This is a genomic window from Planctomycetia bacterium, from assembly GCA_016795155.1.
Classification (GTDB): Bacteria; Planctomycetota; Planctomycetia; order Gemmatales; family HRBIN36; genus JAEUIE01.
In genome coordinates, this window is sequence record JAEUIE010000050.1 from 57,672 (window position 1) to 115,342 (window position 57,671).

Here is a 57,671-nt window from a genome sequence, read left to right on the forward strand (position 1 = left end):
CAACTGGATGTAACGGGCTTTGACCTGATCATCAGTTCCAGTCATTGCGTTGCCAAGGGGGTGATGGTTCCCTCTGGTGCGAAACATTTGTGCTACTGTCATTCGCCTATGCGCTATGCCTGGAACCTGCAGGAACTCTATATCAGTAAAGTGCCAGCACCTCTGAGGCCAATTGTCCGAAAACAACTCGAAAAACTGCGAGAATGGGACAGGAAATCATCGGATCGGGTACATCAATTCATCGCCAATGGCAAAACAGTACAGGAACGGATTCGATCTGCATACAGCAGAGATAGCCTCATCATTCATCCGCCGGTGGATACCGATTTTTACCATCCAGACACAGAACGAAAGCGGGAAGATTACTATCTGGCTGTTTCAGCCCTGGCTCCCAACAAACGGATTGATCTCGCTGTTTTGGCATGCATGAGACAGAAAAAGAAACTGGTGATCATTGGCTCAGGCCAGGAATCGAAACGACTGCAACAGATGGCCGATCCGAATCTCATTCAGTTCCTCGGCTGGCAGTCTGATGAAGTCATCAGGGAACATTATCAGCGCTGCAAAGCATTGTTATTCCCCGGCGAAGAAGACTTCGGAATAGTGCCTTTGGAAGCCAATGCCTGTGGAACCGCTGTAATTGCCTACGGCCACGGTGGCGCAACTGAAACCATTCAGCCTTTAGGTGAAATCGAGCGTCCAACTGGCATCTGGTTTAATGAAGCAACTGTTGATTCTCTCTGTGCAGCCATCGAACAGTTTGAGCAATCGGGTGATGCCATAGAGCCGAAAGCCTGCAGACAAAATGCACTGCATTACAGATCCGAACGCTTCACTGATACCATGCAGCAGGCAGTCAAGACATTCATGTCATGAGTAGGCCAGTCACCGACACGTTCTGCTGGTCAGGCATAGAATAATGAGCATCAACTTTCACTGGACTGGGGTATGGAAACAAATACGCACGTGACCAGTTGGCAGGATCGACTGCAGCATATTGTCGATACCATGCGGGAAATGAGTCTGCATGGCGATCCGCAGGAGATGGTGCGATCGTATGGCGCCCGCATGCGGAAGCTCAGGCCAGATAATACGATTCTTGCTATCAGCCGACGTGGTCTGGAATCTCCCTGGTATCGCATCACCCGATCCAACAAGCTCGATCCCACGATCAATCCCTGGAAGCAGCCTGAGAAACTGCCGCTGTTGCAGGGTGGAATCCTCGGCGATCTGATTTATGCTGCTCAGCCAAAGATCATACAGAACTTTCATCTCAACCAGGACGATCCTGCTTATGAGTTCCTGAGCAATCACCGGTCACTCATCGCCATCCCCCATTATGATCTGGGCGAAGCCGTGAACATGGTGATCGTTCTGCGGCAAACGGCGGATGCGTTTGACCCGGATGAATTCCCTGATCAGGTTTTGATCAGCAATCTCTTTGGCCGGGCCACGCACAACCTGGTATTGCGGGAGCAGGTACAGCATTCCTTTGATGCCATTGATCGTGAATTGAAAGCCGTAGCTGCCATCCAGAGATCGCTACTGCCTAAAGAACTGCCTCAAGTTCCAGGCCTGGATCTGGCTGCGTACTATGAGACTTCTGCGCGAGCCGGTGGAGATTATTACGATTTCTTTCACTTGCCCGGCGACTTGCGAGGCATTCTGATAGCTGATGTCAGCGGACACGGTACACCGGCTGCCGTGCTGATGGCGGTGACACACAGCATTGCCCACAGTTACCCGGGCCCAGCCAAGCCCCCTGCACAGTTGCTCGAATATCTCAATCAACGACTGGTGGAAGCGTACACCAGTCAGGTGGATGCATTCGTCACCGCCTTCTATGGTGTGTATGATCCAGCTAACCGTCGCATTCAATATGCCAGTGCGGGGCATCCGGCGCCGCGGCTGAAGAGATGTTCCGATAACACCCTCATGACGCTCGATGGCGAACGGGCTCTGCCATTGGGTATCTTTCCCGATACCACTTACCAGAATCATGAAGTGCAATTGATCCCGGGCGATCAAATAGTCTTTTACACCGATGGCATTACCGAAGCCCACAACCACGCCGGACAGATGTTCGGCACAGAAAGGCTCGATGCTGTGCTCAGCAACTGTGGAATCAGCGCACAGGGGCTACTGGATGATGTTATTTCCAGCGTCAATCAGTTCACCCAGGGCCAGCAGGTTGAGGATGATCGAACCGTAGTTGTCATGAAAGTCCACTGATTCGGCTTGACCAAGTGGTATAGTCCGGTTAAACGGCATATTCCACAAGTGCTTCTTGAAGCTACTTGCACCGGCTTAACTTGCTGAGAAGTCATTCAGGCTGAATACTTTATGACGTACCCGCTGGCGACTGCTCATCGTGTCTGTGCCCGCACTGGAAAAGTGCTGCAGCCCGGTGAGAAGCACATGGTAGTTCTTCGCAACAAAGACGAAAGTCTGGCCAGGGAAGAAATCTCCATGGAAGCCTGGGCGGAACCAGGCCAGGATGCGTTTGCATGGTGGCAAACCAGCGTCCCGGATCGTCAAGCGTCATCGCGATTGATTATTGATGATGGTCTGGTGTATGATTGTTTCACCAGGCTCGAATCCGAAGGGGATGCTGTCAAAGTCAATTTCCGCTATGTGCTTGCCTTGTGGCTGCTCAGAAAACGGAAACTGAAATTTGAAGATGTCCGCAAGGATCAGGGGCAAGAATGGCTTATGCTGCGGGAAGCAAGGAATAAGAAACTCCACCGCGTTCTCGACCCGCATCTGAATGAAGAAGCCATCGGGCAGGTGCAGCAGGAAGTGGAAGCCATGTTGCAGGCTGCATGAGAATTCGGGAAAGGAAGCTATGAAGAGAGTGACATACTATTCCTGGTTTCTTCTCCTCGCCACATTGATCGTCACGAGTGCAGGTTGCAAAAGCCTCATCGGTGTGAATGAACCATCGCGTGGCAATGCTTCCTTTACCACCCCAGCCAATGCTGCTGAACTTGTCACCCATCTGAACAGAAACGCACAACCTATTCAATCGGTGGAGAGCGACGCTCTCGATATTACAGTAACCCAGAATGGTCAGCCCTTTGGTTTGAATGGCAAACTGGCATATCAGAAAGAACGTAATTTCCGCATGATCGCCAGTGCTATTGCCAGTACCGAGGCAGACCTCGGCTCCAACGATCAGGAATTCTGGTTCTACATGAAGCGGAATGATCCGCCTGATTTGTTTTTCTGTTCTTACAACGAACTTTCGCAGGCTCAAATCAAACTGCCAATTCAACCTGACTGGATTGCTGAGGCGCTCTGCGTGCAGAGCCTGAACCCGCAGGAATACGAAATGCGGGAACTTCGCAACGGCGCCTATTTTGAACTAATCAAGCGGGTCAATCATCAGGGTGAACAACTCTACAAAGGCGTGCTGATTGCAACGAGTGGCCCGAATGCCGGCCGCGTGGTGATGCATCGCCTGTTCCGTGCCAAAGGCCCCGAAGTATGGCGTGCCGAAATGCTGGAATACCAGTTGGAAAAAGATGTAGGTACCTACGCCATACCCTACCATGTCAAAATCACCTGCCCGGAGCAGAATGTCACCATCGAAATGAAACTGAAAGACTGCAAAGTGAATCAGCTTGCCGCCGGTGCTCAATTGTTCCAGCGCCCGCAAGGTTATCGTAGCCGCGACATCGCCCGCCTCCAGCCATCAGGTGTTCCTAACACTATTACCCGAGTCCGTGGCGGCGAGTGATTCTTATCCTCGCCCCTCACCCCTGAATCCTCACCCCTCTCAATAGGTTATCAATGCTTCCAGCCGTTTAATGCGATCTTCAATCGGCGGATGACTGGAAAACATCGAAGAAGATAGTGCCGAAAATTGCCTGATGGGATTCACAATATACATATGTGCCGTGCCACGGTTGGCCGTTTCCAGTACCTCGGTATCTCGTGATAACTTTCGCAGTGCACCAATCAATCCACTCGGGTTGCGTGTAAATTCAACCGCAGATGCATCTGCCAGGTATTCACGTTTTCGGCTGACTGCCAGTTGAATGATCTGAGCCAGAATGGGAGCAAGAATACTCAATATGAACGCCAGCACCACCATGATGGCGATGAAGATGGCAGCACCATCTTTTTTACTGCTGCCATCACTGGAGGTGCGATGGCGCGAAGTGCCGCCCCAGTGTGCCCCGGTACGCAACGCTCGCCAGAAGAAATCTGACAGCATGACAATGACGCCGATCAGTACTGCCAGGAGCAGCATTAGCCGAATGTCGTAATTGCGTATGTGGCCCATCTCGTGTGCAATGACGCCCTGCAACTCATCTCGATTCAGGCGATAGCGAAGTCCAGTGGTAATGGCAACAATGCCATGTGCGGGATCGCGACCAGTAGCGAATGCATTCATCGCAGTATCATCAATCAGATAAACCTGCGGCATCGGTACATTGGCCGCAATCGCCATTTCTTCCACGACATGATACAGTTCAGGGTCTTCGCCGGGCTGTAATGGCCTGGCGCCACTGACACCCAGAACAAGCGAACTGCCGTTAAAGTACGCCAATGAACAAATGAAAAAGGCGATCACAGCAGCCACCAGCCCTGCAATAACTCCGGACTGTACCTCAGCCCAGGTAGCGTTCTGTGTGGACATCGAGATGAAAGCGATTGCCAGTATGACGGCAATCGCAGCTACAAACAGAACAAAGCAGACAACAAGCACAACGCTCGCTCTCTTATTGGCTGCAATATCATCTCGGAAAGTGTGCATAGGATTTGCGCGAGAGAAAACCCGGCATGGCGAATCTATGCCGGAACTTTGCCTTCCTTAGAACTGTACTTTCGGTGCCTGATTGACAGCGGCCGCCTCTTCCGGGGCGACTTCATAAAAGCCAACCGGGCCAAAGCCGGTGAAGCCAGCTACAAGATTGTTGGGGAAACGCATCAGGGATGCGTTGTATTTTCCCACGGAGTCGTTGTAATGCTGGCGGGCAAAGCCGATTCGGTTTTCCGTGCTCTTCAGTTCTTCCTGCAACGCGAGGAAGTTCGTGTTGGCTTTCAGATCGGGATAGGCTTCTGACAAGGCAAAAAGCTGTCGCAATGCTCCGCTCAACTGGTTTTCCGCAGCAATCTGGTTGTTGATGCCCTGTGCGCCTACTGCAGCGTTTCTCGCCTGGATAACTTTCTCCAGCGTGCCTGATTCGTGCTTGGCATAGCCTTTGACAGTTTCCACCAGGTTGGGAATCAGATCGTGACGGCGTTTGAGTTGTACATCAATCTGAGCCCAGGCATTCTGGGTTTCCACGCGACCGTTCACGAGACCATTATATATCGAGATGGCGATCAGCAGCAGGACGACACCGATTCCCACGAGAATCCAGGTCCAAGGCAATTCCTGAGCCTTAGCAGCATCAGCCTGCGCCAGTAGCCATTGAGAAGTTGACAATAATGCATACATCTTGCATCTCCATGTTAATCCAGTTGATTCTTGGCATTATGCATGCCACGTAAGGTGCTGTCTAGCAGTGAAATTCCTATTACTGAAAGAATAATACTTCCGAACATGTTATTCGCAGCCACCGTTTGGGGATTTCAGTTTGAGCGTTCATTCACCCACAACGATCCATGAGACACAGGAAATCATCGCCCAATCCTTTCGGGACAAAAGCCCTGTTTATCCTCAGGGCGGAATGACGCAGCAGCACTGGCTCGCACCAGCTACTGAACCAGGCGTGCTACTGGATATGAGATCCATTAACCAGGTTGTTGATTATCCGTTTCGAGACATGACCATCACCGTGCAGGCAGGCATGACAGTTCATCAGATGAAACAACTTCTGAAAGAACAGAAGCAATGTCTGCCTATCGACGTGCCTGATGAAGCTACTGCAACAGTCGGAGGCAGCATTGCCGCTAACTTAGCAGGGCCACGTGCCGCAGGCTGGGGTTCCTGGCGCGATTACCTTATCGGCTTAAGCTGGCTCAATGACCAGGGCAAAGCAATTAAGGCGGGTGGGCGCGTCGTCAAAAATGTAGCAGGGTATGATTTCTGCAAACTGTTTGTCGGCTCGCTGGGAACGCTGGGTGTCATCACTGAAGTAACCCTGAAAGTAAAGCCTCAGCCTGAAAAGTTGTCACTATTGCTGATAGAAACAAATAGCTCCGGCTGTCATGTGTTAATGCAGGCACTGAAATTGCGGCAGGTCTACCCGGTTCTGGCAGTCTGGAATTCCACTAGCAAACAACTAACACTTGGTTTTGAAGACAATCAGAGCGCTGTCAACTGGCAGGTGCAACAGACTTTACAGGCTGCCGAAACGGCCAGGTTATCCGTGCAGATTGTGGAACAGGAAAAAGCTGAGCAGCATATATCTCAGATCATCAACAGGAACAAACCTCGCGATGCAGTACATTTTGCAGCGAAGGTGCCTCGCGGTCAGGCCTTACCGCTCGCTGAGCAACTGGTAAGCTGCGATTCAGCATGTTCTGTACAACCGCTGACTGGATTGATTAATGGAGAATTGCCTGCAGAAGCTACAGAAGAACAAGCGGTGGAACGTATCAATGCATTACGTCAGCAGCTTCACAAGTTGGGAGGCATACTTTTCATGTCAAGCTGCCCAGCTCAATGGCGTGTTCGTTTGTTGCCCTTTGGTACACCACGACCTGAATGGAAACTAATGCGGAAAATCAAGCAGACACTCGATCCTCACGATCTGTTTCAGCGAAACCGTCACGAAATATTTCTGGGTGAATAAGGAATCAAGCTTTGTCATCAGCATCAACCCAGAATCAATCGACACCACCAACGGGAATCGGGCAGGGTATCAATTACGAACTATTCCTCGATTGCGTTCATTGTGGTTTGTGCACTGCCTCCTGTCCTACCTATGTGGAACTCGGCACCGAGATGGATTCGCCTCGAGGCCGTATTTATCTGATGCGAGGCGTGGTCGATGGCCGGATTCCACTCGATCAGGATGTCAAGGATCATCTTGATCTCTGCCTCAATTGTAGAGCCTGTGAAACAGCATGTCCGAGTGGTGTGCAGTATGGCAAATTGATCGAGCCCTTCCGCAACGATCTGGTGGACCGCAAACAAAATGTTGAGCGGCTGCCTTGGTGGCAGCGATGGGTGTTGTTCCACATCTTCCCTTACGCGTCGCGAGTCCGCTGGGCCATAGCCCCGGCCCGCTGGCTGCAGTGGTTGAAGCTCGACCGAGCCATCATCAAGATTTTGCCAACACGACTAAGGCAGATGCAGGAGATGTTGCCTAGGTTGCGCTCACTCCCAGCCTTGCCAGAGTTTTTGCCTGCGCAAGGTAAAAAACGGGCCAGTGTGGCACTACTCACAGGATGTGTCAATGATGCCATGTTTCGACAGGTGAACTGGGCCACCGCCAAGGTGCTTCAGTTCAACGGCTGCGATGTCTGGATTCCACGTGCCCAAAGCTGTTGCGGAGCGCTGCATCTGCATGCTGGGCATGAGAAGCCGGCCCAGCAACTCGCCACATCTTTGGTTCATCAGATGCTCGCAAGAAGTGATGTTGATTATCTCATCACCAATGTCGCCGGTTGTGGTTCAACGATGAAGGAATATGCTCATCTTCTGGAACATACCGATTCGGCAACACAGGGAGTACTGTTTCAGAAGAAGGTACGCGACATCCATGAATTCCTGATGGAACTCGGGCCGGTCAAGCCTGAACATCCGCTCAACCTGCGGGCAACCTATCACGATGCCTGTCATTTGTGCCACGCACAGAAAATCAGGCAGGCGCCCCGCGACTTGCTCGCCTTGATTCCTGGTTTGAAGGTTCAACCTTTAGCTGAGTCCGAAATCTGCTGCGGGGCAGCTGGCAGCTACAACATGACACAGCCAGAGATGGCTGAAAGGCTTGGCAAACGCAAAGTCAGTCACATCATCGAAACCAACCCTCAAATGGTTTTCACTGCCAACGCTGGGTGTATTCTGCAGATCGCCAGATATTTGAAACAAACACTTCCCAATGTCCCCGTGCTTCACCCAATCGAAGCACTCTGGGCCAGTTATTCTGGCGAGCCGCTACTTCGCTAACCCTTCCACGGGGCATACCACGCATACGCAATCCAGACAGTAAGCGAAACCAGAGCAGCGACCAGGCCTGTTTTCAGCCACAACATATGTCGTGAGAAATTGGCTTGTTCCACGGGCGATTCAATCATCAGCTTCATGTTCTCGGTACGCTCGGTGACGCTACCATGCAGCCAGCCAACATGGTCGGGCGATTCGCCATTAAGCAACGCCACCCTGTGCAGAGCATTTGCATATACCGATAAGCCAAAATCATGAGACTGATCATGCCAGGCCAGGCAAGCCATCAGGTCGGCTTCCCGTTCGAGTTTGCGCGATAGATCACACAGAGTGAACCGAACATAGAGTAGGACTACGCCAAGCAATGCTGATTGAAACAGTACCTGATCCCAGATCGAAGATGTGGTGATCTGCGTGGAGACCAACCAACTGGCCAGCGTCCAGATCAACAGGCTTAACAGGAGATAAACCAGCAGTATCCAAAGATGCCGATAGCGGATGTGCGCTAACTCATGGGTAAACACAGCACATAGTTCATCATCGCTGAGTTGATCCAGCAGCAAATCACTGAATATGACAAACCGTGGTCGTGGCAAATAACCAGCCAGAAGAGCCATAGCTTGTTGCCCTTGCGTGTTCCAGACGAGGATGTTGGTCAATCGAATGTTGAGTTTTGAGCAGATTTTCTCCAACATGTCTCGCCGAGGCCCTGCACACATCGGCTCCGTATCCCAGGCCTTCGTCCAGATCCAGGGCAGGAACCATGCGATCGCAATCAGACTGAGCAAGCCGAACAGGACCAGCGTCGCCCAGTTCCATCCTGCATCATAGCCTTGCAGTGCCCCCTGGATGGCTGCAAACACAAACAATGGCTCCAGCAGCATGGCCAGGTGGTAGCGCGCCTTCGCCTTGATGAACTCACCTGCACTCTGCATGGGCAGCCATTGCGACCATTCACTCGTTTGATGCAGCGCCCGTTCTACGCGGTAAAAACTCGACCACGATACCAGAAGGCCTAGCACAAATGGAAGCAGGATGACCAGTTCATCCAGAAACAGCGTGTGCGATAGATGCCAGGTGTTTCTGACTACCGAGGGCCAGCCAAACAGGAACAGCGTGGTGAAGTACATGCCCACCGCAAAGACGATATGCAATCGCCTGAGTATGCGCAGCAGTCTCGCCCATTCTTCCCGTTTGTCTGGTCGCGTGAGGATACGGTGCACCAGATAACTTGAGGGAATCTCTGCCGTCAGCCCCATTAGCAGCCAGACCAGGCTGGATTGAATTACAGCCCGTGTCGGGTCAACTGGCTTGCCCGTCCCCAGCGGTGCAAAGAAAACCACCGCCAGGACAAAGAAAAAGACTAATCGCATAACCTAACATAGCACCTGTTTCATGGTGAATAAGCGAACTCATTGCCAAAGCCGCTATTTTGGCAATTGCTGAACGATAAGGTGGCTCGGTTGTGACGCTGATCGATGAATGGTATGTGTTGCCGATTGAAAATCTTTTTCTGTTGCTTCAAAAATGTTGGGGATGAATTTTTGGGGATTCCTATCAATCAGAGGAAACCAGGTGCTTTGTATCTGCACCATAATGCGATGCCCCTTGCGGAAGCAGTGATTCATCGAATGCAGGTTTATTTGATATTCATTTACTTTACCAGGCTCAATTGCCCGGGGGTTTTCAAAACTTTCACGGAATCGCCCACGGAAGACATCGTTGGCCACCATGAGCTGATATCCTGCCATTTTGCTTTCGGAATAGTTGTCTGGATAGACATCGATGAGTTTCACGATCCAGTCGCAGTCACTGCCTGTGGTAGAAGCGAACAGCTTGGCAAACACATTGCCTGCCAGGACGGTATCCTCGTGCAATGGCTCTGTTTCGTAACTCAATACATCAGGTCGATTGTGGACAAAACGCTGATCCTGCACGAGCCACACGCTCCAGGTAGACCCAATGCTGTAAGTTGGGCGGATAGGCCGTTCACGGTACGGCACCGGCTTGCGAGGATCCGATACATATGAATCGGAAGCTTCAGCAGTCTGCGGGGCATCAAAGCTCAGCTTGCCATCTTCATGAAAATAAAGTTGTCTGGTCCTGGCTTCTTTCGGTGGCCATTGGCTCGAATTGACCCAACGGTTACTGCCCGTCTGGAAAGTCATCACTTCCTCAAACGGCATGTCTCCCTTGTCCTTCAGATATTTATCAAAGAAAGTCTTCTGAACCGTTTCGCGGTAGTATTGTGCCGTCGGTGAGTTGAATTTGATCTTGTCCAGCGAACTGCCATCACCACCCGCCCAGCCGCCGTGATTCCAGGGACCGACGACCATGAAGTTCTTCTTTTCCGTGTCTTTCTTCTCAAACTGGGAGTACGTCGTCAGTGGACCATAAAAATCTTCCTGATCCCACCAGCCTGCCACGGTGAGCGTTGGCACTTTCACTTCGTTCATGTACTTCGATGCAGCCTGCTTCTGCCAGAAAGCATCATAGTTGGGATGCTTGACGAAGTTGTTCCAGGTAGGCATCTTGCCTTTAAGGTACTTTTCGTTGACGTTGCTGAGTGGCCCGAGTTTCAAATACCATTCGTACGTATCCACTTTGTCAAACTTGAACTGGTTGGAGCGCTTGTCGGTCTCTATCATGGTGACATATTCCAGCCCATAGCTTAATCGGAATGCCCCATTGTGATGGAAATCATCTCCCAGGTACATGTCCGCTACCGGAGCCTGCGGTGAACCAGCTTTGAGTGCCGGGTGAGGATCAATCAAAGCCATGGTCGTCAGCCAGCCATCGTACGAGATGCCCAGCATGCCCACCCGGCCATTATTCTGAGGCACATTCTTGATCAGCCATTCAATCGTATCGTAGGTATCGCTGCTTTCATCAATCGCCTGCGGATTGCTCTTGTCTCTGGGTGCGCGAATCATGTCAAACTCGCCATCCGATTGATAGCGGCCTCGGATATCCTGAAACACAAAGAGGTATCCGTCTTCTGCAAGGTTCTTCAGGTAGGAATTCAGTGGGTTGGGACGGTCAGCATTGTAAGGCGTGCGGATCATGATAATGGGCAGACTTTCCGTCTGTTTCTTCGGCGTATGAATGACGGTGTACAACTTCACGCCATCCCGCATGGCAATTTTTTCACTGCGGCGATCGTAGGATATCTTGTCAGACTTTTCCTGGCCAGACAGTTGAAGTGCTGGTTGGAACAGGATCAACAGACAGATAGTTCCCTGAAGCCTTATCATGTTCGTCTCACTAGGAAAGGTATTTTAAAAGAAGCCAAGTTCCAGCCGTGCTGCTTCCGACATGCGTTCCTGCGACCACGGTGGCTCCCATACCAGTTCCACCCTGGCGGAGTGCACTCCAGGCAGGCTGGCAATTTTCTCTTCAACCTGTCGAGGCAGCGAACCAGCTACCGGACATGCCGGAGAAGTTAAAGTCATTTTCACCGCGACATCATTCGCGGCGTTGACTGCAATTTCGTAAATCAGTCCCAGTTCATAAATATTGACAGGAATTTCGGGGTCGAAAATCGTCTTGATGACGTTGGCAACACGATCCTGCATCGGCAGCTCAGGATCATCCTGAAACTCAGGTTCCTTTCCAGTGCCAATTCCCAGCTTACTCATTCCGAGCGGAGTTCTCGACGACATGCTCACTCCTTCGAAACTGCATCTGCTTCGGTCTCAGTGACTTCTTTCGATTTCTTCTTTTTCTTCGGTTTCGTAACGGTGAGCGCTTTCAAAGCAATGTCCGTGCGGAAGAACATGCCTTGATATTCAAGTTTGGGAATAACACTGTAAGCCTTCTCCCGTGCTTCTGCCAGCGTATTCCCCAACGCAGTAACGTTCAAAATGCGTCCACCATCAGTCAGCACACGGTTGTCAACCATCCTGGTGCCGGCATGGAATACCTTGGTATCTTCAACACGGGAAGCACTTTCAAAACCCGTGATGAGCTTGCCCTTGCTGCTTGATGTGGGATAACCCTGTGCAGCCAAGACTACAGTTACTGCCGGCCGGGGATCCCAGACGACTTTGTCGCTGTCCAGTGTATCCAGAGTACCATCGACCACCGCTTCCAGCAGATCAAGCAGATCAGATTGCAGCCGCATCAGAATGACTTGCGTTTCCGGATCGCCAAATCTCACATTATATTCCAGCACTCGAGGCCCCTGGCTGCTCATCATCACACCGGTGAAGAGCACGCCACGGAATGATCGCCTCCCTCGTCGCATCGCGTGTACCGTTGGCACAATGATCGACTTCTCAATATCAGCCAGTTGCTCTGGAGTTACCGTGGTTGCCGGGCTGTAAGCACCCATGCCACCTGTGTTCGGCCCCTGATCGTTGTCAAAAGCCGCTTTATGGTCCTGCGTTAAAGGCAGCGTCAAAATGCCCCGGCCGGAAACCAGGGCCAGCACGCTGACTTCGTACCCATCCAGCCTCTTTTCCACTACCACCCGCCGGCCTGCTTTGCCAAACGCTTCTTTGACCATGATGAGATCAAGTGCCGCAAGTGCTTCAGCAGTATTGGAGCATACAATGGCTCCTTTGCCCGCACAGAGACCGTCAGCCTTTACCACGACGGGATAGTCCCGGCTTTCAATGTATCGCTTGGCAGGTTCGGGATGATCGAAACAGCGAAACTCTGCCGTGGGAATGTCGGCATGTCGCATCAGTTCCTTTGCAAAAACCTTGCTGGCTTCCAGTTCTGCAGCCAGCTTTGATGGTCCAAAGACACGGATGCCTGCCTTCTGCAGTGTATCAGTCAAACCCGTTGCCAGCGGCGCTTCCGGGCCGATGACTACCAGTCCGATCTCCTCTTTCTTGCAGAATCGAATGATCTTGTCAGTTTCTTCCGGCTCGATGGCGACATTGCTGGCATCAAGAGCCGTTCCGGCGTTCCCCGGTGCGCAGAACACCTGTTTCACACGTGGAGATTGAGTAAGTTTCCAGACCAGGGCGTGTTCACGCCCACCTTTGCCGATGACAAGAACCTTCACGTCGCTTCCTCAACGCATGATTGCATCTGCTTTCATGCTATCAAGGTAGCGAGGAGTTGCCACTGAATTGAATGATTCACTTTACTTCCGCGCAAGCATCAAGTCGTGCGCGATTCGCGTGTGTGGGCCTTCAGATATTCCAATGCCTTTTCCAGCACCTTATCCTGATAAGGGCGAGTAGAGCGATTGAGTGCTGACATGGTATTTGCTGTTTCCGCCAGCCCTGCAATAGCGCCTGCTGCACCGCTCCAGCCGGGCATCATGCTTAATGGGCCAAACATCGTAGTGATCTTTTCCACCTGATCCATCCGGCTGCTTTCTTCATCACGAATGATATCACGATCACGACGGGCAATCAGCCAGTCCAGTTCTTCCAAGGGCGACAGTTTCACTTCAATATCAGGTCGCACGCCCCAATCGTCCTGTTCCTTGCTGTCGGGGAATTTGTGAATGTTCTTTCCGCTGGGACGAAGATACTTGGCAGTGGTCAGCCGCAGTCGGCTGGTGCCCGCTTCCATGGGATAGAGTCGTTGCACGCTACCCTTGCCAAAGCTGCGGTCGCCAATCACCACAGCACGCTTGTGATCCTGCAGCGAGGATGCCACAATTTCACTGGCCGATGCTGACATCTCATTGACCAGCACCACGATCGGTATGGCATTGGAGCCGGTAAAGAAAGTGCCTTCCTTCTTGGCTTGATAGATACGTGGTTCTTCGTTGCGGCCTTCTACGCGAACGATTTCTCCCGAATCTATGAACAAATCTGCCATGGATACGGCTGTTTCCAGTGAGCCACCAGGGTTGTTGCGCAGATCAAGAATAAGTCCCTGGGCATGATCCTTCTGCAGTTCCTGCAGTGCCTTCGTCAATGTTTCCAGCGAATTGGAACCGAACGATGCGATGCGGATGTAGCCAAACTGTCGGCCAGCATCGACGAAGAAATCCCAGTTCTGGTCAGGTTTCCGTTTGTCGCCAAGAATGCCTTCAGTGGTTATCTCTTCACGGGTCAGGGTAATTTCCATGCGACGACCTGAACCCCGTCGACGAATCGTCAAAGTCACCGTAGTCCCCGGAGAGCCTGAGATGCGATCCACCACATCATCATTGCTGAGACCTTGCGCCTTTTCACCGTTGATGGCTTCAATCTCATCGCCTGGCTTGATACCTGCCCGATAGGCTGGTGTGCCCATGATGGGTGTAATCACCATCACCCGCTTGGTATCGCGGTTGACGACCACCTGCACGCCAATGCCTCCAAATTTCCCTTCACTCTGTTTCTTGAAATGCGTGTATTCTTTCGGGCTGATGTAGCTCGAATTGGGGTCGAGACTGGCCAAGCCGCCATCAATCGCCGCTTCAATGAACTTGCGCCGTTCTGCAGGTTTCAAGTCACGAACGTAATTCATGTCAATGTGCTGCATGACATCGATCATCAAAGCCAGATTTTCATAATCCTTGCCTTGCGAGGTGAACCCTTTGACAAACTGCATCGGCCCACGCGGTGGAATCAGCCCACCCTGGGCAGCAGTCCATGCTGCGATACTGAGCAGCAGAATCCCAAGAATCCAAACAGCATTGCGACGAGGCATAAACTGGCTCCCACGGTCGATACGGAATTATACCGGCCTTTGCATTTCGCACAACCTGAGGTATACAACTCCTTCACATTGGAGAGCACATCTTTCTCGTACGGTAAGTGTCAAACTGCAATGCCTTTATTATTGAGTTGAAGCTGAATGAAGTTCCTGTTGACGAACCTGATCCCACCCGGAGAATGTCATCATTGACATTAATCCCATTATCTGGCTTAACCTTTATGCCAACCTCTGCTGACATTCGCAAGCAATTCATCCAGTTCTTCGTCGAGAAGTGTGGCCACACCTTCGTGCCCAGTTCGCCGGTGGTACCGCTCGACGATCCCACGCTCCTTTTTACCAACGCCGGCATGAACCAGTTCAAGGATGTCTTCCTCGGCACCGGCAGCAGGCCCTACAAACGGGCTGTCAATTCGCAGAAGTGCATCCGAGCCAGCGGCAAACACAACGATCTCGAAGACGTCGGTCGCGATACCTACCACCACACCTTCTTCGAAATGCTCGGCAACTGGTCGTTCGGCGACTATTACAAAGCCGACGCCATCCGCTGGGCCTGGGAACTGCTCACGAAAGTCTGGGGCATCGACAAGACGCGATTGCATGCCACCGTCTTCGGCGGCTCGCCCGATGAAGGCGTGCCAGGCGACGATGAAGCTGCTGAACTCTGGGCCAAAGTCACCGACATCAACCCCAAGCATATCCATCGCTTCGGCAAGAAGGATAACTTCTGGGTGATGGGTGAAACCGGCCCCTGCGGTCCATGTACTGAAATCCATATCGACCGCACCCCCGATGGCAGTGGCGGCAAGCTCGTCAATGCTGGCGTTCCCGAAGTGATGGAGATCTGGAACCTCGTCTTCATCCAGTACAACCGTAATACCCCGGGCGGGAAGCTGGAACTCTTGCCAGCTAAGCACGTCGATACCGGCATGGGCTTCGAACGAGTCACCTCCGTACTGCAAGGGGTGAACAGCAACTACGATACCGATGTGTTCACACCATTGCTGTCAGCTATCAGCGATCAATTATCAGCGAAATATACCGGCAAACTGGATGATCCGAAGGACATCGCTTTCCGCGTCCTCGCTGATCACCTCCGCATGCTCACGTTCTCGCTAACTGACCATGCTGAGTTCAGCAACAAGGGCAGGGGGAGTGTCGTCCGCTCCGTCCTCCGCCGTGCCGTCCGCTTCGGCTACCAGACCTTCGGCCAGCGCGAACCGTTCCTCTACAAACTCGTCCCCGCTGTCGTCCATCAAATGGGTGATGCCTTTCCCGAACTGAAAGCACACCCCGGCAAGGTGGCTGAGCAGATACGTGGGGAGGAGGTGGATTTCTTGAGAACGATTGACAGGGGGCTGTCACTGTTCGAGGAAATGACCATTAGTTGTTTTGCCAACCAGGTTGTTCGAGAAAGAAAGCTGGATGCTCGACCCATTATTGGTGGCTCAAGCAAGGGTCTCGAACCTTATTCTTCGACACCAGGAGAGATGAGCCATCAAGTTACCTTCATGAAGCGTTCAGGAGATACTGTCACAGAAGACTTTAAGGTAATCGTGAGCAGCAAGACAGAAGACTTTAAAAGACAGGTGCAGAAGTTCTGCAAGCAGAGTCCTATCATTCCAGGCAACTTCATCTTTGATCTTTACACTACCTTTGGCTTTCCGCCTGACCTTACCAGGCAGATGGCACAGGAACGCTGGTTAGTCACCGATGAAGCGGGGTTTCAAACTGCCATGGAAGCTCACGAAGAAAAGTCCCGCGGCAAAGCCACCACCGGCCAAGTCGCTCTCAACGTCGCTACGCCACTCCCCGCCACCGATGACCGCCCCAAGTGGTCGGGTAGCACCGGCCAGGCCACACTCCTCGGCTGGATTGCTGACAACCAGTTCGTTACCACGGGTTCACGGACACAAGGGGAAGTCGCCCTCATCCTTGATCGCACCTGCTTCTACGCCGAATCAGGCGGACAGGTCGGCGACACCGGCACCATCTCCACTGAGCACGGTAAGTTCGAAGTCAACAGCACTACCAAGCTCGGCAACGCCATCGCCCATGTCGGCAAGCTCATCGAAGGCAAGCTGAACGCAGGCGATACGGTGAACCTCGCCGTCTCCAGCGAACGCGACTTCACCCGCAAGAACCACACTGCCACCCACCTCGCTCATTGGGCTTTGCAGAAAGTGCTCGGCAGCCACGTCGAACAGCGTGGTTCCAAGGTCAAGCCCGACGAGTTCACCTTCGACTTCAGCCACTCCGCTGCCCTCACCACCAGTGAGAAGACCGAAGTCGAACGACTCGTCAACGAGAAGGTCTATCTCGATCTGGAAGTTCGCTCGAAAGAACTCCCCATCGCTGAAGCCAAGAAACTGCCTGGCGTCAAAGCCTTCTTCGGCGACAAGTATGGCGATGCTGTCCGCGTCGTGCAGATTGGAGATGGCTTCAGCACCGAGTTTTGCGGCGGCACCCACCTCGACCGCACGGGGGCTATTGGCCTCTTCAAGATCGTCGGCGAAGAAGCTGTTGGCAAAGGCATCCGCCGCATTACCGCTGTCACCGCGAAGCAGGCTGTGGAAGCCGTGCAGAACGCTGACCGTGTCCTCAGCGAATTGACCACGCTCTTCAAGTGCCAGCCGACCGATCTGCCCAAACGCATCATCGGCCTCTTGGATGAACAGAAGAAGCTGAAGGATCAACTCAAGAAGGGCACCAGCCACGACCTGGGCATGGTCGCTGACAAGATGCTGGCTGACGCGATGGACATCAATGGCATCAAGATCATCACCGGTGCTTTGCCTGAAGGCGTGGCTGATGAAGCCGTCCGCACGCAACTGGACCGCATTCGGCAGAAGTCTGGCTCCTGCGTCATCATCGTCGGCTGGCCCGTCGCTGAAGATAAGGTAACGCTGATCGCTGCTGCTACCGAAGATGTGACCGCCAAAGGCATCCACGCCGGCAAACTTGTCGGCCTCGCCGCAAGCATCGTCGGCGGCAAAGGCGGCGGCAAACCAACTCTTGCCCAAGCGGGTGGCAAAGACCCCAGCAAACTGGAGGAAGCCATCGAAGCAGCCAGAAATGAGGCGGCGGGGAAGTTGAAGTAAGGAATTAAGGAATAAAGCGGTACCTATCCATCCACTCGGATACGTCACTGACATATGCAGCCAGCACCAGGAACTCCAAAACATTATTCATCATGTCGTCTCGCCGAAGCAGGAACATCCCAGGATGGTGCAGTCCACTTTTTATCCGCGCCTGGAAAAAGGCTGGCATGGTGCCTTTGTCAAATGTAACCAGGATACGCTGGTTTTGGGCCGACCACTCCAAAATATCAGGGTCGAGGCTTCGGAGTGGAAGTTCCTCCAGATCACCCACACGAACTGCGCCAATCGGATGGATTCCGAGTGCGTTGTGACGTTCGATCAAGTGCCACAGTCGTCCACGAAGATTTTCGTCAAGTAGATATCGCAGGTTCATCACTAGGCGCCGCGGGCATATCGTTGCGAGAAGCGCTGGCGTAGTTCATCCAGGGTGGGGCCATGCTTGGGCGTGGTTTCTCTCAGCCGTTCGTTTTCCGCCAGGCTGGCGTCTACATAACTGTCAATCTCCATCTGGTGATCCAGGTAGTGGGCGATAATGCGGTGCATGGTGGAGAGCGAAACAGTGGGAAATTGCAGACGCAACATCTCGGGAGAATCGCCTCGTCTGTAAAAAAAGACGATGTCTTCCAAGCCAATACGATGCCCCGTCACATGTATGTGGCCTGCACTATCAGCGGATAGGAATTCTGGAAGCTGCATGTCATTATTATATCACATGCCTGCTCCCAAGCCAAAGAGTCAAATGTAAACATCAATAAACCGTATCCGCTATCTACTGACTGTGGCACTGGCTATGCAGAGAAAAACTTAACTCTTGCCTCCGGCAGCCAGCCGGTGATATCGCGTATCCTTCAGCCGGTTGTCATTCCGCAATCGTTCCCGGCAATCGCGTGCTTTCGCCTGGTCGCCTAGCTTGTCAAAGACTTCCATCAACTGGTATAGCGCTTTGGCCTGCTGATGTCGATCTGCGAAATAGACCGTATCAACCCAGAGATAATCCCACATCGCTTCGCGGTCTTTCCTGGTCAGTCGATAGAAATCGCCACGGGTTAAATGTATCGCAGCTCGGCTGGTAGGGTCGTCGGTAGTTGCCAGCAGAGCTTCCCACTGTTCAGGAGCTTTGCTTGGATCCTGCAGGACCTGGCAGAAAATAATCCGGGCAGCAAGTTCCGGATGAATACTGCGATCAGAAATAGTCTGAAGTTCCTGGAGCGATTTCGAAGCGGCGGTCAGTTGCGATTTGCTGCCTGCTGCACCAGCTTTGGCAAACAAGGCTGACAGTTGCTGCAGGATCAGATCACTGCGAATCAGATCGCACCGGTTGGCAACTTCCTTGTTGTCGGCGCCGAAACGTGATCGTAGTTGAGCAAGGGAATCCAGCACTTCGGTAACCGGTTCTTCGCTGGCAATCAGCAGCCTTCCAAGTGTTTCCAGGCAACTGAGCGACTGTCTGGAATCGGGATGATTTTTGATGAACACCCGCAGGGCATCAATAGCCTGGGCTGCCGGAGTTCCTTTTTCCGCCTGGATAGACCTTAGCTCCGCCATTTTGTATTCCAGATGGCGTCGCAACAGTTTCTTATCAGGTGTAGTTTTCTTCATGGCATCGCTACACGCGGCCAGGGCTGCATCGTAGCGATGATCACGTTCCGACTGCCTGACGGAATTCATCTCCGCCTGCGGTTCACCATCGTAAATCACGTCTACCACATCGGGAACAGGGATGTCACTACGCCGGCCATCGCCTGAGTTAAGCGTAATCTTGCCCGGGTCTTCCTGTGCGATGGAACCTGATCGTAGCAATGTTCCGCCCGTCTTCGAACTGCGATCCAGAAAGGTAACGCGATCCTGTGCCTGGACTACACCAGCCAGCGTCAGCAGAAGAAAGAGGCTAAGTTGCTTCATGATATCTCACTTCGAAGGAATAGTGTTGCCTCTCGCGGGTTTCTGTAATCGCTCGACGGCATCCTTCAGTTTTGCATGTTTCGGGTCATCCAGCAGCTTGCGATACTGTTCTGCCTGTTTCGGCGAAGTCAAACTCGATTGCAGTGCATCCACAACGACTCCGGCTGAACGATCAATTGCCTGTTTCTGCATATCAGGATTCTTCAGCAACAGCGATTCCTGATACAGGCAATAGGCTAGGTGATAGGTCGCTTCGGTAAAGAGATCCTTCATCGCAGGGCTTTTGTCGATGTGAGGCCGGACTGCGGTTCGGAACTGATCCCAGCGGGCGATGGCTCCAGCTTTACCACTGTAGTTGCCTCGCAGTTGGAGCAACATGATTTCATCCCGCAACAGGGGTGGACTACGGCGTGCCCAGGGTTCCTTCATCAACTGCTGCATTTCCTTTTCCACCTGGGCCAAGGCCTTGTCGCGGTCGTTGGCATCAGGTTCGCTGAGTGCTGCTTGCCGCAAGGCACCAATCCGCAGCGACGTAGCCTGCCGATATAGTTTCGTCTCATCGTCGGGGTTTTCCTGTTTTGAGGCAGGATTGGCGGCAGGTGGTTTGATATCTGAAAGAACTTTTACAGCCCGTGCATAGTCGCCAATCCCTGAGTAGCTTTGACCCAGCCAGATACGCTGCTGTAAAGGCAGTTGCGGGTGCGTTGCAATAATCTCCAGAAACTGTTTGAAGCCGTCGCGCGTGGAATCATACTGTGTCTTGGCCTTTTCTCCCTGTTTCTGGTATTCCTCCATCTGCGCTTGCAGCCTGGAAGCGGTAGCCTGCAGAAACCTTGTGCTGTCACGCCAGGCTGGATCTTTCTGTCGTTTGCTGATGATCGCCAGCAGGCGTGTTGCTCCCTGTTGTGTCTGGCGAAGCTGCAGGTAGGCATTCATGACGGTTTCCATGACCTGCAGTTCGGTGCCGGGGGTGATGCCATCCGGCATCGCTTTGTCTTCAATGCATTTCAGCAATGGCTGGCTACTAGTGATAACACTCTGGAAATCTCCAAAGGTATCCTGGATACCCAGGATCAGCAGCATGGCCTGCACTTCGGTTCGCTGTTCCAAAGCATCTTTGCTTTTTTGTTGAGCAAATGCAGCGACCGATTCCTGCAGTAATTTCAAGGCACGATCTGCTTCAGGTGATTTTTGCACGATTTTACCCTGAGTCACATCCCGATGTTTGGTCCACGCAGCCAAACCCGAGAGATAACGTGCTGTGCCGGGGTTGACTTTGACACGTCCCAGCATGTCGATGGCTGCATCGTACTGCTTTTTGCTGATGAGATCACGGCCCAGAATCGAACGGGCTTCATCTGCCTGCGGTGAATCGGGAAAGCGTTGATCGAGCATGTGGGCCATTGCCAGCAATCGTTGGGTAGCAGTGGCATCGACCGTGTTGCCTTGCCGACTCAGGAATTGATACAGCCGCATGGCTTCCACAGCAGCAGCCTGGGCCACATCAGGTTGTCGGGCCGTGTTAGCCAGATGTTCGCAGATCAAAGCGGCTCGCGGACCATCGTTAGTGCGACGCAGGCAGCTTTGCAGCATGTTCCACACGCGAACGCGGTTTTTCTCCGATAGGTTGGATTCCCTCATTAAATCCTGAGCACGCCGCAATGCTGTCAGTGTAACTGCCACCTGCTGGTTGAACTGTGCTTCCACATCCTTGCGTGCCGGTGCCTGTCCCACTTCCTTCAATTTGGCTTCCAGCACCTGCTGGTTGTGAAACTCCAGCGAGGCCCGCAGCAGTGCTTCATCAAAAGTCTTGAGTGATTCAACAGGCCCCTTGGCTCGACCACTGACCCGCAACATGCTGAACTTCATCCGCTCTAGGGCTTCCTGATGATCACTCCTGCCGTTGTCCATTTCATCAATCAGGTGCAAGGCACGGTCGAGCTTAGCTTGAGCCTCCGCAGTCTGTCGTCGATTTTCAGGCGTTTCCTCCAGTTCCTTAGCATAAATACGGATAAGCATATAGCGAACATGCTGGGCATCACGGCTGTTGCCTGCACTGGTACTGTAGAGTTGCAGCCAGCGTTCCGCCATGGTCCGGTAACGGTCCCGTTCCTGACTTCTTTCGGTGATGTCGCCTGATGCATCTGCCCGCGCCAGTGGGAAGTAACGCACCGCCCGCTGTGCAATGATCGCATTGGGTGAATTGGCTTGATCGATATTGCGGTAAATCTGGTTGGCACGATTATCATCAGCGCCTTCGAGAGTTCTTGCATAAAGGGCGAAGCCCTGCCAGCCTGCCGAGCTGATACCACGATAGGTGGCGAGTTTCTCAGCAAGTTGTCTTGCTTCATCATTAGCTAAACCGGAATCACGAATACCCAGCCCTGCAATCCGGCTCTTGTCGTAACGGGCCAGTGCACGGTAGTAAAGCGTGCTTAGATATAACGGACTGCTTCGCGAGGTTGCGGCGGTCAGAGTTTTCGATGGAGCTTTTTCAGGAGCAGGCTTGATGCCCAGCAAATCTTCCTGCTGTTTCTGTAGTGTTGCAAAAATGCGATCAGCTTCATCAAACCTGGCCAGTGCTGCCTTCTGCATTTCTACAGCAACCTTTGCTGGTGGACTTGCGTTGATACCTGCCCGATCTAAGCCCGCGGCCAAACTGCGGGCCTGTTCCGCCACGGCGTTGCCCAGCGCCTGTTGTGCCTCGCCTGCCAGTCCGGGAGGTGGATTGGTTTTCAGGAAGGCTTCCAGTTCAGCGCGCGAAGTATTCAGCAATTTGTCCCGTTCGCTGCCTGTGGACATCGTTGCAGCAATATCAGCGCGGCTGCGAGACAGTTCCAGAGGCAATGCTGCTTTCACTTCCGGGCTGAGAGTGGTCTGCTGTGATTGGAGTTTTTCCAGGTATGTCAGTGCGAGGTCATGGTAACCCCGGTGCCGCAAACCCTGAACCAGCTGCAATTGTGGCGGCAAATCCTGGGCGTTGACGGATGCCACACAACTAAACGATAAAACGAAGAAAGTCAGTAGTTGCCGAATCATGCACATGAAAGTCTGAGAAAGTGGTATCTCTGCAGACTTTACCGCAGATGTGTTCCCTTGGCGAGTGCATTTTTCGAAGCGGTCAGGAATGCTTACGCCCCGTACTTCCCTAATCGTAGCGCATGCGCCATCGCCAGCAGCATCAGGTGCTTGGCCTGGAACTGTCCCAACCCACCCGTAAGGCATTCCTTTTCACTGAAAGTAGTCACACCATCCGTGCGGCAACTATCTGCCACCAGTAACGTAGGCACCGGATGCCACGAATGGCTCTTCAGCTTGCTGGGCGTGCTGTGGTCGCCGGTGATAATGAACACATCAGGCTTCAGTGCACGCATGCGTCCGATTTCGACATCGAGTGCTTCAATGGCTTTCACCTTGGCATCGAAGTTGCCATCTTCACCTGTGCTGTCGGTGTACTTGTAGTGAAGGAAGAAGAAGTCATACTGGCTCCAGAGTTTTTCCAGCGTATTGACCTGCTCGGCTAACGTGTTGCCACATTCGGAAATGGTCATGCCCACCAGTCGGGCGAGGCCTTTATACATCGGGTAAACCGCCACCGCACATGATCGCAAGCCATAGATGTCTTCCATCGTGGCAATCTGTGGATAGCGAGCGAAACCACGCAGCGTCACCATGTTGGTGGGAGCATCCTGGTGCAGAACCCTGGCTGCGGCTGCAATGAACTGATTCACCAGGTCTGCTGTCTTCTTCGAAGCGCTGTCTTCGCCCTCTGCAATCAGAGGTTTGACGCCAACCGCCTGCGGGTCGGTGTCGTTCACCTTGTCACCCAGACCATCGGCACGCAGCACCAGTACAAAACGGTGTTCTTTCACCGGCTCAACAAATAGCTCTACGCCGGGAATCTTGATCTGTCGCATCTTGGCACACATAGCCACGCAGCGTTCGGTGGTGGGTCTGCCTGCGCGACGGTCGGAGATTTTACCTTCTGCATCAACAGTGACAAAGTTACCTCGGATGGCGACATCCTTGCCACCTACGGGGAAATTGATGCCAAGCGCTTCGAGCACGCCACGACCAATCTGATGTTCGAGTGGGTCGTAACCGAACAGCCCCAGATGTCCGGGGCCGCTACCCGGCGTAATTCCCGGTAGAACCGGCATACTCAAACCACATACCCCAGAACGCGCAGCCTCATCCATATGGGGTGTCAATGCGGTTTCCAGTTCGGTCAAACCGCCGGGATTGGCAGGCAAACCGCCCAGTCCATCCGCAACAACCAGCAGAATCTTGCTGTTATTCTTCTCCCGCAGGCTGCGTATCAGGTCGTGTTGATGCATGGATTCTCTTACCGCATGATAAATAGATACTACACTGGTACACAATAGAGCTTAACGGACGCATGCCTAGCCCCAAGAGGGATTTGCGGGTACCGCAGAGACATGCTAGACTTCACTGTCTCGTCATCCAAAGGAAAACCGGTTTCATGCAATTACCCGACGAGGCTATTTCGTTTAACTATCAGTCCCTGCTCAGCCAGCCACTGATCGATGATGAATGGAAGCCTCTTGCCGAACTGCAGCATCAGCATTACCTCACTGCAGCACGGCTCAAGGCCATTGTACCGCAGATGATGCAAGTCAAAGGACAGGTGGCTACCGAACGCGAATTGCAGGACCCACCAGCCCATTTACGCCCACTTGACAGCGGCTTCATCGACCTTCCTGATAAACTTCTGAACGATCTCCGCCGAAATCGTGAGAAAAGCGAACTGGGCCGCATTCAGGCGGTCGCATCGCTGCTCCGCGATCAATGCGATCGTATCCTGGTCCTTGGCATCGGCGGTTCCTATATGGGAGCGCGGGCACTCTTTGAATCGCTACGCAGCCTGTATCACAACGAGCTTCCATTCGAAGCGAGACTGGGCATACCAAGGTTTTACTTCGAAGGCAACAATGTCGATAATGATGCCCTTCAGGAACTGCTCGAACTCTTCCAGAACACCTGCCTGTCGCCTGACGATCAGCAGGAACGCTGGGCAACGGTAGTCATCAGCAAGAGTGGCAAGACTCTGGAAACCGCTGCAGCCTTCCGCGTCTTCCGCAAGGAAGCCGTCGAACTGTATGGCCCACGCTCGGAACTCGCTCGCAAGTTGATCATCCCCGTTACCGGCCCCGGTGATTCGCCTCTGCGCAGGCTCTTCAAAGCTGAGGGGTATGGCGACGATGAAATTTTTACTATTCCTGATCGAGTGGGCGGACGGTTTTCCATCTTTTCGCCTGTCGGTCTGCTGCCTGCTGGCCTGATGGGGCTTGATATCCGTGCCTTACTGCAGGGCGCCTCGAGTATAACCCGCAATTTCCTGGAGGAGCCTTTTGAACGCAACATCGTTCTCCAGTTTGCTGCAGTCTGCTACTTGATGACCGAAGAACTTGGCAAGTCGATGCGAGTCATGGCTGTCTGGTCGAAGAAGCTTGAAGCGCTCGGTTTGTGGTACGATCAACTCATGGCTGAAAGCCTGGGTAAACAGGGCCGGGGTGCTACGCCGATTACCTCGGTCATGACTCGCGACCTCCATTCGCGTGGACAACAGTTCCAGGAAGGCAAACGCGATAAGCTGATCGTCAACATCACGGTGAAGTCCAACAAATCTGGCCCCATTGCCATCGGTATGTCAGATCGCAATGAAGATGGCCTGAATGAATTCAGCCGCAGAAATTACCCTTCCATCATGCAGGCAGCTAATCGTGGCACCAACGATGCCTATTCCGATGCGGCACGCCCCACCTGCGAAATTGTGCTGCCTACTCTCTCTGAATACAACATGGGCCAGTTGATGCAGATGCTCATGCTGGCAACGGTCGTCGAAGGCAAATTGATGGGTATTAACCCCTATGGTCAACCAGGGGTGGAAGCGTACAAACGTAACATGATGAATCTGCTGCGTGCAGCCAGTACGCAGGATATCAACAAGAAGAATACTGCAGAGTAGACATGTTAGCACCTTATGCCGGCCTACTATCCCTCGTCATCCTGGGCATAGCATCATTCCAGGATGCAACCAGGACAGATAAAACACATCGAAAAACCATTGTCCACCAGGTGGTGCCTGTTTCCGGCAAAGAGGTGATTGGGCCTGCCGAAGTTTCAGTGGCCATTAATCCCATCAAACCTGATGAGGTAAGAGCCATCTCGTTTACTCACGGTGGCAGCACGCTGTATACCTCCGACGATGGCGGCCTCAAGTGGACATCATCGCGTTTTCCCCAAACGGATAACACCCGAATGCAGGGTGATGATCTGCTCGTCTACGATGCTCAGGGTAACCTGCATCATGCCTGCATCCGCTTCACCGGCATTCGAACCAAGCGACCAAGCCGGGCGGGGAACGGCATTTTCACGCACCGCTACCTTGAAGGCAAATGGTCACCAGCTACCCCGGTCGTTGATCACGTCAACACGGTGGAACCCTTTGAAGACAAACCCTGGCTGGCGATTGATAACAGCGCTTCCAGCCATAAGGGAAATGTTTACGTCAGTTGGACTCGTTTTGATGAATACGGGAATAAAGATCCTGACAAGAAAAGCCATCTGTATTTCAGCCGATCCACCAATGGCAGAGCAGGGTATCAGCCCGTGATACGCGTTTCCGACACGCCCGGCGATTGTGTTGACAGCAGCCAGACCATTATGGGTGGCATGCCCGCTGTGGGGCCGAAAGGACAGGTGTATGTTGTCTGGTCCGGGCCCGTGGGCATCATGCTCGACCGGTCACTCGATGGCGGAGTGACGTTCGGCAAGGATGTTCAGGTGCAGAACAATCCCGGCGGATGGGATCAACCCGTCGCAGGCACCATGCGTGCTAATGGCTTGCCTGTTATCGGCGTGGATCATTCAACAGGGCCTCGCCATGGAACCATCTACGTCACCTGGGCCGACACCCGGCACGGTGATCTCGATATCTTCTGTTGCAGTTCTTCAGATCAGGGTGCAACCTGGACCCAGCCTGTGCGGGTGAACAACGATCCGCAGAAGAATGGCAAACTGCAGTTCTTCCCCTGGATGTCCGTTGACCCAGCAGATGGCTCGGTCAATGTGCTCTTCTACGACCGTCGCGATGAAGAGGGCATGCAAACCACCATGACGATGGCTCGCAGCATTGATGGCGGCAAGACTTTTGTGAATTATGCCATCAATCAACCTGCCTTCACCTGCAGCGACAAGGTCTTCTTCGGCGATTACATTGGCATCGCCGCTCATCACGGTAAACTCGTTGCTGTCTATTCGTATTTCAAAGGCAAAACCGAACTGGCATTGTCTGCTGCTGTGTTCAAGTTCAAACCCGGCACGCAGGAAGTGGTTGAATAGCTTCATGGTGTGCGATTTGAGATCAAGACTTAAGGCTTGTTTATGAGCTTCTCAAGCCGTTGGTTCGTCTTAACAACATCCTCCTTCAGCGAAATCAACGCGGACTCAGATATAACACCTGCTGCAATCTGCTTCTGGCAGAAACTGATCCGGGCTTCCTGTTCGGTGAGAATCTTTTGGAGACACTCACTTGCTTCTACGCTGTTCTGACGGCTGAGTGCCAACTCCAAGCGAGCTTCCAGCCATTTGATATTCGACAAGAGAACGTTATCGTGTGCTATCAGACCGGCCTGATAACGTTTCTCGGCAACATCCTTCGCCTCAGCAGCAAGACGCACCAGTTCATTCAGTTTGGATGGTGGATTGGATTGTGGTGGAACTACCGACGAGTTTAGTTCCTTTGTACCAGGAATGGTTATGGTGATCGAACTACTGCCGCCCCAGCCGACAGAAATCAATTGTCGATGGATCAGTTTACCATGCCGACTTGCAAAGAGCCAATAGTTCCCTGGAAGCAATTTGATTTCGTGTTTCATTTTATAGGCAACGATTTCTACTGGTCCATTCAAATAGCTGGAAAAGGTTGTATGTTTCGTTGGGTATTCATCCACGGTATCGACAGTTTCCATGAGATGAACTATGGTGTCCAGGTCTGGCAATTCCAGATTTAATTGATGCTGAAAAGGTCTGCTGACGAACGATGCAATATGCGTTAGACCTGTGAACTCCGTAAATGCCAATAGCGATGCAATCACAATGATGGCAGCGATTAACTGATCACGTAGGAATTTCTTTCGAATCGGGCTAACAGCGGCTGGTCCCTGTACTTCCGACAAGGCGGCAATCAGATACTCTGCAACTTCGGCAGATGTTTGAAAGCGTTCATTCGGTTCCTTGGCCATCAGTTTGCTGACAATGCCATCGATCCAGCCGGGTAACTCCCGGTTAACGGTGGAAACCGGTTCAGGCTGGTGTTCGCTGACCTTTTTGAGTGTTGCCAGCGTGGTGTTGGCCTGGAATGGCGAACTTCCGGTACACATGGCATAAAGGGTGCTTCCCAAGCTGAAAATATCACTTCGGGCATCAACGGGTTTGCCGTCAGCCTGCTCAGGAGACATGAATGCCGGTGTGCCGACGATCTGTCCTTGTTGCGAGACGCTGGCATCATCTACAGCTTGAGCGAGGCCAAAGTCACTGATCTTCACTCGTTCTATACCATTTTCCAGCAGAATATTGCTTGGCTTGATATCACGATGAATAAGTCCTTGCTTATGAGCGGCAGCAAGACCCTGGGCAATCTGCATGCCGATTCGCAGTATCTCTTTCAGTCTCAATGCGCCATCGTGTTCGATCTTTTGCTGCAGCGTTTTCCCATGGATGTACTCCATCACCAGATGCGGGATGGGATCTTCCTCTACTTCATGAATGCTGACAACATGCTCGTGCCGAACTGCAGCGACGGCTCGTGCCTCGCGGATGAATCGTTGCCGGGCAGACGCATGGTTCGCCAGTGTGGGCGACAAAACTTTCAGAGCCACCACGCGATGCAGTTTTTCATCGAATACGCGGTAAACGATGCCGAAACCACCCTGACCCAACTCTTCGAGTACTTCATAATGGCGGAAGCGACCGAGTGAGCCAGGCTGCATGGAAACTGTCAACCAGGGTGCGAGCGGATTATCGTTTCTGCTGGATCGCTCACCCCTGACCGAAGTATCACTGAAATCACTGGTTTGCGTATTTCCGGAACTCGGGTTCAGCTTGCCCGGGTCGAGAAAGCTATCAGCTGGATGATGTGCCTTGAGTAGCGATTCAACGCGTTCTCGCAGAGCTGCGTCGCTGCCACAAGCGGTAACGATAAAATCAGCCCGTTCTGCTTCAGGCAGTTCAAGAGCCTGCAGGAATATCGATTTGGGATTGGTTTGGGTATTCATGGATTATCCTCGTTTCAGATACCTGCGTAAACGAGGGCCAGATTGTCTCACATCATAGAAGAAATAGTGACAGAATTCTCAGGACTGAGCTTATCACGCAGCCAGGCACGGGCATAAGTCCAGCTTCGATAGGCAGTGGTCCGGCTTATTTCGAGCAATTCCGCTGCTTCCTCCAATGAAAATCCGGCAAAAAAATGCATGTTGACTACTTCCGCAGAGACAGGGTCTTCCTGTTTCAGGAGTTCGAGAGCTTCATGAATGGCGAGCACCTCGGCAGGTGGTAACTTGGGGGTCCAGGAGGGTTCTTCCAGCGGAAATTGTTCCCGATTTCCACCCGCTTTCTGCGAATGCTTGTACCTGGCGTAATCGACAAGAATGCGTCGCATGGCCTGTGCCGCTGCACCGAAAAAATAGCGACGATTGGTAAAAGATGCCTCACTGCCTAGTAATCGCAGGTACGCTTCATTGATGAGAGCAGTGGGTTGCAGGGTATGCCCTGGCTTCTCCCGGGCCAGCATCGATTTGGCTAACGTCCGCAGTTCCTGATAAAGGGTTTGCCATATTTTCTCCTGTGATGCTACATCCCCCGATTCAAGCTGTTGCAAAAGCAATGAGATATCATTCATGGCAACAAATCGCTCACCTGAGTTGGTAGTCTCTAGTTGCTGCACTGCATGTTATCATATGCAGATTATTTACTCGCGAATTTCCTCCGCATGGCATAGAGCAGAATTACCGTACCCACAACAACGCTTAACACCGATCCGGTAAACACGCCAATCTTGCCTGCTACTTCCTCGGCAGGGAAAACTGCCTTGGGAAACGACAGCGAATTGATAAAGAGTGCCATGGTAAAGCCAATGCCCGCCAGGCATCCTCCCCCAGCGAGAATCTGCCAGTTGACTCGGTCAGGCAAACGGGTGATCCCCAGTTTGACTGCACTGTAGCACGCTGCCATGATCCCCACCGGTTTGCCAATCAGCAGTCCGAGTGCCACGGCGATAGCAATGGGATCGATCAGATGGGTAACATCAAGCTTTACACCAGCGTTAGCCAGTGCAAACACCGGCATGATCACAAATGCCACCCACGGGTGCAGCCCCGATTCCAATCGGTGTAACGGTGAAATGGCTTCTCGGGCGACAAACTGCATCTGGTTTAAGTAGCGTTTCGAAGGTGTGGCTACTTCTTGTCCATCCTGAAGATATTCCCAGGTATTCTTGATGGCGTCGGAAAATACCTGGCTGTCAATCCACGCACTGCTGGGTGTCATCAATCCGAGAAGAACACCAGCCACCGTGGGATGCACTCCTGCCCGAAGGAATGCAAACCAGATGAACACTCCCACAACGAAATAGACCGAAATGCGTCGCACTCCCATGCGATTCAACACGATGATCAGGGTAAATGCCAGTACACCTGAACCCAGCCAACCCCAATCGATCGATTGGCTGAAGACCGCAGCAATGATAATGACGGCAATAATGTCATCCACTATAGCGAGCGTCAGAAGAAAGATTTTCAATCCAAAGGGAACGCGGCTTCCAAGCAAAGCCAGCACGCCGACGACGAAGGCAATGTCTGTTGCCATGGGGATGGCCCAGCCTCGCTGCCCGGGCTGACCCCACTGCAGCAAGTAATAAATCAGCGCTGGCAAGACAACGCCACCGATAGCGCCAACTATCGGCAACATGGCCTTGCGGGGATCGCGCAATTCCCCCATGACAATTTCCCGTTTAACTTCCAGGCCTACCACAAAAAAGAACAGCGTCATCAAGCCGTCATTGATGATGAGATGGCCTACATCGCCGATCAGCTTGAACGTGCCAATTTCCAGGTTGATAGGCGTCTTCCAGATACCGGCAAACCATTCGGCCCATTGAGAATTAGCCAGATACAGCGCTACCAAAGTGCAAATGAGAAGTACAATGCCGCTGGCTGCTTCGATCTCCAGAAATCGCTTCACTGGTCCCAGCAAGCGCGCAACGGGCGGCTTGGGCAGTTGAGGAAATGGTTGATCAGTCTTCGTCTGTTCCATCATGTCTCTCGTGTTATTTCGCAGGCTGTATCATCTGGCCTAAGCGTGCTCGGAGTTGTTCTACCAGTACATAGAACACCGGCACCAGATAAAGAGTCACTAGCGTTGACAGTAAAATGCCACCAATGATGGCTTTGGCCATCGGCGCCCGTGTTTCGGCCCCTGGACCCAGTCCCAAAGCAGCTGGAACCGCACCGGCGATCGTGGCAATGCTCGTCATCAGAATCGGACGCAGCCGGATCGGGCAAGCTTTGATCACTGCTTCATCAGGAGGCATCACAAAGCGGGGATGCATCATATCCTCCAGTTGCTTTGCCTCATCTATGGTACGTGATCCCGGTTCGCTCAGTTCATCTGCCTTCCCTTCGCGTACCTGGTTCGTGTAGTCGACAAGAATAATCGAGTTCTTTTTCACCAGGCCCATGAGCAGCACCAGGCCGATCATGCTCATCATGTTCAGCGTATCGTTGCCCCACCAGAGTGTCACGAGGGCGCCAGTTACCGCAAACGGCATGGCCAGCAAGACTGTCAGCGGATGAATGAACGAAGCAAATTGCACGCCCAGAATCATGTATGCGACAATGATGCCAAGGATCAGGGCAAACACCAGGCTCGAGATAGTTTCTCTCATAGCCAGTGAATTGCCCAGCTCAACCACGTTGCCTTCCGCTTCAGGCAGATGCTTTAGCATGATTTTTCGACAGACTTCTAGGGCATCACCCTGCGATACGCCTGGAATCGGGTTAGCAGTGATCTCGATTTTACGCTGATAAGCATATCGATGAATGATGGGCAATGTGGCAATTGTTTGCCGATCAATCAAATCAACGAGTGGAACCAGACGATTGCCTGCACCACGGATCAAAAGTGGATCCATCTGATCGGGCGTGGCTCGTTGCACTGATTGCAATCTTGCACGCACATCGTAACGTCGGCCTCGATCGGTAAACTTGGCAACTCGCTGCCCGCCTACCAAAAGGCTGATCGTATCTGCAACCTTTTGCGCCGGTATCTGCACCAGTGCCAGCTTGTCGCGATTGGGCACGACCTGCAGTTCTGTCATGCCTGGACGGAAATCACTATCGACATCCTGTACCAGTCCGGTTGCATTCATCTCTTCCATAATGGCTCGCACCTTGGTGGGCAGTGTCTTCCAGTCGCCTTGTAGTGCAAAATCTATTGGCTCGCCACTCTGTGCGGTAAATCCTTCGGTGGAAAGGTCACGCACGATAATGCGGACATCTCTTACCTGTTCCAGTTGCTGCCTTACTTGCGAAATGATTTCTTTCTGCTTGGCGGTTCGATCTCGATGGGGAGTAAGTTGTACGAAAATATCTGCTTCATTCATCAATTGCCCAGGCTCGGTAGCAACGGTGGTCAATAGGCCGAGAATATCTGGATGCTGAACTAGAACAGCTTCGCATTCCTGTAGTAACTGGTCAACCTGTTGGATGCTCGATCCCACTGGACAGATCACCCGCACCACAAACCGGCTCTGGTCTTCACTTGGCACCAACTCAGTGCCAAGCACCTTGGCATAGATCATCCAGCCAGCCAGGACAATGAGAAAGAAACTGAACAGCAGTACCACTGGCCAGGCGGCCAACGCCCAGCGCAGCGTAACACGGTAGCCATGTGACAGCCCTTCCAGGAAGTAGTCAACCGGCCGCAGAATCAATCCAGTCAGGATATATCGGTCAAAGGCCCAATAGACCGTCGTTGCATAACGAAACAGGATGGCGAGCAGCAACAGATCGCAGACGATCTGCAAAGCCCATAAGCCACGCAGATGCCAGCCCATGGCCTGCTCAGGTTGAAACAGACCGGCATAGGGCAGATGCAGCCAGTTACATATCTGCTGTAAAGTCTGAATCATCCACCAACTGAAGGTGTATCCCCATGAATCAGAAGTGCTTCGCCAGCGAATGATCGCCATTGCGATAACCGCCAGAACACCAAGGATGATTGCCAGTTTCCACTTCCACGGCCTGGGCCTTTTGGAATACTTTTCCTTGATATTCAGGAAAAAGGCACATAGCATGGGCGTCATGGTCAGTGAGCAGACCAGTGACAACAGCACAGCGACACTGACCGTAACACCAAACTGGAAAAAGAACTTCCCGATGGTGCCTTGCATAAACGCCACCGGCAGAAAAATGGCAACAATGGAAAGCGTCGCTGCCAGTGCTGCAAAGGTAATCTCTCGCGCACCGTAGAGTGCCGCTTTTTTGCGTTTAATGCGATCTTCTTCTGGTGTGGCACCCTGCCGCTTCTCTCGATGCCGATGGATATTCTCCAGCACCAGAATGGCATCATCCACCACGACGCCGACAGATAGTGATAATCCTAACAATGTCATCAGATTGATCGTGAACGGTTCCATGCCCAGCATCGGCACGCCGTACCGGATGAAGAAAAAGGTACCGAGCAATGAAGTGGGAATGGAAATGCAGATATTGAGCGTGGTGCCCAATGAACCCAGGAACAGAAAACAGACAAGCGCAGTCAGCAGAATACCCAGGATCAGCGTCAGCTGCAGTTCCGCCACATTCTCCCGAATGAACAGCGAGTAATCGACCGGGATATCAAGTTGCACGCCGGCAGGTAGCAACTTACGCAGTTCTGGAACCGCGTTCTTCACATTTTCGCAGACGGAAACAAGATTGCCTCCCACGGCCTTGCGGACACCTACCGCAACACTGGGCATGCGGTTGAACCGGGCCAGGCTGCGACGGTCTTCCATGCCGTCTTCCACCACGGCGACATCGTGCAGGCGGATCGGCTGGCCATCTTTCTGGGCAATCACCAGGTTTTCCAGTTCCTTGAGAGAATAAGCTTCTCCCATGGTTCGAACATTCAGTTCCACCAGCCTCGATTGCAGATATCCGGCTGGCAGTTCCGCATGTTGCCTTTTCAGCGAATCGAGCACTTCATCGACCGCCAGGTTATAGCTGGCCAGTTTTTCCGCATCGAGCCAGATGCGGATGTTGCGAGACTGCAGTCCGCCAAACTGAATGCCACCCACACCCGGAATGGTCGCCAGACGTTCCTTGAATCCCTTTTCGGCAAAATCACTGATGGTATGCAAAGGCACCGGGCCTGAAAGTGCCAGCCACATGACAGGCAAATCATTCGGATTTACTTTGGTGATGACTGGTGGATCAATATCCAGAGGCAGTTTACGCCGGGCTCCTGATATCGCATTGCTCACATCCTGCATCGCCACATCAATGTTACGATCCAGGCGAAAGAAAATTGTCACCAGACTGGTACCTTCCAGCGACCGCGACATGACATAGTCAACACCCTCGACGCCCGCGACCGCTTCTTCGACAAAGCTGGTGACATCGCCATCCATGATGTCCGGACTGGCTGCTTCCCGCGTAATCGTGATGCTGATGACTGGGAAATCAACTTCGGGAAACTGGCTGACTCCCATCTGGCGATATCCCAGCCAGCCGAACACCATCATCGCAGCAGCCAGCATGACCGCGAACACCGGATTTCGAATGCTGAGATCTGATAAAGACATGGAACCATCACATCATGAAGGAGTGACTTGCTGCGCTACGATTCTTCCCGGTAAATCTCCTCGGGAAGTGGCTGCAGTTTGCCCTGTCGATCAACGCAGGCAAGTGTGGAACTGCCTTCCGCACAGAGCTCATCTCCCCGGTATACTTCATAACGATGCTCGATACGAACCGGCGTCATGCGCTGCAGGATGGTACGCAGTCTGATCTGATCGTCATAATGTACCGGCGTTTTGAACTTGCATTCGATTTTGACGATGACCAGAAAAAAGCCTTTGTCCTCGATTGCCTTGTAAGTCTGTCCATCCGCTCGCAACAGTTCGGTGCGGCCCTCTTCAAAATACACCAGGTACTGGGCATGATGCAGAAAGCCCATCCGGTCAGTTTCCGCATAACGGACACGAATCATCGTTTCATGTTCTTTGAGCATAGCCACCTCTACACGTACTCTTTCAGGATAAGAGTTGGTGGCGATCTTGTCAGTATGCTGGTAGTTACAACTCGATGAGAAAATGAAGGGTATTGCACGCACTGGACACGCTGCACTTCATGCGTTACCCTGTACTCACTCAGGAGTGACTCGATGTTATCCGCTTTCTGTCTGTTGCTACTGTGTTTCCAGGATCAACCGGAAGTCGTTCGGCTCTGGCCAGGCAAAGCTCCCCTTTCTGCCAGTGAAGATCCCGCCAACATCCCCAGCTTGACCGTCTATCTGCCTGAAAAAAGCAAAGCCAGTGGGGCCGCCGTCGTGGTCTGTCCCGGTGGCGGTTACGGCTTTCTTGCTACTGGTCATGAGGGTACCGATGTTGCCCGCTGGCTCAATGAACGTGGCATTGCAGCTTTTGTGCTGAAGTACCGAATTGCTGGCAAACATCAACCTGCTCCCCTGATGGAAGCGCCATTGCTGGATGCACAACGAGCCATTCGCACGGTGCGTGCCAACGCTTCCCAATGGAATATCGACGTGAAAAAAGTCGGCATTTGCGGCTTCTCCGCTGGTGGTCACCTGGCTTCTACTGCAGCGACTCACTTTGATGCAGGCAGCAAGGATGCGGATGATGCCATAGACAAGTTGTCCTGCAGGCCTGATTTTGCCATCCTCTGTTATCCTGTCATCAGCTTGAAGGCGCCCCATACGCATCAGGGGTCCCGCAACAATCTGCTCGGGAAAAATCCTGATGAAAAACAGGTTGAGTTGTACTGTAACGATCTGCAGGTAACCAAGGAAACGCCTCCTACCTTCCTGTTTCATACCGATGAAGATAAGGCCGTGCCGCCCATGAACAGTGTCCTGTTCTATGCAGCCATGAAAAAACATGGTGTGCCTGGCGAACTGCACATCTTTGAAAAAGGAGTGCATGGCGTCGGCTTAGCCCCCAAAACACCACCACCTGGTGCTGCCAACTATGTTCCTCGCCTGCGACCTGTTGATAAAGGACTCTCAACCTGGCCCGATCGCCTCAACGACTGGTTGGGCAGACAGGGTTTGCTGAAATAACTCAATCTCTCTCGAAAGTGCTTCTATGAATCGTCGTCATTGGCTGAAGCAGACACTCGCTTTGGGTACCCTTGCTGCTGTCTCGCCTCATATAGTTGCTATCGATCCCATTGTTCGCAAGGGGCCGGCACAACTGAAGTTGAGCATCGCTGCCTACAGCTACCGCGATTACCTGACTGGCAAGAAGCAGCCCGCCATGACTCTCGATGGCTTTGTTGACCTCTGCGCGGAACTGGGTCTGCCCGCCGTGGAACTCACCAGTTATTACTTCAAAGATACCAGCACGGCGGCATTGACCAGATTGAAAGGCCGCTGCACGCGCTTGGGGCTCGATGTCAGTGGCGGTGCGGTAGGCAACAAGTTTACCGAAGCAGACCCGGCCAAACTGAAGGATGAGATTCGCAAAACAAAAGAATGGACCGAACGCTACTCCGTGCTGGGAGCCAAGGCCATTCGCATCTTCGCGGGCAATGCCATCAAAGGCGAAGAAGAGTCCGTTACCCGTGCCCGCTGTATGGAAGCGATTCAGGAAGTTTGCGAACACGCGTCGCAGTATGGCATTTACATGGCACTCGAAAATCATGGAGGGATTGTTACCACTGCCGAACAGTTGCTGGCCATCGTGCAGGCGATAAAACACGAATGGTTCGGAGTCAACCTCGACAGTGGCAACTTCCGCACCGTTGATCCTTACGGAGATATTGCCAAGCTGGCCCCCTATGCAGTCAACGTTCAGTTCAAGACGGAAATCCAGGTGGCAGGCAAGAAAAAGGAACCCGCTGACATGAATAAGCTGGTCAACATCCTCAAGGAAGCTCGTTACCGTGGCTACGTAGCACTGGAATATGAAGCTGCAGCCGATCCACTGAAAGCCATTCCCGAACATATTCAGCAACTGAAATCACTCTTCGCCGGCTGCAGTGGCTAGAGCTACTTCAAGCTGTGGCAGGGTTATTCAGTACTCCGAATGACCCTGCAGGATGTGCAACGACTTTTGGTTCATGAACAGGTATGGATACCGCACTCTTCAATCACGACATGAGCGATCTGCTGGGGCCGAACCGGTACGATCTCGTTACCGACGACACTCCAGCAGGCGGTTCCATCATTGGCGATGGCGCTTCAGTTTTAAGTAAGCGCGTTCGCGCCCAGGTGCCTCAATATCCAGGCATCTATGCCATGTTCGATCAGCAGGGCAAAGTCATTTATGTGGGCAAAGCCAAACGGCTGCGAACCAGGCTGCTGAACTATTTCAGAAAAAAATCACAAGAAAAACGCAAGGCCCAGCGGCTGCTTAGGCGCACACAGACCATTGCCTGGGAATATGCTCCACATGAATTTGCAGCACTGCTGCGTGAACTCGATCTGATTCAGCAGCACAAACCCCGTTTTAATGTGATGGGCCAGCCATTACTCAAGCGTCGTACCTATCTCTGTCTGGGACGGTCGCCCGCACCATACCTGTATGCTGCCAGGCATCCACCTGCCGATGGAACATTCTTTGGCCCGATCCGGCATCGCCCTGAAATCCTGGATGTCTTGCGTTTGCTGAACGATCATTTTAAACTGCGTGATTGCCCGCGCAAGCAGGTCATGCAGTTTGCCGAGCAGCGCAGCATGATTCAGGAAGACAATGTCGCAGGCTGTATCCGTCATGAACTGGGCACCTGCCTGGGGCCGTGTGCCAGGCTCTGTACTTCACGGCAATATCAGGCACGAGTCAAGGAGGCGAAAAACTACTTCCATTCGCTCGATACTGCACTCTCGGAACTAATCCGAGAGAAAATGCAGCAGGCGGCACGCGAGCTGGACTTTGAACTGGCAGGAAAACTGCGCGATCAATTGGCTTCGCTCGAATGGCTGATGGCCAGCCTTCAGCGCGTGCAGGAGACACGCAGGGAGTTGAGTTTCATCTATCCGGTCGAGGTCAATCATCGCCAGGGGCAGGTTCTCTGGTATCTGATTCATGAAGGGCAATGGCGATGCACGTTGTTCATGCCACAGGATTATGCTACCCGCCAGCAGGCATGGAAAACCATTGACGGCGTGTTTGCAGGCAAAACGCCCTGGAACTTTGCTTCGCAGTCCATTGATCATCTCTGGCTGACCGCAGCCTGGTTCCGCAAGTTTCCCCAGGAGCGGGCCAGGTGCATATCTGTTGAGGATGCACGGCGCATCTGCAGCCAGAAATCGGCCAGTTGATTTTTTGACCATCTAGCCGGAATCGCGCCAATTCTGTTTGATGAACGTATCAGATCTCCTCTCTCCAGGTGCGTTCATGCAGCTTGTTGTCATCCCGGGTGATGGAATTGGGCCGGAAGTTACGGCAGCAACTCTGGAAATTATTGCTGCCACCGGTGTCGTCATCGACTGGGTGTACGCCGAAGCCGGGCCTGATGCAGCAGCCAAATATGGCGACCCGCTGCCTGATGTCACGTTAGACCTGATTCGCAAATATCGCGTGGCATTAAAAGGCCCGGTTACAACACCGGTGGGTAAAGGCTACCGTTCAGTCAATGTCAGGCTGCGGCAGGGGCTTGACCTTTATGCCAGCGTGCGGCCTGTTAAAAATCTTCCCGGTGTCAAAACGCCTTTTGAGAATGTTGATCTCGTCGTCGTGCGCGAGAATACCGAAGGCTTGTATGCAGGCATGGAACATTTCGTGGTGCCTGGGGTGGTGGAAAGCCTGCGCATCATCACCCGCGAGGCATCGGAACGGATCGTCCGCTATGCCTTCGACTATGCCCGCCATGAAGGTCGAAGGAAAGTAACCGCCTGTCACAAGGCCGAAGTGCTCAAGATCAGCGATGGCTTGTTTCTGGAATCAGCCAAGAAAGTGGCCGATGAATATCCGTTCATCGAGTTCGAAGAACGACGGATTGATAACTTGTGCATGGAACTGGCTTTGCATCCGGAGCGGTTTGATGTTCTCGTGATGGAAAACCTCTTTGGCGATGTCGTCAGCGATCTGTGTGCCGGCCTGGTGGGCGGCCTGGGAGTTGTCCCCGGTGCCAACATCGGCTCCCGTTGTGCAGTCTTCGAAGCAGTGCACGGTTCTGCACCCGATATTGCCGGCAAAGGGCTGGCGAATCCCATCGCGCTGCTGCGCTCTGCAGCCATGATGCTAGATCATGTCGGTCATCGCAATGCTGCAAAACGCATTGAAGCTGCGGTGAGCAAAACCTTGAAGCAAGGGCAGGGGCTGACCAAAGACCTCGGCGGTCAAGGAAACACCCGTACCATTACCGATCAAATCATTAAGAACTTGAGCTAACATGAACCAGATTGTTTTCATTCAGGGTGGCGGTGTGGGTGTTGAGCAGGAGATGGCACTCCGCCGCCTGCTCGGCGCGGTCGGCGTATCCTGCAACTGGCAGATGCACTATGCCGGCCAGGCTGCTGTCGAGAAAGGGTATCCAGCACTTTCTGACAATTTGCTCAACTCGGTGCGCTCTGCAGGCATCGCTCTCAAGACCAAGATTGTCCGCCCCGGTGACGATCCTGAAACCAACTACAATGTGCTGCTCCGTCGCAAGCTTGGCTGTTTTGCTTCGGTGCGTCCGCTGCGGAACCTCAAAGGTCTGTCCGGCCGATTCGATAATGTCAATATTCTCCTGGTTCGCGAAATCACCGAAGACCTCTATGCCGCCATTGAACATGAGATTGTTCCCGGCGTGGTGCAATCGATTAAAGTGGTGACCGAAGCCGCTTGTCTGCGATTCTTCCAATTCACCTTTGAACTGGCCCGGCAGCAGGGACGCAAAACCGTCCATTGCATTCACAAGGCGAATATTCTTAAGCAGGCGGATGGCCTGGTACTCGAATGTTTCCGCAAAGTGGCTGGGCAGTTTCCCGAAATCACTCCAAAGGAAATGATTGTCGATAACTGCTGCATGCAACTGGTGAGCAAGCCTCAGCAGTTCGATGTCGTTGCGACCGGCAACCTGTATGGTGATCTGCTCAGCGATCTGGGTGCCGGTTTGATTGGCGGCATTACCCTTGCCGAAGGAATCAATTACGGCAACGGAGTGAAAGTGTATGAATGCGTGCACGGCGGCGATGATACTTCGATTCCTCGTGGCCAGATCAACCCGTTGCCTCTGCTCTTCACCGCGCTGCATCTGCTGCGCGATACCGATCAAAACGAGCCTGCCCAGCGATTGCATCAGGCCATCGAAAAGGTGCTCACCACCACCGACATTAAAACACCCGATCTGGGTGGCAACTCAACAACCGAAGCCATGGTCGAAGCTATTTTGAAGTCGATTGCATGATTGGAGTTGCAGTTTGGAACAAGTCTGTACAGCAGATTTGAACTAGCAGTTGTTGCCGATAAGGCCGATTCAACGCAGAAACATGCGATTTTCCATCAGTTCCAATTTTAATCATCATTGGCATCGGAACTGCAATTACATTAGTCGCCTGGAAGCGAGTCCCAGGCGTCTTTTTTCCCTTCCTTACGAGCACCTGGAGCCAGGCAACTGGTTCCAGGTGCCATCTCGTTATCCCTTCAACACCCACTTCACCATTTCACCAAAGCTGGCGCCTTTGCCCTGCATCAGCAGGCCCACACGGAAGATGCGGCTAGCAATCCACACACACAAAAGTGTGGTTGCAATGACAATAGCTACACCCAGCCAGGGCTGCCACCACGGTGTGCTGGGTGGTATTGCAATCCGCGCTGTCATCAGCGTGGGAGTCGCAAACGGGAAGAACGATAATGCCGTCGCAACCGCCCCATCCGGTTCCGTGATCAGGTTTTGCAGGAAGAATAACGGGAACGTTGTCAGCAACATTACTGGAGTCAGCAAGGCTTGCGTTTCCTTGAGATCGGTGCAGGCCGCCCCGACTGCAATGAACAGTGAGCCGAACATCAGCACTGCAAGAATCAGGTACACAAGGAACCACGCCATGACCGCCGGCGTGATGTATTCCAGGAAGTTGTATTGCCAGGCAGCCAGGTAAACTCCCGACAGATAGACCACGCCCATCAGAAGTGATACCCCCACGCCGCCCAGCAGTTTGCCGAGCATGAGTTCAAACGGCTTGGCCGAAGAAAGCAGCACTTCCGAAATACGCTGCATTTTCTCTTCCACGACTCCTTGCATCAGCGGCGTAGCACCCACCATGATGACCATGAACATGATGATGACAATGCCGAACGGCACCATGAAGGAAATCAGCATGTTGACGTCTTTGCCGTCTTCCATTTCTCCGGTGATCTTGTTGATGCGGGGCAGGGTTTTGCTGGTGACAGGCAGCCGGGTCATGATGCTCATTAGAGTCATCTGATTGATTTTCTCTTTTTCCGCCCGTAGAGCTGGAATCACACGGTTAAATACTTCGCGACACAGTATCCAGAATTCGTTGTAACTGTGATTGTTGGAATAATACTTCACGATGAGATCATCAGGGAGCTGATTAGCTTTGACCTTGTCAGCTTCGCGGCCCAGTTCCACCATGTTCGCTGCCTCGGCAGCTGCGTAGGCAACCAGGGTTTCCTGATCGAGCACAGGTGCTTTGAGGACATTTTCACCAATGTCCATGAAACCATAGATTTCCTTCGTTCTGACTTTCTCCGCCAGTTCAACTCGCTGTTTCAGTCGTGCTTCAGGGGTATTGTCAGAAGGCGTTATCTTTTCGAGAACAAATTTCGCATCTTTCTGTTTGCCCGAATTTTTGTCGAATATCAGTTCCTTGTTGCGGGCCTCAACCGTCTTCTCCAGGGTCGTGAAGAGGAATTGTCCCGGCGTCCGGTCGATGATGTAAAAGGTTTTGTCCTTGGTTGACTTAACATCCTTGAAAAGATACTGCACCAGGAAACTGCCGCCCATCAGCAAAGGCATCATGATGATGCCGATGAGGAAGGCTTTGGTCATCACCGCGGCTTTGAATTCCCGCGAGGCTACGATCAATACTTTGCTCATGTGTCCACTCAGTAGGATCGGTTAAGCGCCAACCTGTTCAGTTTCCAGGATATCCTTACCCACGATGCGCATGAAGATGTCCTGAAGCGAAGGTCGGGCAATTTCAAAATGCTGCAACTGGCCATGCTGGCTGATCTGCTGGATGATGCGGTTGGTTTCAGCGTCGGGTGTCAGCCGCAATTCCTGGTAATTGCCATGATTATCGACATGGGTCACGCCGGGCAATTGATGCAGTTGCAACTGCTGCCCGCGCACCCGAATCGTATCAGCACCGTATTGATCCTGAATGGAACTCAGGGTGCCATCAAGCACTTTCTTGCCCTTATAGATCATGAAGATGGCGTCGCACATCTTTTCCGCCACGCTCATATCGTGCGTGGAAAAGATGACCGTGGTGCCATTCTTGCGGAGATCAAGCACGGCATCACGTAGCACCACGGCATTGACTGGATCGAGGCCACTGAAAGGCTCATCGAGCAGCACCAGTTGTGGCTCGCTGATGATGGTGCCAATGAATTGCACCTTCTGCGCCATGCCTTTGGAGAGCGTTTGTACTTTCTTGTTGCCCCACTCAGAAAGGCCCATGCGATCCAGCCAGGTTTGAATCTTCTGATTATCAGCTGGCTTGTTCTTCATCGCTGCAAAGAAGCGTAGGAGATCATTCACCTTCATTTGCCGATACAAGCCACGCTCTTCGGGTAGATAGCTCACATTATCGTGGGCAGCCTGCAGATTTTCTTCACCGAGCACCCGGAGGTGTCCCTCATCCGGTGCGATGATGCGCATGATCATGCGCATCGTGGTGGTTTTGCCTGAACCATTTGGCCCGATAAAACCGTAAATACTGCCTTGGGGAACCGTCAGTGTTAACCGATCAACAGCGATATGCGTGCCAAAACTCTTGGTTACATTCTCTATTTCCACGGCAGATGTTGATGTCATACCCGTTCCCGTTGTGTTGCGATATGTGTTATTCGTCGCTACAGCTTCACTATTGTATGGCTTTGAATTTCTAATGGTGTGCCTAATCCTGCCTGCAGAAACTCTGCTGCGTTACCATTGACGACGGCGATCTCCAGAAAACCTGAACTGGAAACCAGTGCAATCGCTTCGCCGGGTGCTGCTTCGCCATAGGTTTTCTTCAAACTAGAGATGCTGTAGCTGCCCAAGCGTACTTCCATCGGTGACGATGGCAAATCAGAAATGGCAATGTTCGAAATCAGGTTGCCAAAAGCATCGATGAAAACAATCTCACCTTCTAAACCAGAACCCGTTTTGCGCACTTGCCTGATCGGCAATGTCTGCCAGTTAGTAATAACAGGTCCCAGTGATTGAACAGGCAAACCACTTGCCAGAGCCGCTGCACAGGGTGCGAAAATATCTCTACCATGAAACGTTGAACTGACCTGGGGCAGCCAATGCTCACGATTCGAAAGTTCTCTGACTTCTTTCGGTTGAGGTAAGAGTGTCGCCAATCCATTATCGGGGCAAAGCAGATAGTGCTGATTGATTTGAAAGCAAAGCGCTTTGCGGCTGGTGCCCACACCAGGATCAATCACCACGATATGTATGGTCTCAGGCGGAAACCAGGGTAGGGCATCACGCAAAAAGTATGCGCCATGCTGCACATTCTGAGATGGTATGTCGTGGCTCAGATCAACCATCTGAACATCAGAACAGCGGGATAAAATCACCCCCTTCATTGCGGCCACATAGGGTGATGCCGTTCCGAAATCGGTAGTCAGCGTAATAATGCGATTCGCCATACGTTTATTGTAAGTAACGCAGGAATTAGTAACTATGCGATACTTTTCTCCTCCCCTTACCAAGGGGAGGCTGGGTGGGGTTATTCCTATCGCCAGGATTTACCCCCTCTAACTCCCCCTTGGAAAGGGGGAGAACTAGATCGCTTAGCCTTTCATGTATTTTGCGAAAGTGTTGCATTCACGGTCTGCCTAGTCGTTACAGTTGTAACCTGAAAACGTCACTCAACATCAACAGCCAAAATCATCATTGAAACCAGGATGACTCTGACGGTACGATAAAGCAGCAATCCTTGAGACCATGTTGCATGTACTTTCTTCTTTTCATGTTGCTGTCCGCTGTCAGTTCCGCAGAAACGCCCGATATTATCCTTCGTGGCGGATTGGTTTTTGATGGCAGCGGCCTGCCTGGTGTCAATCGCGATATCGCCATCAAGGGTGATCGCATACTCCGCATTGGCGGAGCCATACAGGCCGGTCCTAAAACCCGCATCATCGATGTTTCCAACAAAATAATCTGTCCGGGCTTTATTGATCTCCACTCGCACAGCGATGACAATATTCTCGCAGCACCCACGCGAAGTAATCTGAATTATCTCACTCAAGGCGTTACCACCATCGTCACCGGCAACTGCGGCTTCGGGCCCGTGCAGGTAAAGGATTACTATGCAGCCATCGACCGCAACCAGGCTGGCACCAATGTCTGTCACCTGGTGCCGCACAATACCCTTCGCCGAACGGTGATGGGCAATGTTAATCGTGCCCCAAGCGCTACAGAGTTGGCGCGAATGACTGCACTCGTGGAAGCAGCCATGAAAGACGGCGCCTGGGGAATCTCGACAGGATTGATCTACACGCCCGGCACCTATGCAGCTCTCGATGAACTGCAGACGCTGTCTAAAGTTGTAAGCCGATATGAGGGCATCTATGCCACCCATATGAGAAATGAAGGCGATGAAGTGCTGGCTGCCATCGATGAAGCACTGACTATCGGAACGAGTGCCCGTTTGCCGGTGCATATCTCGCATTTGAAAGTTTCAGGCCGATCTTCCTGGGGCAAAGCCAGCCTGGTGTTATCACGAATGGAACAGGCAAGGCGATCAGGACAGTTGGTGACAGCAGATCAATACCCTTATGCCGCTTCCAGCACTTCACTTCAGGCAACCGTCATACCGGCACGGTATCGCGAAGGCACCACGGAAGAGAACAAAGCCCGATGGAACGATGGCACCCAAGGCCCGGCATTGCGTAAAGCTGTCGAGGAAAATATTGCAAAGTCTGATCAGGGACGTGCCATCCGCATCGCCCGCTACGTGCCCAATCAAGCCTGGCAGGGATTATCGCTCGCCGTCATTGCGGAGAAAGAAAAGAAATCGATGGTGAACCTTGTCCAAGAAATCGAAAGTAAAGGCGGAGCACAGATTGTCCATTTCAGCATGAATGAAGAAGATGTCAGGCTGATTGCCAAACAGGATTATGTCGCGACGGCCAGCGATGGTTCTGCTCTGGTACCCGACAGCACAGTGCCCCACCCGCGCTGTTACGGAACGTTTTCGCGAAAAATCGGCCGATACGCCATTGAAGAAAAGCTGATGCCTCTGGAACAAGCCGTTCGTTCCGCCACCGGTCTGGCTGCTGATATTCTGCGATTGCCTCAGCGGGGATATCTCAAGCCAGGGTTCTATGCGGATATCGCAGTGATTGATCCAGACACTTTTCGTGACCAGGCAACATATGAAAAGCCTCATCAGTACTCAACTGGAATTGATTATCTGCTCATCAACGGCAAGATAGTCATCGAACAGGGCAAGTACCAGGGAACCTTGGCTGGCAAGGCCTTGCGACATGCCAATGTTCAGCCATAATAATATTCACTTGTTATTCCATTGCTTCTGCCTCCCGCAGAAGTTACTCTTCATCATCCCAAGGAGTCCGGTATGTTCAGACGTTGCCTGTTGCTGATGCTTGTAGTTTTCATGTTGCCAGTCATGCTGGGTGCCCAGGATGAGAGCAATCTGAAATTCCAGAAGCATCAGTCCAAGGAAGGGAAGTACAAAGTTGAATTTCCCGGCAAGCCGATGACGCAGAATCAGAAGGCGAACACGGAACTCGGAGAAATCACCATCGTGCTCGATGTCGTTGCTATCGGCCAGAACATGGCGTTCATTGTCAGTTACAACGATTACCCCGAAGCCATCACGAACGCTGACCCCATCACGGTTCTCAATGGCGTACGTGATGGCAATAAAGGCAAAGACGGCGAAATCATTGAAGATCGAGCCGATGTCTTCGGGCCGGACAAGATTCCCTGTAAACGCGTTTACATCAAAAAGCCCAACGATCTGTACATGAAGAATCTGATGATCATGAAAGGCACTCGATTATATCAGGTAATGGTGGTTGCCAAAAAGCCGGCAATCGAGTCAGATGCCATCAACAAGTATTACAAGTCATTTGAACTGACGAAATAGCCACAGCATTCTGCGGGGAGTTGAACATTGCACGTTTCACTGTGGGCTGCCGAGGTCTTCAGGCAACAGCTTGATCCTTTAGGCAGCCCATGGCTTTCAACTCTGGTTGCAGCCATCCCGGTAGTTGCCCTCTTTGTTTTTCTGGTGCCGATGCGCTGGCTGGCCCCCAAAGCCGGTCTGGGCGGCGCTATTCTCGCTATCCTGGTTGCTGTCTTTGCATTCGGCATGCCCTGGGATAAGGCGCTCTCCGCCATGGGTTTCGGCATGGCTTTTGGCCTGATGCCGGTTGGCTGGAACATCTTCTTCGCCATGTTTCTTTACAACATCACGGTCGAAACCGGGCAATTCACCATCATCCGCCGCTCGGTTGCCAGTGTTTCACCCGATGTCCGCATCCAGGCGATTCTCATCGGTTTCTGTTTTGGTGCATTCCTCGAAGGCGCTGCTGGCGGTGGCACACCGGTTGCCATCTGCGGTGCCATACTTGTGGGTCTGGGTTTTTCTCCCTTCCAGGCTGCGGTGCTTTGCCTCATTGCCAACACCAGTCCGGTAGCCTATGGCGGACTCGGTTCGCCTCTCATCGTGCTCGGTGGTGTGACCGGAATTCCCACCGATACCTTGTCCGTCATGGCAGGTTACCAGCTTCCGATTTTCTCCTGCATCATCCCGCTCTGGATGGTCAAATGTATGTGCACCTGGAAGCAGACCTGGGAAGTGCTTCCTGCGCTGCTGGTGGCTGGCTTCAGCTTTGCGGTATTCCAGTTTACCTTTGCCACCATCCATGTCTGGATGCCCAGCGTGGTTCTCTACAACATGACCGACATTGGCGGCGGCATCTTCTCGCTGCTGGTAACAGCATGGTTCCTCAAGTACTGGAAACCTTCCAGCATCATGACCTATGAACCTGCTTCCACGGTAGCAACATCCGCAGCACATTCCTGGGCAGAAACAGGTCCATTAACCACTGCCAATGTGATCAAAGCCTGGTCGCCCTATGCCCTCATGTCAGTCGCTTTGTTTGCACTAGGCCTCGTCAGGCAGGCTGAAATCAGAAACGATCCCAGGCAGATTCAGATCGTGGGCCCTGTTTACACCAACTATCTTTTTCCTGTGACACCGCTGCAAGATTCGGTCTACCGCGATAGTGCCTTATTGTTGAAAGATACGAGGGAAAAGCCTGAGCCTGCCGTGTTCGAATTCACCTGGGCCACTGCTGCAGGTACTGCGGTACTGCTAGCTGCCATCGTTTCCATGTTGGTCTTGAGAATGAACCTGAAGCAACTCTGGAACGTGTGCAAGCGAACCGTCTGGCAGATGCGTATTCCCATCCCCACCATTGCGCTCATGCTGGGCTTGAGTTACGTTACGCGCTATTCAGGCATGGACGCGTGTCTGGGATATGCCTTCGCCAGCACTGGCATGCTCTATCCCTTTTTTGCATCACTCCTGGGCTGGCTCGGCGTGTTCCTCACCGGAACCGACGCGGGCAGCAACGCGCTATTCGGAAGCCTGCAGAAAATTGCTGCTACCAGTGTGTATCAGCAGAATCCGGAGGCCTTCGGTTCCCTGAACATGCAACAGGTACAGACGCTCATCTGTACCACCAATAGCACCGGTGGCGTCATGGGAAAAATGATAGATGCTCAAAGTATCTGCGTTGCTACTGCAGCGACCAATCAGACGGGGAAAGAGGCTGATATCTTCAAAGCCGTGGTCTGGCACAGCATCGTACTGGCATGTCTGATGGGACTACTGGCTTTGCTGCAGGCCTACGTGTGGCCCTTCCAGGCCATGGTGCCGTGACATCATCAACTCCCCTGCTGGGAGACGGTTATTTGCTTACTGCTTTTCCTTCAGCGTTGCTGCCAACGCTGTCTCAAAAGCTTCCATGGTCGCAATTTTTCCATCAGCCAGTTTTGTCTGCAGTTTTTTCAGTTCAACAATCAGCTTGCTGAATGATTCGATGTACTGTTTCTGCTGCTGATGTGCTTCCTGGCGATCACTGATCTTCCAGAAGCCTGCTTCTTCTGCGCCACGCAGCGTTGACATCTTGACCTGGATGGTTTTGGGATCATCAATCGATGACATGCTGGTCAACTTGACCGTGAGTACCGCTTCTCCCGATTTAGGTCTTTTGGTATCGGTGCATTCAAATTGATATCGTTCATTGAATAACAGCCGGTAGAGTCTGTCATTATCATCTTCCGTCAGTTGGTCAGGCAGGTTGCCAGGTGAAAATTTGCGTTGCACGAGGTTGGTAATCTCAGCATAAACCTGTCCCAATTCCCGATTGACCTGCTGTAGTCGTTCGAGTTGCTTCTTTTCGGTATCGGGTAGAATGGCCAGGTATTGCTCAAAGTTGCGTTGCTGCAGGCTCTGCTCTAGAATCATCATGGCTGCCAGCGGAGAATCGGCAAGCAATCGGCTGCCACGAGGTGTTTCCGTGGCAGTGACAATCTGACCCAACTGAAGTTGCTGTTTGAGTTTGGAAAAGTTCGGTGCATTCGCAATGTCTGATTGCAGCTTAGCCAGTTCCGAACGGACGCTGCTGATCTGGTTGAGCAGAAGCTGATTATCATACATGGCTCTGGGCTGATGATCGCCGTAACGATCCATCACTTTAGATAACTGCAGCACAATGGCAGTGATGCTGAGCAGCAAGGCAACAGCCAGCACTGCCCACAAATTCAAGTTTCGGGATGATTGCATCGATTCCGACATGAGTCTTCTCACGTTTCCGTCAGGGTTTGGCAAAACCTGCCACCAGCCGACCACCTGCATTCCAGTAAGGCACCCACGCAATGCCGAACTGCGATATCTTGATGTCACTGCGCTTGGCAGTCAACTTGATTTCCTTCAGTTCTGCAAACGCCTTGCGCTTCCATTTATCAGCAATGACGCTCATCTGTTCGGTCAGTTCCTGTACCTGTTTCTGGGCTGCATCAAATTCACTTTTTGCTTCATAATACCGGCGGCCTGCATCGGCTTTCTGCATTTCCTGCTGCTGGCTTCGGTTCCAGTTGAACAGCTGACCCAGAATCGAAGTGCCTTGCTGTGCAAGTCGGTTGTATTCCTGTTGAGCTGTCGTCATGGTGCTGGCAGATTTTTGGGATTTCATTTCCTGATCTGCTTTGCGTTGCAGCAGTTCAGCCGCTTCCTTTTCTGCTTCCTGCTGAGCAAAATTCTTGCATCGCTCCAGAAATGCCTCATGGGTTTCGTTATCTTCACTCGTCAGGCTCAGCCCCTTGTTATGAAACACCGTGAAATCGACATTGTTGTAAAGATAATCGCTGAATTCCTTCTGCAGATCTTTCAGTCGCTTCACATCATTCAGTCCCTTCGGAATATCCTGCCATGATGCTTCCACCGATTCGGGAGTTGAGTTCAGAGCATCTCCCACACTCTGAGCTTCGCCCCATTTTGCCCCTTGACCCGACTCGGGAGCATCGCAGATAAGACGATAAGTCCGGTCTACCACGATGCCAGCTCTACTATTGGTCAAGCTGACCTGTCCCACACCCAGCAGGCATGGTTGATAAACCAGCTTGGCTGATGCTGTCTGGCCCGGTCGCGATGCCAGTGGCACCGGCTTCAGATAATACTGGGTAACTCCCACACTTAAAATCGGCGCGACATGCGAGGCATGGTTGGTATCCGCCTGACTGACCTGCGTCTGCATTTCTTTCTTGAAAGCAACTTCAGCAGGAGCAGTCTTGGGAACCAGTTTTCCTCCACATTCGGAACAGAACTTGGTCGTGGCAGGAAGGCTGGCAGCCGGACATGATGCCTTGTTGCAACCGCCTTCTTTTGTCAGGGTGATGTTGCCTGATCCAGATGCAGTAGTGCCAGTCTTGCCTGGATCATCCTTCAGCACGCTGCTCGGCAGCTTCTTGAGTTGTTCCCGCGTCATCGGGCCAGCCAGATATGACAGCGCCCAGCGGGTATGCATCACACGAGGCTTGCCTTCATGCACGCAGTTCATCAGGAAAACACGGTTGCCCAGGGCCGAGATGGTTTTGTCCAGTTCCGACTTATCGGCCAGGGTGCCCGCTGCATTGGCAACGCCCTGCAGGCCTTCAAGTAGTCGAGCCTTATCCCGCTCGGTCTGCAGCTTGCCGACAAACCAGGTACCCGCATTGGTCAACGCTTTGTAATCGAGATCCACCGGATTCTGTGTCGCCAGCAGAACGCCAACACCAAATGCACGAGCTTGTTTGAGCAAGGTTAGGAAAGGCTGCTTGCTCGGCGGGTTGCCCGGATGTGGCGGCAGATAGCCGAATACTTCATCCACGTAGAGCAAGGCACGCAGGCTGTTGGTGCCAGGCTGGCTTCGCGTCCAACTCAGAAACTCGGAAAGCAGCAGCGTCAGGAAGAACATCCGCTGCGATTCTTCCAGATGGGCCAGATAAAAGATGCTCTGTCTGGGCTTTCCTTCGGGTGACCGCAGTATCTTGTCGAAATCGAGTCCTTCGCCAAGAATCCAGGTCGCAAAGCTCGGTGATGCCAGGATGTTGTTCAAGGCAACAGCGAGTTTCAATCGTTCAGCCTGTGGATAAAAAGTATCCACTTCAAAAGCGCCAATGCGTGAAATGGGTGGGTCCTGAATCTGGCTGATGATGCGGGCGAGGTCCATGTCCTGCCCCTTGGTCCACGCATTGAGCAGCAGGTTGGCAACCAGGATGTGTTCACGCGATTGCAGTGGATCGCCGCTGATCTTCGTCAGTCCCAGGAGAGCAGTTGTCGTGGAATCCACCCGTTCGTTCAGTTCTTCGCGTGTCAGGTCGCCCTGTGGTGCTGCAAAGCTCTGCAGAATGGAAACCGGTCGGCCTACTTCACTGCCGGGTGTGTATATCCGCCATTCAGCTGCATCCTTCAATCGCTGAACACGATCCGGTTGCTGCCCCCAATCCCCGAGCCCCTTCTTCCAGAGCTCAGCAGTCTGCTCCGACAGTTGATCAATCGTCACTTTCTTTCGCTTGGCGATCTCTTCATCGAGCCAGGGTTTGAAGTCATCAGGCTTCAGTTCGGGAAAGGTCAGCAGCAGGTTGCACAAGTCACCCTTGAGATCAACGATAATGCACGGGATGCCATCGAGCGCTGCTTCTTCGAGCAGGGAAACGCACAAGCCAGTTTTGCCTGAACCCGTCATGCCGACCACCACGCCATGCGTAGTCAGCCAGTGGGCATCGTACATGACGTTCTTGCCCATCTCTTTGGATTTCAGATTGTATTCCCTGCCCAGATAAAAGCAGGCGGGTGGATCAATATCCACAATTGGTTTGGCGGCGGTGGTTTCTGGCATAGCCTGATTCAGACAAAAAAGAACCAACAGGTCAATGATAGCATAGCGTGGATCAACGGCGAATTCCAATACCAAGAATGCTACGCTTTCATCAGGGTTTAAGCAGATAAGATGGTGTGAGAATGCTGTCATTTCTAACAGGGTATAATTACGACAAGGCCGTTGACCTCGCGATTAACCTGCGTTAACCTTCACGATCATGGCTAACGCAGTTTCACCTTCAGTAGATATTCTCGATCGCTGTCAGGCGGTGCTGGGCTACCGTTTCCAGAAGCCGGACCTGTTGCGTTCTGCCTTGACCCATTCCTCCGGTGCCAATTCACGCCTTTCTTCCAACGAACGCATGGAGTTCCTGGGCGATGCCGTGCTAGGTCTGATTGTGTGTGAACAACTTTACACGCAATACAGCACATTTCCCGAAGGTGAGATGACCCGGATCAAGTCGGTAGTAGTTTCACGCCGTACCTGTGCTGCCATCAGCCAGGCGCTGGGCTTGCACCAGTTTCTGATGATCGGGAAGGGGATGCAGACCGATATGCCAGCCAATGTGCTGGCTGATTTTTTTGAAGCCATCATTGCTGCGATCTATCTCGATGGCGGCTACGAAAAAGCCAGGGCATTTGTGTTGAAGCATCTGTCGCGAGAGATTGACCAGGTAGCTCTCAATACCACTGCAGAGAATCACAAATCACAGCTGCAGCAGTGGAGTCAGCGTGAAACCGGCGTTTCTCCGACCTATATCCTGCTCGATGAAAAAGGCCCCGAGCACAACAAATGCTTCAAAGTAGCAGCCAGTATAGGCAAACAACACTTCCCACCTGCCTGGGGCAAAACGAAGAAGGATGCCGAACAGAAAGCAGCCCTGAATGCACTCTCCGAACTGAACGGCGACCCACTCCCCTATGCTGGTGACTGAGTGACAACAGATGTGATATCACGCGGGTCGGGTGCCACGGTTTGCGTGTACTCACGCTAACCGTGCCAAATCACTGCATAGCTATTTAAAGGATTTTCTGACACGATGAACTATCCCGTCCGCTGTTATGGCAAAGAGTGCACCCACCTGGCCCAATACAAAATTGCTGCCCGCTGGAGTCATGGCACCAGCAGCGAACTCAAGACCTATGGGCTGTCTTGTGAATCCTGTCTCCCACTCCTTTTTCGTGACAGCCTTGAAAGGCAATTGAAATCCAGCACCTTGCCTGGCGAACTGGGCGAATCGCCTGGAATCTACCGTGCCATGACAGGCTGGGGCGATTCATCCCTGGTCAGAGAAACACAACTGGAGGAAGAAATTCTGAAGGCAATGGCTGTTAACTCGGCAAAATAGCTAACCTCTAAAATTATCAATTTTTGTGATCAATGAACCGGTAAAATGATGTACGATACGGTGAGCCATCCACAGCCGATGTGATGGATCAAATGAAATTCGAAAGGCGTGGTTACAAACGCCTTTTGCGATAGACCAGGTTAACTGATGTTATTTGTCTGGATATCCCTCATCCTGTTATTCGGCATCCTTCTGGGATACCTGTATCGCCGTTGGTATTTAAGCCAAAGTGAACAGGAACCGATGTCGCTGGTCAGTCAGCAGCATCTCGATTTGTTCAACGGCGGAGGGCTCGATGAACATGAACTGGAACTGACTCGCAACCGGTATCAGCAATGGCTGCAGGAAGAACAGTTCCAGCGCATCGAAGCTACCCTGGTTCCAGGTTTGTCGTATGTCGTCCGTGTCCGTGCCCTGGCAGAGCTGGGCACCGAAGAAGCCTGTGCCATTCTGGAAAGGCAACTGAGCCGCATCATTATTGATGACCCACTGGAACAGGCCTGGTACTGGATTGATATCGCACATTCGTTGCGTATGCTTGCCCACGATGAAAGCCTGCCACTGCTTCTTGATCGGGTAAACCACTCGGATGATTTTCCGCTCGTGCACTTCTATGCATCGGAACTGATTGCCTTTTCAACCTTCCCAAGCTACCTGACGGATTTTCACGATGCACATGGCAAAGCTGCCATCCGCGTACTGCATCGCGCCCTGGAAGGGCTGCGCTGTGGCATCTCTGCCCATGTTCTGGCAGAAGCCCGCATGGGAGAAATGATTGAAACAGTCTGGGATAAGCATCAGCAGGAAATGCATCCTCTTCTCGTCAGGCTGTTCTGCGAAGTCCAGAGACTGCTGCGCCGGTTTCACCAGTATGCTGAAGAACTCGAAGGCGATGTCTTTGAGAAGGAAGCATACGAATGGCAGATGTCGCGTCTGGCCTTGCTGGAAGATCAGTTGATCGACTATGCCAGTCGTGCTCGCGAGCAATTGCCTGGCATGCTGCATGAGTTCGCCGAGAACGAAAGAGCCGACTGGATCTACGCCATTCATGAACTGCGTGCCGATGCTGGCGCCAGCCTGGTGCATTTGATCAAAAGCCAGCCTGCACTCGCTGTTTCGGAGCAGGCTGTACTCGCTCTCGGCTGGTCCAGGACTGAAGAAGCAACCACTTATCTGCAAGGCATGGTCAGCCAGGCGTTGGCAGTGCCTCGTCATCCCAGAATCAGGAAGCATCTCGAATCACCCAGTCTGGTGGCAGCGGCACTGATTGCCTTGCGATACCATCCCGGAATGAAAACCGAGCAACTGCTCATGCTCGGCGTTCGATCAGGCGACTCGCTCATTCGCTCATCTGCCCTCAGCAGTATGGGCTGGTGGATGCCCATGACGGGCGATTCCGTCCTCATGTATCTGCAGGATGCCCGCTACGATCATCATGGCGAAGTGCGCCATGCAGCAAGAGCTGCACTTGCCAGACTCGGCGAACGACAAGCACTACAGTGGTTCCGCCAGGGCCTGGCGAGCGAAAACAGGCAAGTAGTAGTGGAATCCATCCAGGCCATCGCCGACGAAGGCATCACACTTCTCTGGCCCGAACTCGACATGCTGGTGGATGAAGAAGAACCTGAACTGGCTTCCTGTGCCCGCGAAGCGCTCGAACAGATGCAGGAGGAGTTGGAGCGTGATGCTCAGTAAGCCACGCTTTTCTATGCTGTTGGCTGGCTTACTCGCTTGCCTGATGCCAGTTTCGTTACTTGCTGGCCCTCATCCGTTCTTTGATGACCTCGGTTTCATTCGCTGGCGATCAACCTGGCCGCAGGCTCAGCAGGAAGCTCTTCAGTCCGGTAAGCCTCTCTTCATTCACATGACACGTACCGACTGCAAGGATACTCCCTTCTATTGCCAGGAAGCTCTGCGCGACCCCGATATTGTCCGCATGCTCGACCGTTACTTCGTCTGCTACGCTGCTGACTACACCAGGCTGCCACCTGATCTGGACCAGTTGGTCAAAGCAAAAGGGTATACTCAGGATAAGACACCTATGCAAGTGATCCTGACGCCCAGGCGTGAAGTCATCGATTGGCGCGTGCACAGGCAGCCCAAAGCGGAAATGCTGGCCTGGCTGAAGAAATGTCTCGAAGATAAACGACTTGCCATGACGCCTGCATCCATCAAGGAAGCAGAACGCCTGGGGCAGATACTGCAGGCAGCACTCACCAGTAAAGATGCAAAACGTATTGCCTCGACATGGACAGCCTTACTCAAGCTGCAAGGATATGGTGCGCAGAAACGCCATGCGATCGACATGATGGATAATGCTGAATCGCCTGCTCGTGAAAAAATGCGCGATGCAGCCCGCCTGGTCCGTGAAAACCTCTATCCACAGGCGCTGCTGGCTCTAGAAGAAGCCAGACAACTGGCCGAGGGGCTGCCCGTGGCAGATGACGTTCATCAATCGCTGCACTGCCTGAAGTTAATTGAATCAGCACTCGAATGGGAACGTCAACCCCCGTCATCCAAACAGCAGCAGACCCTCAAAATACAATGGCAACAAGTGATGACCCGCTTTCCCGATAATTTCCTGACCACCGTAGCTTTTCAGAAGTGGAAAGCCATCAAGCCTGCTCGATAGCAATAATGTTCTTCGCTGTCTCCTCTCTTTTGGGGAGAGAAATAGCAACGGTTTCTGCATTAATCGGGGTAATGGCTGGCAGCCAGCGGATTGATACCTTCAGTCCCGCAAGGGACGACCGGGTGGTAGCTTGCAGCGCGAGCTGCAAGTAAGTGTGTTAATCTGTTCAAGAGCCCCACCAGGGGCGATTGGACTGGGTCACGCTCTCCCAATCGCCCTTATCAGGGCTCTGGTAACGAAGAGCTCCTTTCCAGGCAGCTTGCGCAGCCAGCTACCATCTTGTCGCCCTCTTCGAGGGCTGCGTTGAACATTGCTAACTTATTGACGTGCTGAATCAGTGTGATCATTCATCGATCTAATGTCAAATACCATCCATATCGCTTCCAACTCGTTGTACGGTATATTTAGTGCTTCACTACGGCGGCTTGCAGTCGATGTTCCAGTTTAACCAGATCTATACCGCGTATCAACACTTTCTTGTTCTGACTTGTTTGTCCACTCAAAAGAGACAGACAATTTGCCTTCACTTGAAGACACTTACTCAACAGTTCCAACAGTTCCTCATTCGCTTTACCCTTCTCCGGTGGTGCATGCAGTGAGACTTTGAGTTGTGTCCCATGCACGCCTTGAATGCCTGCATGCCTGGCGCCAGGTTTGGCCCGAATTGATAACACCACACCATCAGCATGTTGGGTTAGAAACGCATTCACCTTTCAGGCATCCCTTCGAAGTAGGCTGAACCGATCCGTACCAGCGTTGCCCCTTCCTGAATCGCTTCTTCAAAATCCTGCGTCATGCCCATCGAGAGGTGCTTCAATTCATGTGGCGAAGGCAACTGCATCGTTTCCGCCTGATGGCGCAACTTGGCGAAAACTTTACGTGCATGAGCATCATCAGACTGCAACGCCGACATGCCCATAAGCCCGGTGACTTTGACATGGTGCAACTCAGCCAGCCAGTCTGGAATGCTCGGCCACTCTTTCTCAGCTATGCCCGTCTTCGTTTCTTCATCGGTCATGTGCAGTTCCAGCAGCACTTCCTGCACACGGTTGATCTTCCTGGCTTCTTCTTCAATCGCCAGCAGCAAACGCTGGCTGTCTACGGAATGAATCAGCGTAACCAGCGGAAGCGTGCGCTCCACTTTGTTCCGCTGCATATGCCCGATGAGGTGCCAGGATGCTTTCGGAACAGCAGCAGCCTTCTCCCACAACGATTGCGGCCTGCTTTCGCCAAACGCATGGAACCCCAGTTGCTGCATTTTGCGAATAACTGCGGTATCCACATATTTCGTCACCGGAATCACGGTTACTGCATGCCTTGGCCGCCTGGCTCGCAGACAAGCCTGCTGGATACGTTCCTCAATAACTGCTGCATTCTCCTGCAATCGTTGCAAGACGTTGTCCGACTCGCTCATAAGATGACCTTCCTGATGGAGGAATGTCTGCATGGCCATGATAGAACCTTTTCGCGGGATTCGCTATAACCTGGGACACGTCGGCACACTCAGTAACGTGGTGGCACCGCCGTATGATGTGATTGATTCATCACTGCAGAATACACTGTACGACAAGCATCAGCATAACATCATCCGCATCGAACTGAACCGCACCGAACAGAGCGATACTGAAAACGACAAATATCTGCGGGCAGGCAAGCTCTGGAAACACTGGCAGCTCGAAAACGTGCTCCTTACCGAAGGCCAGCCTGCCATCTATGCTTTGCATCAGCATTACACGGTCGAAGGTGTGCCTTACGTTCGCAAAGGGTTTTTCGCACGCGTACAGTTGGAGCGATTCGGCGAAGGGAAAATCTATCCACACGAACAGACACTCTCCGGTCCCAAGGAAGACCGTTACCGCCTGATGCAGGCAACTCATGCCAACCTCAGTCCGGTGTTTGGATTGTACCCCGATCCTGATCAAAATGTGCAGAACCGAATTGACCGCGTGGTGGAACGAACCCTGCCGATGGAGGCGACAGATCACCTTGGCGTCACCAGCCAACTCTGGCCTGTGCAGGATGCTCTGGCTATTCGCGACATCGCCGGCTGGATGCACGATAAGCCGATCTTCATTGCCGATGGCCACCATCGCTATGAAACTGCTATTCGTTATCGTGATGAGCTGATCAAAAAGCAGGGACCGTTGCCTGCGGAACATCCTGCGAATTTCATCCTGATGGCACTGGTGGGTATGAGTGATCCG

46 protein-coding genes (2 of these 46 cut by a window edge) are annotated in these 57,671 nt (G+C 52.6%); 22 read left to right on the forward strand and 24 right to left on the reverse strand.

Features of this window, described 5'->3' with window-relative positions:
• The 4 genes from JNJ77_17005 to JNJ77_17020 all read left to right on the forward strand — a co-directional run.
• Positions 1-876, forward strand: the 3' portion of a protein-coding gene (locus tag JNJ77_17005) for a glycosyltransferase (protein ID MBL8824288.1). The gene continues 234 nt to the left of window position 1, outside the view; only the last 876 of its 1,110 coding nucleotides appear in the window; its start codon lies beyond the left edge, outside the window; it ends in the stop codon at positions 874-876.
• Between the two features lie 72 nt (positions 877-948).
• Positions 949-2,232 carry a serine/threonine-protein phosphatase gene (locus JNJ77_17010; protein MBL8824289.1) on the forward strand — a complete coding sequence of 428 codons (1,284 nt, stop codon included), beginning with the start codon at positions 949-951 and terminating at the stop codon, positions 2,230-2,232.
• Between the two features lie 111 nt (positions 2,233-2,343).
• Positions 2,344-2,826: a hypothetical protein gene (locus JNJ77_17015; GenBank protein MBL8824290.1), complete on the forward strand. Its 483-nt coding sequence runs from the start codon at positions 2,344-2,346 to the stop codon at positions 2,824-2,826.
• Between the two features lie 19 nt (positions 2,827-2,845).
• Positions 2,846-3,739 carry a hypothetical protein gene (locus JNJ77_17020; protein MBL8824291.1) on the forward strand — a complete coding sequence of 298 codons (894 nt, stop codon included), beginning with the start codon at positions 2,846-2,848 and terminating at the stop codon, positions 3,737-3,739.
• A 39-nt stretch (positions 3,740-3,778) separates the two neighbouring features.
• On the opposite strand, the gene JNJ77_17025 is transcribed toward JNJ77_17020, so the two are convergent.
• Both JNJ77_17025 and JNJ77_17030 read right to left on the reverse strand, forming a co-directional pair.
• Positions 3,779-4,762 carry a M48 family metallopeptidase gene (locus JNJ77_17025; GenBank protein MBL8824292.1) on the reverse strand — a complete coding sequence of 328 codons (984 nt, stop codon included), beginning with the start codon at positions 4,760-4,762 and terminating at the stop codon, positions 3,779-3,781.
• Between the two features lie 57 nt (positions 4,763-4,819).
• Positions 4,820-5,449: a LemA family protein gene (locus JNJ77_17030; GenBank protein MBL8824293.1), complete on the reverse strand. Its 630-nt coding sequence runs from the start codon at positions 5,447-5,449 to the stop codon at positions 4,820-4,822.
• Between the two features lie 139 nt (positions 5,450-5,588).
• On the opposite strand from JNJ77_17030, the gene JNJ77_17035 reads away from it, so the two are divergent.
• Both JNJ77_17035 and JNJ77_17040 read left to right on the forward strand, forming a co-directional pair.
• Complete coding sequence (locus JNJ77_17035; GenBank protein MBL8824294.1) at positions 5,589-6,749, forward strand: FAD-binding oxidoreductase; 1,161 nt, start codon at positions 5,589-5,591, stop codon at positions 6,747-6,749.
• Between the two features lie 56 nt (positions 6,750-6,805).
• Entirely contained in the window at positions 6,806-8,068 is a 1,263-nt protein-coding gene (locus JNJ77_17040) for a (Fe-S)-binding protein (GenBank protein ID MBL8824295.1), read from the forward strand.
• On the opposite strand, the gene JNJ77_17045 is transcribed toward JNJ77_17040, so the two are convergent.
• From JNJ77_17045 to JNJ77_17065, 5 genes are all read right to left on the reverse strand, one after another.
• Complete coding sequence (locus JNJ77_17045) at positions 8,065-9,438, reverse strand: M48 family metalloprotease (protein MBL8824296.1); 1,374 nt, start codon at positions 9,436-9,438, stop codon at positions 8,065-8,067. The two genes, JNJ77_17040 and JNJ77_17045, sit on opposite strands and share 4 nt — an antisense overlap.
• Before the next feature lie 54 nt (positions 9,439-9,492).
• Positions 9,493-11,319: a CocE/NonD family hydrolase gene (locus JNJ77_17050; GenBank protein MBL8824297.1), complete on the reverse strand. Its 1,827-nt coding sequence runs from the start codon at positions 11,317-11,319 to the stop codon at positions 9,493-9,495.
• A 24-nt stretch (positions 11,320-11,343) separates the two neighbouring features.
• Positions 11,344-11,703 (reverse strand): SUF system Fe-S cluster assembly protein, encoded by a 360-nt coding sequence (locus tag JNJ77_17055; GenBank protein MBL8824298.1) that lies wholly within the window; start codon positions 11,701-11,703, stop codon positions 11,344-11,346.
• A 26-nt stretch (positions 11,704-11,729) separates the two neighbouring features.
• Entirely contained in the window at positions 11,730-13,079 is a 1,350-nt protein-coding gene (gene purD / locus JNJ77_17060) for a phosphoribosylamine--glycine ligase (GenBank protein MBL8824299.1), read from the reverse strand.
• A 98-nt stretch (positions 13,080-13,177) separates the two neighbouring features.
• Positions 13,178-14,668: a S41 family peptidase gene (locus JNJ77_17065; GenBank protein ID MBL8824300.1), complete on the reverse strand. Its 1,491-nt coding sequence runs from the start codon at positions 14,666-14,668 to the stop codon at positions 13,178-13,180.
• A gap of 227 nt (positions 14,669-14,895) precedes the next feature.
• Between JNJ77_17065 and alaS the strand changes: the two genes are divergently transcribed.
• Positions 14,896-17,775, forward strand: a complete 2,880-nt coding sequence (gene alaS, locus JNJ77_17070) for an alanine--tRNA ligase (protein ID MBL8824301.1) — start codon at positions 14,896-14,898, stop codon at positions 17,773-17,775.
• Between the two features lie 4 nt (positions 17,776-17,779).
• Here alaS and JNJ77_17075 read toward each other — a convergent pair whose 3' ends face one another.
• From JNJ77_17075 to JNJ77_17095, 5 genes are all read right to left on the reverse strand, one after another.
• Positions 17,780-18,148, reverse strand: coding sequence for a DUF5615 family PIN-like protein (locus tag JNJ77_17075; GenBank protein ID MBL8824302.1), 369 nt, complete (start codon positions 18,146-18,148; stop codon positions 17,780-17,782).
• A gap of 2 nt (positions 18,149-18,150) precedes the next feature.
• Positions 18,151-18,471, reverse strand: a complete 321-nt coding sequence (locus JNJ77_17080) for a hypothetical protein (GenBank protein MBL8824303.1) — start codon at positions 18,469-18,471, stop codon at positions 18,151-18,153.
• Positions 18,472-18,579: 108 nt separating this feature from the next.
• Positions 18,580-19,677: a tetratricopeptide repeat protein gene (locus tag JNJ77_17085; GenBank protein MBL8824304.1), complete on the reverse strand. Its 1,098-nt coding sequence runs from the start codon at positions 19,675-19,677 to the stop codon at positions 18,580-18,582.
• A 6-nt stretch (positions 19,678-19,683) separates the two neighbouring features.
• Positions 19,684-22,671 (reverse strand): hypothetical protein, encoded by a 2,988-nt coding sequence (locus tag JNJ77_17090; GenBank protein MBL8824305.1) that lies wholly within the window; start codon positions 22,669-22,671, stop codon positions 19,684-19,686.
• Between the two features lie 137 nt (positions 22,672-22,808).
• Positions 22,809-24,014: a 2,3-bisphosphoglycerate-independent phosphoglycerate mutase gene (locus JNJ77_17095; GenBank protein MBL8824306.1), complete on the reverse strand. Its 1,206-nt coding sequence runs from the start codon at positions 24,012-24,014 to the stop codon at positions 22,809-22,811.
• Positions 24,015-24,160: 146 nt separating this feature from the next.
• On the opposite strand from JNJ77_17095, the gene JNJ77_17100 reads away from it, so the two are divergent.
• Together JNJ77_17100 and JNJ77_17105 are read left to right on the forward strand one after the other, a co-directional pair.
• Positions 24,161-25,666 carry a glucose-6-phosphate isomerase gene (locus JNJ77_17100; GenBank protein MBL8824307.1) on the forward strand — a complete coding sequence of 502 codons (1,506 nt, stop codon included), beginning with the start codon at positions 24,161-24,163 and terminating at the stop codon, positions 25,664-25,666.
• Between the two features lie 2 nt (positions 25,667-25,668).
• On the forward strand, positions 25,669-27,042 hold the full coding sequence (locus JNJ77_17105) for an exo-alpha-sialidase (protein MBL8824308.1): 1,374 nt from the start codon (positions 25,669-25,671) through the stop codon (positions 27,040-27,042).
• A gap of 29 nt (positions 27,043-27,071) precedes the next feature.
• Here JNJ77_17105 and JNJ77_17110 read toward each other — a convergent pair whose 3' ends face one another.
• From JNJ77_17110 to JNJ77_17130, 5 genes are all read right to left on the reverse strand, one after another.
• Positions 27,072-28,976 carry a protein kinase gene (locus tag JNJ77_17110; protein MBL8824309.1) on the reverse strand — a complete coding sequence of 635 codons (1,905 nt, stop codon included), beginning with the start codon at positions 28,974-28,976 and terminating at the stop codon, positions 27,072-27,074.
• A 47-nt stretch (positions 28,977-29,023) separates the two neighbouring features.
• Positions 29,024-29,602 (reverse strand): sigma-70 family RNA polymerase sigma factor, encoded by a 579-nt coding sequence (locus JNJ77_17115; GenBank protein ID MBL8824310.1) that lies wholly within the window; start codon positions 29,600-29,602, stop codon positions 29,024-29,026.
• Positions 29,603-29,667: 65 nt separating this feature from the next.
• The gene (gene nhaA / locus JNJ77_17120; GenBank protein ID MBL8824311.1) at positions 29,668-31,017 is read right to left on the reverse strand and encodes a Na+/H+ antiporter NhaA; all 1,350 of its coding nucleotides are present in this window, start codon (positions 31,015-31,017) and stop codon (positions 29,668-29,670) included.
• Between the two features lie 10 nt (positions 31,018-31,027).
• Positions 31,028-34,546 carry an efflux RND transporter permease subunit gene (locus JNJ77_17125; GenBank protein MBL8824312.1) on the reverse strand — a complete coding sequence of 1,173 codons (3,519 nt, stop codon included), beginning with the start codon at positions 34,544-34,546 and terminating at the stop codon, positions 31,028-31,030.
• Between the two features lie 35 nt (positions 34,547-34,581).
• Positions 34,582-34,974: an acyl-CoA thioesterase gene (locus JNJ77_17130; GenBank protein ID MBL8824313.1), complete on the reverse strand. Its 393-nt coding sequence runs from the start codon at positions 34,972-34,974 to the stop codon at positions 34,582-34,584.
• A gap of 153 nt (positions 34,975-35,127) precedes the next feature.
• Between JNJ77_17130 and JNJ77_17135 the strand changes: the two genes are divergently transcribed.
• The 5 genes from JNJ77_17135 (at position 35,128) to JNJ77_17155 (ending at position 40,316) form a co-directional block, all read left to right on the forward strand.
• Positions 35,128-36,042 (forward strand): alpha/beta hydrolase, encoded by a 915-nt coding sequence (locus JNJ77_17135; protein ID MBL8824314.1) that lies wholly within the window; start codon positions 35,128-35,130, stop codon positions 36,040-36,042.
• Between the two features lie 25 nt (positions 36,043-36,067).
• Positions 36,068-36,970, forward strand: coding sequence for a sugar phosphate isomerase/epimerase (locus JNJ77_17140; GenBank protein MBL8824315.1), 903 nt, complete (start codon positions 36,068-36,070; stop codon positions 36,968-36,970).
• Between the two features lie 83 nt (positions 36,971-37,053).
• On the forward strand, positions 37,054-38,244 hold the full coding sequence (locus tag JNJ77_17145) for a GIY-YIG nuclease family protein (protein MBL8824316.1): 1,191 nt from the start codon (positions 37,054-37,056) through the stop codon (positions 38,242-38,244).
• A 76-nt stretch (positions 38,245-38,320) separates the two neighbouring features.
• Positions 38,321-39,316 (forward strand): isocitrate/isopropylmalate dehydrogenase family protein, encoded by a 996-nt coding sequence (locus JNJ77_17150; GenBank protein ID MBL8824317.1) that lies wholly within the window; start codon positions 38,321-38,323, stop codon positions 39,314-39,316.
• Between the two features lies 1 nt (position 39,317).
• The gene (locus JNJ77_17155) at positions 39,318-40,316 is read left to right on the forward strand and encodes an isocitrate dehydrogenase (GenBank protein ID MBL8824318.1); all 999 of its coding nucleotides are present in this window, start codon (positions 39,318-39,320) and stop codon (positions 40,314-40,316) included.
• A gap of 228 nt (positions 40,317-40,544) precedes the next feature.
• Here the strand turns inward: JNJ77_17155 and JNJ77_17160 are convergent, their stop codons facing one another.
• Genes JNJ77_17160 through JNJ77_17170 form a run of 3 tightly spaced genes read right to left on the reverse strand, consistent with a single transcriptional unit; the run spans position 40,545 to position 43,735 of the window.
• Positions 40,545-41,969, reverse strand: coding sequence for an ABC transporter permease (locus JNJ77_17160; GenBank protein MBL8824319.1), 1,425 nt, complete (start codon positions 41,967-41,969; stop codon positions 40,545-40,547).
• Positions 41,970-41,990: 21 nt separating this feature from the next.
• Entirely contained in the window at positions 41,991-42,911 is a 921-nt protein-coding gene (locus JNJ77_17165; GenBank protein ID MBL8824320.1) for an ATP-binding cassette domain-containing protein, read from the reverse strand.
• Between the two features lie 38 nt (positions 42,912-42,949).
• Positions 42,950-43,735: an SAM-dependent chlorinase/fluorinase gene (locus JNJ77_17170; protein ID MBL8824321.1), complete on the reverse strand. Its 786-nt coding sequence runs from the start codon at positions 43,733-43,735 to the stop codon at positions 42,950-42,952.
• Between the two features lie 305 nt (positions 43,736-44,040).
• Here JNJ77_17170 and JNJ77_17175 point away from each other — a divergent pair, with 305 nt between their 5' ends.
• The 3 genes from JNJ77_17175 (at position 44,041) to JNJ77_17185 (ending at position 48,006) form a co-directional block, all read left to right on the forward strand.
• Positions 44,041-45,597 (forward strand): D-aminoacylase, encoded by a 1,557-nt coding sequence (locus tag JNJ77_17175; GenBank protein MBL8824322.1) that lies wholly within the window; start codon positions 44,041-44,043, stop codon positions 45,595-45,597.
• A 72-nt stretch (positions 45,598-45,669) separates the two neighbouring features.
• Positions 45,670-46,203, forward strand: coding sequence for a hypothetical protein (locus JNJ77_17180; GenBank protein MBL8824323.1), 534 nt, complete (start codon positions 45,670-45,672; stop codon positions 46,201-46,203).
• A gap of 39 nt (positions 46,204-46,242) precedes the next feature.
• Positions 46,243-48,006 carry an L-lactate permease gene (locus tag JNJ77_17185; GenBank protein MBL8824324.1) on the forward strand — a complete coding sequence of 588 codons (1,764 nt, stop codon included), beginning with the start codon at positions 46,243-46,245 and terminating at the stop codon, positions 48,004-48,006.
• A 36-nt stretch (positions 48,007-48,042) separates the two neighbouring features.
• On the opposite strand, the gene JNJ77_17190 is transcribed toward JNJ77_17185, so the two are convergent.
• Positions 48,043-48,924, reverse strand: coding sequence for a hypothetical protein (locus JNJ77_17190; protein ID MBL8824325.1), 882 nt, complete (start codon positions 48,922-48,924; stop codon positions 48,043-48,045).
• A gap of 19 nt (positions 48,925-48,943) precedes the next feature.
• Entirely contained in the window at positions 48,944-51,505 is a 2,562-nt protein-coding gene (locus JNJ77_17195; protein ID MBL8824326.1) for a DUF853 family protein, read from the reverse strand.
• Between the two features lie 199 nt (positions 51,506-51,704).
• Here JNJ77_17195 and rnc point away from each other — a divergent pair, with 199 nt between their 5' ends.
• The 4 genes from rnc (at position 51,705) to JNJ77_17215 (ending at position 55,467) form a co-directional block, all read left to right on the forward strand.
• Positions 51,705-52,421: a ribonuclease III gene (rnc, locus tag JNJ77_17200; GenBank protein ID MBL8824327.1), complete on the forward strand. Its 717-nt coding sequence runs from the start codon at positions 51,705-51,707 to the stop codon at positions 52,419-52,421.
• A gap of 105 nt (positions 52,422-52,526) precedes the next feature.
• Entirely contained in the window at positions 52,527-52,835 is a 309-nt protein-coding gene (locus JNJ77_17205; protein ID MBL8824328.1) for a hypothetical protein, read from the forward strand.
• A 147-nt stretch (positions 52,836-52,982) separates the two neighbouring features.
• Complete coding sequence (locus tag JNJ77_17210; GenBank protein ID MBL8824329.1) at positions 52,983-54,530, forward strand: hypothetical protein; 1,548 nt, start codon at positions 52,983-52,985, stop codon at positions 54,528-54,530.
• Entirely contained in the window at positions 54,517-55,467 is a 951-nt protein-coding gene (locus tag JNJ77_17215; protein MBL8824330.1) for a DUF255 domain-containing protein, read from the forward strand. Before JNJ77_17210 ends, JNJ77_17215 begins: the two co-directional genes overlap by 14 nt.
• A 404-nt stretch (positions 55,468-55,871) precedes the next feature.
• Here the strand turns inward: JNJ77_17215 and JNJ77_17220 are convergent, their stop codons facing one another.
• Both JNJ77_17220 and JNJ77_17225 read right to left on the reverse strand, forming a co-directional pair.
• Entirely contained in the window at positions 55,872-56,177 is a 306-nt protein-coding gene (locus tag JNJ77_17220) for a YggU family protein (GenBank protein MBL8824331.1), read from the reverse strand.
• Positions 56,174-56,881 (reverse strand): YggS family pyridoxal phosphate-dependent enzyme, encoded by a 708-nt coding sequence (locus JNJ77_17225; protein MBL8824332.1) that lies wholly within the window; start codon positions 56,879-56,881, stop codon positions 56,174-56,176. The genes JNJ77_17220 and JNJ77_17225 overlap by 4 nt, the downstream gene beginning before the upstream one ends.
• A 31-nt stretch (positions 56,882-56,912) precedes the next feature.
• On the opposite strand from JNJ77_17225, the gene JNJ77_17230 reads away from it, so the two are divergent.
• Positions 56,913-57,671, forward strand: partial view of a DUF1015 domain-containing protein gene (locus JNJ77_17230; protein ID MBL8824333.1) — the 5' portion only. 537 nt of this gene lie beyond the right edge of the window; 759 of the gene's 1,296 nt are visible here — the first part of the coding sequence; it begins with the start codon at positions 56,913-56,915; the stop codon falls past the right edge of the window.

Coding starts and splice junctions, on each gene's coding strand:
- JNJ77_17050 (MBL8824297.1), bottom strand. CDS start 11,319: ATGATAAGGCTTCAGGGAACTATCTGTCTGTTGATCCTGTTCCAACCA.
- JNJ77_17010 (MBL8824289.1), top strand. CDS start 949: ATGGAAACAAATACGCACGTGACCAGTTGGCAGGATCGACTGCAGCAT.
- JNJ77_17115 (MBL8824310.1), bottom strand. CDS start 29,602: ATGAATGATATCTCATTGCTTTTGCAACAGCTTGAATCGGGGGATGTA.
- JNJ77_17110 (MBL8824309.1), bottom strand. CDS start 28,976: ATGAATACCCAAACCAATCCCAAATCGATATTCCTGCAGGCTCTTGAA.
- nhaA (MBL8824311.1), bottom strand. CDS start 31,017: ATGATGGAACAGACGAAGACTGATCAACCATTTCCTCAACTGCCCAAG.
- JNJ77_17180 (MBL8824323.1), top strand. CDS start 45,670: ATGTTCAGACGTTGCCTGTTGCTGATGCTTGTAGTTTTCATGTTGCCA.
- JNJ77_17065 (MBL8824300.1), bottom strand. CDS start 14,668: ATGCCTCGTCGCAATGCTGTTTGGATTCTTGGGATTCTGCTGCTCAGT.
- JNJ77_17130 (MBL8824313.1), bottom strand. CDS start 34,974: ATGCTCAAAGAACATGAAACGATGATTCGTGTCCGTTATGCGGAAACT.
- JNJ77_17210 (MBL8824329.1), top strand. CDS start 52,983: ATGTTATTTGTCTGGATATCCCTCATCCTGTTATTCGGCATCCTTCTG.
- JNJ77_17020 (MBL8824291.1), top strand. CDS start 2,846: ATGAAGAGAGTGACATACTATTCCTGGTTTCTTCTCCTCGCCACATTG.
- JNJ77_17125 (MBL8824312.1), bottom strand. CDS start 34,546: ATGTCTTTATCAGATCTCAGCATTCGAAATCCGGTGTTCGCGGTCATG.
- JNJ77_17025 (MBL8824292.1), bottom strand. CDS start 4,762: ATGCACACTTTCCGAGATGATATTGCAGCCAATAAGAGAGCGAGCGTT.
- JNJ77_17105 (MBL8824308.1), top strand. CDS start 25,669: ATGTTAGCACCTTATGCCGGCCTACTATCCCTCGTCATCCTGGGCATA.
- JNJ77_17055 (MBL8824298.1), bottom strand. CDS start 11,703: ATGAGTAAGCTGGGAATTGGCACTGGAAAGGAACCTGAGTTTCAGGAT.
- JNJ77_17100 (MBL8824307.1), top strand. CDS start 24,161: ATGCAATTACCCGACGAGGCTATTTCGTTTAACTATCAGTCCCTGCTC.
- JNJ77_17225 (MBL8824332.1), bottom strand. CDS start 56,881: ATGAGCGAGTCGGACAACGTCTTGCAACGATTGCAGGAGAATGCAGCA.
- JNJ77_17150 (MBL8824317.1), top strand. CDS start 38,321: ATGCAGCTTGTTGTCATCCCGGGTGATGGAATTGGGCCGGAAGTTACG.
- JNJ77_17155 (MBL8824318.1), top strand. CDS start 39,318: ATGAACCAGATTGTTTTCATTCAGGGTGGCGGTGTGGGTGTTGAGCAG.
- JNJ77_17140 (MBL8824315.1), top strand. CDS start 36,068: ATGAATCGTCGTCATTGGCTGAAGCAGACACTCGCTTTGGGTACCCTT.
- JNJ77_17160 (MBL8824319.1), bottom strand. CDS start 41,969: ATGAGCAAAGTATTGATCGTAGCCTCGCGGGAATTCAAAGCCGCGGTG.
- JNJ77_17030 (MBL8824293.1), bottom strand. CDS start 5,449: ATGTATGCATTATTGTCAACTTCTCAATGGCTACTGGCGCAGGCTGAT.
- JNJ77_17095 (MBL8824306.1), bottom strand. CDS start 24,014: ATGCATCAACACGACCTGATACGCAGCCTGCGGGAGAAGAATAACAGC.
- JNJ77_17085 (MBL8824304.1), bottom strand. CDS start 19,677: ATGAAGCAACTTAGCCTCTTTCTTCTGCTGACGCTGGCTGGTGTAGTC.
- JNJ77_17205 (MBL8824328.1), top strand. CDS start 52,527: ATGAACTATCCCGTCCGCTGTTATGGCAAAGAGTGCACCCACCTGGCC.
- JNJ77_17145 (MBL8824316.1), top strand. CDS start 37,054: ATGGATACCGCACTCTTCAATCACGACATGAGCGATCTGCTGGGGCCG.
- JNJ77_17045 (MBL8824296.1), bottom strand. CDS start 9,438: ATGCGATTAGTCTTTTTCTTTGTCCTGGCGGTGGTTTTCTTTGCACCG.
- JNJ77_17135 (MBL8824314.1), top strand. CDS start 35,128: ATGTTATCCGCTTTCTGTCTGTTGCTACTGTGTTTCCAGGATCAACCG.
- JNJ77_17080 (MBL8824303.1), bottom strand. CDS start 18,471: ATGCAGCTTCCAGAATTCCTATCCGCTGATAGTGCAGGCCACATACAT.
- JNJ77_17175 (MBL8824322.1), top strand. CDS start 44,041: ATGTACTTTCTTCTTTTCATGTTGCTGTCCGCTGTCAGTTCCGCAGAA.
- alaS (MBL8824301.1), top strand. CDS start 14,896: ATGCCAACCTCTGCTGACATTCGCAAGCAATTCATCCAGTTCTTCGTC.
- JNJ77_17190 (MBL8824325.1), bottom strand. CDS start 48,924: ATGTCGGAATCGATGCAATCATCCCGAAACTTGAATTTGTGGGCAGTG.
- rnc (MBL8824327.1), top strand. CDS start 51,705: ATGGCTAACGCAGTTTCACCTTCAGTAGATATTCTCGATCGCTGTCAG.
- JNJ77_17165 (MBL8824320.1), bottom strand. CDS start 42,911: ATGACATCAACATCTGCCGTGGAAATAGAGAATGTAACCAAGAGTTTT.
- JNJ77_17015 (MBL8824290.1), top strand. CDS start 2,344: ATGACGTACCCGCTGGCGACTGCTCATCGTGTCTGTGCCCGCACTGGA.
- JNJ77_17075 (MBL8824302.1), bottom strand. CDS start 18,148: ATGAACCTGCGATATCTACTTGACGAAAATCTTCGTGGACGACTGTGG.
- JNJ77_17170 (MBL8824321.1), bottom strand. CDS start 43,735: ATGGCGAATCGCATTATTACGCTGACTACCGATTTCGGAACGGCATCA.
- JNJ77_17195 (MBL8824326.1), bottom strand. CDS start 51,505: ATGCCAGAAACCACCGCCGCCAAACCAATTGTGGATATTGATCCACCC.